The 49017-nt window shown below is 70.3% G+C and carries 37 protein-coding genes and 2 pseudogenes; 16 read left to right on the top strand and 23 right to left on the bottom strand.

Features of this window, described 5'->3' with window-relative positions:
- Positions 1 to 114: 114 nt before the first annotated feature.
- From ABZS42_RS26080 to ABZS42_RS26065, 4 genes are all read right to left on the bottom strand, one after another.
- Positions 115 to 456, bottom strand: coding sequence for an RNA polymerase-binding protein RbpA (locus tag ABZS42_RS26080; protein ID WP_046564157.1), 342 nt, complete (start codon positions 454 to 456; stop codon positions 115 to 117).
- A 259-nt stretch (positions 457 to 715) separates the two neighbouring features.
- On the bottom strand, positions 716 to 1306 hold the full coding sequence (locus ABZS42_RS26075; RefSeq protein WP_355149536.1) for a pyridoxamine 5'-phosphate oxidase family protein: 591 nt from the start codon (positions 1304 to 1306) through the stop codon (positions 716 to 718).
- A gap of 158 nt (positions 1307 to 1464) precedes the next feature.
- Positions 1465 to 2634 carry a hypothetical protein gene (locus ABZS42_RS26070; RefSeq protein WP_355149534.1) on the bottom strand — a complete coding sequence of 390 codons (1170 nt, stop codon included), beginning with the start codon at positions 2632 to 2634 and terminating at the stop codon, positions 1465 to 1467.
- Positions 2635 to 2772: 138 nt separating this feature from the next.
- Positions 2773 to 3423, bottom strand: coding sequence for a LysE family translocator (locus ABZS42_RS26065; RefSeq protein WP_355149532.1), 651 nt, complete (start codon positions 3421 to 3423; stop codon positions 2773 to 2775).
- A gap of 193 nt (positions 3424 to 3616) precedes the next feature.
- On the opposite strand from ABZS42_RS26065, the gene ABZS42_RS26060 reads away from it, so the two are divergent.
- The 3 genes from ABZS42_RS26060 to abc-f all read left to right on the top strand — a co-directional run bounded on the left by ABZS42_RS26060 (position 3617) and on the right by abc-f (position 6605).
- Entirely contained in the window at positions 3617 to 4096 is a 480-nt protein-coding gene (locus ABZS42_RS26060) for a DUF1992 domain-containing protein (protein ID WP_355149530.1), read from the top strand.
- 53 nt (positions 4097 to 4149) lie between these two features.
- Positions 4150 to 4704: a GNAT family N-acetyltransferase gene (locus ABZS42_RS26055; RefSeq protein ID WP_355149528.1), complete on the top strand. Its 555-nt coding sequence runs from the start codon at positions 4150 to 4152 to the stop codon at positions 4702 to 4704.
- 263 nt (positions 4705 to 4967) lie between these two features.
- Entirely contained in the window at positions 4968 to 6605 is a 1638-nt protein-coding gene (gene abc-f / locus ABZS42_RS26050) for a ribosomal protection-like ABC-F family protein (RefSeq protein ID WP_355149526.1), read from the top strand.
- 117 nt (positions 6606 to 6722) lie between these two features.
- On the opposite strand, the gene ABZS42_RS26045 is transcribed toward abc-f, so the two are convergent.
- On the bottom strand, positions 6723 to 7253 hold the full coding sequence (locus ABZS42_RS26045) for a hypothetical protein (protein ID WP_355149538.1): 531 nt from the start codon (positions 7251 to 7253) through the stop codon (positions 6723 to 6725).
- Between the two features lie 138 nt (positions 7254 to 7391).
- On the bottom strand, positions 7392 to 8276 hold the full coding sequence (locus tag ABZS42_RS26040; RefSeq protein ID WP_355149524.1) for a hypothetical protein: 885 nt from the start codon (positions 8274 to 8276) through the stop codon (positions 7392 to 7394).
- A gap of 353 nt (positions 8277 to 8629) precedes the next feature.
- Between ABZS42_RS26040 and ABZS42_RS26035 the strand changes: the two genes are divergently transcribed.
- Positions 8630 to 9463, top strand: coding sequence for a nitroreductase/quinone reductase family protein (locus ABZS42_RS26035; protein ID WP_355149522.1), 834 nt, complete (start codon positions 8630 to 8632; stop codon positions 9461 to 9463).
- 41 nt (positions 9464 to 9504) lie between these two features.
- Here the strand turns inward: ABZS42_RS26035 and ABZS42_RS26030 are convergent.
- Positions 9505 to 9761, bottom strand: a pseudogene (locus tag ABZS42_RS26030) (class I SAM-dependent methyltransferase); the annotation flags it as partial.
- A 67-nt stretch (positions 9762 to 9828) separates the two neighbouring features.
- Between ABZS42_RS26030 and ABZS42_RS26025 the strand changes: the two are divergent.
- Entirely contained in the window at positions 9829 to 10878 is a 1050-nt protein-coding gene (locus ABZS42_RS26025) for a P1 family peptidase (RefSeq protein WP_355149520.1), read from the top strand.
- Between the two features lie 55 nt (positions 10879 to 10933).
- On the opposite strand, the gene ABZS42_RS26020 is transcribed toward ABZS42_RS26025, so the two are convergent.
- Complete coding sequence (locus tag ABZS42_RS26020) at positions 10934 to 11773, bottom strand: helix-turn-helix transcriptional regulator (RefSeq protein WP_355149518.1); 840 nt, start codon at positions 11771 to 11773, stop codon at positions 10934 to 10936.
- Between the two features lie 112 nt (positions 11774 to 11885).
- Here ABZS42_RS26020 and ABZS42_RS26015 point away from each other — a divergent pair, with 112 nt between their 5' ends.
- Positions 11886 to 12485: an NAD(P)H-dependent oxidoreductase gene (locus ABZS42_RS26015; RefSeq protein WP_355149517.1), complete on the top strand. Its 600-nt coding sequence runs from the start codon at positions 11886 to 11888 to the stop codon at positions 12483 to 12485.
- A gap of 125 nt (positions 12486 to 12610) precedes the next feature.
- On the opposite strand, the gene ABZS42_RS26010 is transcribed toward ABZS42_RS26015, so the two are convergent.
- On the bottom strand, positions 12611 to 13087 hold the full coding sequence (locus ABZS42_RS26010) for a MarR family transcriptional regulator (RefSeq protein WP_355149515.1): 477 nt from the start codon (positions 13085 to 13087) through the stop codon (positions 12611 to 12613).
- Positions 13088 to 13203: 116 nt separating this feature from the next.
- Between ABZS42_RS26010 and ABZS42_RS26005 the strand changes: the two genes are divergently transcribed.
- A complete protein-coding gene (locus ABZS42_RS26005) occupies positions 13204 to 14292 on the top strand; it encodes an epoxide hydrolase family protein (protein WP_355149513.1) in 1089 nt (362 codons plus the stop codon).
- Between the two features lie 89 nt (positions 14293 to 14381).
- On the opposite strand, the gene ABZS42_RS26000 is transcribed toward ABZS42_RS26005, so the two are convergent.
- Both ABZS42_RS26000 and rox read right to left on the bottom strand, forming a co-directional pair.
- Positions 14382 to 15344, bottom strand: a complete 963-nt coding sequence (locus ABZS42_RS26000; RefSeq protein ID WP_355149511.1) for a serine/threonine protein phosphatase — start codon at positions 15342 to 15344, stop codon at positions 14382 to 14384.
- 401 nt (positions 15345 to 15745) lie between these two features.
- Positions 15746 to 17167: a rifampin monooxygenase gene (rox, locus tag ABZS42_RS25995; RefSeq protein WP_355149509.1), complete on the bottom strand. Its 1422-nt coding sequence runs from the start codon at positions 17165 to 17167 to the stop codon at positions 15746 to 15748.
- A gap of 522 nt (positions 17168 to 17689) precedes the next feature.
- On the opposite strand from rox, the gene ABZS42_RS25990 reads away from it, so the two are divergent.
- Complete coding sequence (locus ABZS42_RS25990) at positions 17690 to 19591, top strand: prolyl oligopeptidase family serine peptidase (protein WP_355149507.1); 1902 nt, start codon at positions 17690 to 17692, stop codon at positions 19589 to 19591.
- 411 nt (positions 19592 to 20002) lie between these two features.
- On the opposite strand, the pseudogene ABZS42_RS25985 reads toward ABZS42_RS25990, so the two are convergent.
- From ABZS42_RS25985 to ABZS42_RS25975, 3 genes and pseudogenes are all read right to left on the bottom strand, one after another.
- A pseudogene (locus tag ABZS42_RS25985) lies at positions 20003 to 20659 on the bottom strand (transposase); the annotation flags it as partial.
- A gap of 60 nt (positions 20660 to 20719) precedes the next feature.
- Positions 20720 to 21217, bottom strand: a complete 498-nt coding sequence (locus tag ABZS42_RS25980; protein WP_355149505.1) for a DUF5946 family protein — start codon at positions 21215 to 21217, stop codon at positions 20720 to 20722.
- 49 nt (positions 21218 to 21266) lie between these two features.
- Positions 21267 to 22868 (bottom strand): carboxylesterase family protein, encoded by a 1602-nt coding sequence (locus tag ABZS42_RS25975; RefSeq protein ID WP_355149503.1) that lies wholly within the window; start codon positions 22866 to 22868, stop codon positions 21267 to 21269.
- A gap of 135 nt (positions 22869 to 23003) precedes the next feature.
- Here ABZS42_RS25975 and ABZS42_RS25970 point away from each other — a divergent pair, with 135 nt between their 5' ends.
- Positions 23004 to 23243 carry a cytochrome ubiquinol oxidase subunit I gene (locus tag ABZS42_RS25970; protein WP_355149501.1) on the top strand — a complete coding sequence of 80 codons (240 nt, stop codon included), beginning with the start codon at positions 23004 to 23006 and terminating at the stop codon, positions 23241 to 23243.
- A complete protein-coding gene (locus ABZS42_RS25965; protein ID WP_355149499.1) occupies positions 23240 to 23890 on the top strand; it encodes a hypothetical protein in 651 nt (216 codons plus the stop codon). Before ABZS42_RS25970 ends, ABZS42_RS25965 begins: the two co-directional genes overlap by 4 nt.
- Before the next feature lie 360 nt (positions 23891 to 24250).
- On the opposite strand, the gene ABZS42_RS25960 is transcribed toward ABZS42_RS25965, so the two are convergent.
- Together ABZS42_RS25960 and ABZS42_RS25955 are read right to left on the bottom strand one after the other, a co-directional pair.
- Positions 24251 to 24490 carry a hypothetical protein gene (locus tag ABZS42_RS25960; protein ID WP_355149497.1) on the bottom strand — a complete coding sequence of 80 codons (240 nt, stop codon included), beginning with the start codon at positions 24488 to 24490 and terminating at the stop codon, positions 24251 to 24253.
- 62 nt (positions 24491 to 24552) lie between these two features.
- Positions 24553 to 25095: a zinc-binding dehydrogenase gene (locus ABZS42_RS25955; RefSeq protein ID WP_355149495.1), complete on the bottom strand. Its 543-nt coding sequence runs from the start codon at positions 25093 to 25095 to the stop codon at positions 24553 to 24555.
- A gap of 515 nt (positions 25096 to 25610) precedes the next feature.
- On the opposite strand from ABZS42_RS25955, the gene ABZS42_RS25950 reads away from it, so the two are divergent.
- Complete coding sequence (locus tag ABZS42_RS25950; protein ID WP_355149494.1) at positions 25611 to 25811, top strand: hypothetical protein; 201 nt, start codon at positions 25611 to 25613, stop codon at positions 25809 to 25811.
- Positions 25812 to 26199: 388 nt separating this feature from the next.
- Here the strand turns inward: ABZS42_RS25950 and ABZS42_RS25945 are convergent, their stop codons facing one another.
- Both ABZS42_RS25945 and ABZS42_RS25940 read right to left on the bottom strand, forming a co-directional pair.
- Positions 26200 to 28197, bottom strand: a complete 1998-nt coding sequence (locus ABZS42_RS25945) for an NPCBM/NEW2 domain-containing protein (protein ID WP_355149492.1) — start codon at positions 28195 to 28197, stop codon at positions 26200 to 26202.
- 520 nt (positions 28198 to 28717) lie between these two features.
- Positions 28718 to 33883: a peroxidase family protein gene (locus ABZS42_RS25940; RefSeq protein ID WP_355149490.1), complete on the bottom strand. Its 5166-nt coding sequence runs from the start codon at positions 33881 to 33883 to the stop codon at positions 28718 to 28720.
- A gap of 963 nt (positions 33884 to 34846) precedes the next feature.
- On the opposite strand from ABZS42_RS25940, the gene ABZS42_RS25935 reads away from it, so the two are divergent.
- The 3 genes from ABZS42_RS25935 (at position 34847) to ABZS42_RS25925 (ending at position 38438) form a co-directional block, all read left to right on the top strand.
- Positions 34847 to 35662, top strand: a complete 816-nt coding sequence (locus ABZS42_RS25935) for a class I SAM-dependent methyltransferase (RefSeq protein WP_355149488.1) — start codon at positions 34847 to 34849, stop codon at positions 35660 to 35662.
- Positions 35663 to 35820: 158 nt separating this feature from the next.
- The gene (locus tag ABZS42_RS25930) at positions 35821 to 37245 is read left to right on the top strand and encodes an aldehyde dehydrogenase family protein (RefSeq protein WP_355149486.1); all 1425 of its coding nucleotides are present in this window, start codon (positions 35821 to 35823) and stop codon (positions 37243 to 37245) included.
- A gap of 359 nt (positions 37246 to 37604) precedes the next feature.
- Positions 37605 to 38438, top strand: a complete 834-nt coding sequence (locus ABZS42_RS25925) for a helix-turn-helix transcriptional regulator (RefSeq protein WP_355149484.1) — start codon at positions 37605 to 37607, stop codon at positions 38436 to 38438.
- A 48-nt stretch (positions 38439 to 38486) separates the two neighbouring features.
- Here the strand turns inward: ABZS42_RS25925 and ABZS42_RS25920 are convergent, their stop codons facing one another.
- Positions 38487 to 39605 (bottom strand): LLM class F420-dependent oxidoreductase, encoded by a 1119-nt coding sequence (locus ABZS42_RS25920; RefSeq protein ID WP_355149482.1) that lies wholly within the window; start codon positions 39603 to 39605, stop codon positions 38487 to 38489.
- A gap of 409 nt (positions 39606 to 40014) precedes the next feature.
- Entirely contained in the window at positions 40015 to 41478 is a 1464-nt protein-coding gene (locus tag ABZS42_RS25915) for a hypothetical protein (protein WP_355149480.1), read from the bottom strand.
- 257 nt (positions 41479 to 41735) lie between these two features.
- On the opposite strand from ABZS42_RS25915, the gene ABZS42_RS25910 reads away from it, so the two are divergent.
- On the top strand, positions 41736 to 42764 hold the full coding sequence (locus ABZS42_RS25910) for an aldo/keto reductase (protein ID WP_355149479.1): 1029 nt from the start codon (positions 41736 to 41738) through the stop codon (positions 42762 to 42764).
- Positions 42765 to 42794: 30 nt separating this feature from the next.
- On the opposite strand, the gene ABZS42_RS25905 is transcribed toward ABZS42_RS25910, so the two are convergent.
- The 3 genes from ABZS42_RS25905 to ABZS42_RS25895 form a co-directional block, all read right to left on the bottom strand.
- A complete protein-coding gene (locus ABZS42_RS25905; protein WP_355149477.1) occupies positions 42795 to 43967 on the bottom strand; it encodes a low temperature requirement protein A in 1173 nt (390 codons plus the stop codon).
- 241 nt (positions 43968 to 44208) lie between these two features.
- The gene (locus ABZS42_RS25900) at positions 44209 to 45759 is read right to left on the bottom strand and encodes a glycosyltransferase family 39 protein (protein ID WP_355149476.1); all 1551 of its coding nucleotides are present in this window, start codon (positions 45757 to 45759) and stop codon (positions 44209 to 44211) included.
- Between the two features lie 88 nt (positions 45760 to 45847).
- Positions 45848 to 47086 carry an MFS transporter gene (locus tag ABZS42_RS25895; RefSeq protein ID WP_355149474.1) on the bottom strand — a complete coding sequence of 413 codons (1239 nt, stop codon included), beginning with the start codon at positions 47084 to 47086 and terminating at the stop codon, positions 45848 to 45850.
- 68 nt (positions 47087 to 47154) lie between these two features.
- On the opposite strand from ABZS42_RS25895, the gene ABZS42_RS25890 reads away from it, so the two are divergent.
- Positions 47155 to 47652 (top strand): MarR family transcriptional regulator, encoded by a 498-nt coding sequence (locus tag ABZS42_RS25890; protein ID WP_355149472.1) that lies wholly within the window; start codon positions 47155 to 47157, stop codon positions 47650 to 47652.
- Positions 47653 to 49017: the final 1365 nt, after the last annotated feature.

Raw genomic sequence — 49017 nt, 5'->3', positions numbered from 1 at the left:
CCTCGACCGTCCGGCTGGCCGACGTGGGCGGCATGTCAGCGGTCAAGGAGCGGCTGGAGCTGGCGTTCCTCGGCCCGCTGCGGCACCGGCCCTTTTCGGTGCTCGCTGTTCGTGTCAGGCCCGGCCGCGTCGGGTCCGGACCTCCTGGAGCCGCTCGGCGAGGATGTCCTCCAGCTCGGCGATCGAGCGCCGCTCCAGCAGCATGTCCCAGTGGGTACGCGGCGGCTTGGCCTTCTTCTGCTCCGGCTCGCTGCCGTCGACCAGCCGGGCGACGCTGCCGTCGAACTTGCACTCCCAGGTCGTCGGGACCTCGGCGTCGACGGCGAACGGCACCTCGAACTGGTGGCCCTTGGCGCACAGGTACTCGCGGGTCTGCCGTGGCGCGAGCTCGGTGTTGCGGTCGGACTCGTAGCTCACCGCGCCAAGGCGGCTTCCGCGCAGCATACGCTCGCCCATGATCGACTTCCCCTCGTTCGTGGTGCTGGTCTTCTCGTGTAACGGTCCGGGCCTGCCAGCCCATTCCCGCCGAAAGGGCGCGCAGCGCCCACGGCCGAGCCTGGACAAGGGTAGCTGGCCGTCACAGCGGCCCGGCGAGGTCGCCCCGGCCGAACCGCGATGATGAAGCTGTGACTGTCCCGGCGATGTTAACCGCCGCGACGGCACGCAGGTTGCGGCGGTCGGCGCAACCTGCGTCATCCGGCAGGTGAGACCCCCGTCACGCCGCCGGTGTCGAAGGCAGTGGCAACGGCAGGCCGGGCAGCCCGTCGATGCTGCTGGCGACGTGCTGCTTGCCGGCGAAGTAGTCGCTCAACGATGCGTCGTCCTCCCGGGCGAACCGCTTGCCGTGCAGGTCACGGTCACCGTCGTAGGTCATGAACGGCACCGCGTAGCCGCAGGTGTCCCGGATCAGCTCGGCCCGCACCACGATGATCGCCCGCAGACCGTGCAGGCTCGGATCGATGTCGGGAAAGTGGCCGATCAGCTCCCGCCAGCGTGGGTCGTCGCGGAACACCGGTTCGCCCCGCCCGTGCACGCGGACGACGTTCGGCGGCCCCTGGAACGCGCACCACATGAGCGTGATCCGCCCGTTCTCCCGCAGGTGCGCGACCGTCTCGGCATTGCTGCCGGCGACGTCCAGGTATGCGACAGTTTGCTCGTCGAGCACCGCCCACGAGCCACGCAGGCCCTTGGGGGACAGATTGATGGTGCCGTCGCCGGCCAGCGGCGCGGTGGCGGTGAAGAACATCGGCTGGGACTCGATGAACGACCGCAGCCGTCCCTCGATCCGCTCATGCGTCTTGCCCACGTGGGAAGCCTCCCACGCGGCCGCAACCCGCCGCCGCCGCGTCCCAACCTGCGGATCGACCGGCACCGCGGCACCGCGGCACGGCCGGGATGATCCACGCCGCGCTGAGCGGGGCGCACGTCCCGGATGAGCCGGGCTCGGTGTCGCCGCCGGCAGGCTCAGCGTGCCGGCACGTCGGGGCCCGCGGCGGACGCGGCATCCGCACCGAGGCGGGCCAGCGCCGCGGCCAGGTCGCTGACCTGACCGGCGAGCTGGGCCACCCGCTGCTGGGCGGAGTCCCGGTCGGTCTCGGCGGCGTGCAGTCGTACGGTCAGTTCGGTCAGCCGGCCCTCGGCGGTGGCCGCGGCCCGCCGCGCGGCGGCCAACTCGTCGGCGAGCGCGTCGCCGCGCGCGGCGGCCGCCGTCAGCTCGGAACGCAGGTGACCGGCCACGGCGTCGGTCTCCAGGCGGGCGGCCTCGGCCTGCCGGGTGGCCGTCTCCGCCCGGTCCCGGGCCCGGTCGGCCTCCTCGCGGGCACGTACGGCATCGGCGGCACCGGCACGGGCCCGGGCGGCGTCGGCGCGGGCCTGCTCGACCTGCCGGCGCACGTCCTCCACCTCGGCCTGCCACCGCTGCGCACGTTCGTGCGCCTCGGCGGCGTCGCGGGTGGCCCGGTCGGCGTCGGCGCGGGCGGTGTCCCGCTCCGCGGTCAGGTCGGCGATCCGACCCCGCTCGGTGTCACGTTCCGCGCGCACCGTACGCAGTTCCTGCCGCGCCGCGTCCCGGTCCCGTTCGGCCTGCACTCGCAGCGCCTCCGCGGCGGTGGCCGCGCGAAGGGACTCGTCCCGGGCCGCTTCGGCCTGCCGCGCCCGTTCGGCGTCCCGGTCGGCCTGCTCGGCGCTGCGGGCGGCGTCGGCACGGGCCGTGTCCCGCTCGGCGGCCGCGCTCCGCGCCTGCTCACGGGCCTGCGCGGCCGCCGCGGCGGCGTCCTCGGCCTCGCCGCGCGCCTCGTCCCGTTCGGTCTGCGCGGCGGCGATCTCGGTTGCCGCCTCGGCGCGGGCCTGGGCGAGCTGCCGCTCCACCCCGACGGGGGAGAGCTCGGCGTGCAACGCCTCGGTCAGCGTCTCCACGATCTGGTCGAGCCGGTCCACCGCCTCCCAGGTGCGGGCCACCTGGCCGGGCAGGCCGGGCGCGTTGCGGTGCCGCATGCGGCTGTTGCGGGAGGCCCGCTGGCAGGCGCCGTCGTTGTCACGGCAGTACCGGAACGGCCGGCCGGCGCCGACGCGCTGCGGCACCGGGCGTCCACAGTGGGCGCAGGGACGAAGGTCGGGGGCGGGCTGGACGTCCATCGAGGGCGAAGTCTAGTGCGCCGGCCCCCGCCACCCGCCCTCACGTACTCCCGGGCCGGCCGGCCTTCGGCGGCGCGGCGACGCGGGACCCGTCGGCCGGGCAGCGGGTGACCACGCCGGCACGAGATCGGCAGCTGTTCAGGGGGTGGCCACGGCGGCGCGGGACCGGTCGGCGGCGATGCGCACGGCGAGCGTGCCCAGCACGCTGCCCATCACCCAACGCTGCACGCGCAGCCACAGCGGCCGGCGGGCGAAGAACCCGGCGAGCGAGCCGGCGGTCAGCACGATCAGCCCGTTCACGGCCACCGCGATGCTGACCTGGGTCAGGCCCAGCAGCAGACTCTGCATGGCGACGTGCCCGCGCTGCGGCTCCAGGAACTGCGGCAGCAGCGACACGTAGAGGATCGCGATCTTCGGGTTGAGCAGGTTGGTGACCAGCCCCATGGTGAACAGCCTTCGCGGCCGTTCCGCGGGCAGCGGCGCCGGCGTGAACGGCGAACTTCCACCGGGTCGCAGCGTCCGCCAGGCCAGCCAGAGCAGATACGCCGCGCCGGCCAGCTTCACCGCCGTGTACAGCGCCGGCACCAGCACGAACACGGTGGCCAGCCCGGCGACCGCAGCCACCAGGTAGACCCCGAACCCGGCGGCGACGCCGAGCAGCGAGATGAAGCCGGCCCGTCGCCCCTGGGTCACCGAACGGGACACCAGGTAGACCATGTTCGGGCCGGGCGTAAGCACGATGCCGATCGCCACGAGGGATATTCCCAGCAGCGCACCCGTATCCACCATCGACCGCACCTTCCTGTCACTGATCAACAGCTGGACTCTACGGTCCCGTTTCCGGTGGGGGAATGCGGCCGGACCGGCGTTGGCCCACCGTCACGTGACCCGGGCCGGGAATGCGTGGCGGCGGCCCGGACGCTTTGACTACCGGGCCGACCCGACGGGTCGGCGCGTTACCGTGGGCCGGGGAGGGGGTCGGATGACGAACATGTGGGAAGCGGCGGTCGAGGCGGAGATCCGCTCGGCACAGGAGCGCGGCGAGTTCGACAACCTGCCGGGGGCGGGCAAGCCGATTCCGGGCCGGAACCTGCCGTACGACGAATCGTGGTGGATCAAGAGCTTCATGCAGCGGGAGAAGCTTCCCAGCGACCTGCTGCTGCCCACGCCGCTGCAGCTGCGCCGCCGGGTCGAGCAGGTGCCCGACGAGGTGCGTAACCTGCCCACCGAGCAGTCCGTACGCGACTTCTGCGCCCTGCTGAACGCCGACATCATCGCGTGGCTGCGGCTGCCGACCGGCCCGCGGGTCGTGGTGCGCCCGGTCAACGTCGACGAGGTGGTCCGCCGCTGGCGCGACGATCGCCGCAGCGCCCTGGCCACCCCCGCGCCGTCGACCGCGGCCGCCGACGACCGTACGCCCCGGCGGGGCTGGCGGCCGTGGCGTCGCCGCCCCGCCGCCTGAAGGACCGGCAACCGGGGTATCCCGTCGGCCGTACGACCGCGCAGAATGAGCCTGTGTCGATCATCCTGCGCGTCCCGGCGACCGCATCCGCACCGGAACTGCTCCTGCGTCCGTGGCGCGACGACGACCAGGACGCGCTGATCGTGGCGCATCAGGACCCGGTGCTGCGCAGCCGCACCCGGTTCCCGGTGCGCACCACGGCAGACGCACGCCGCTTCGTCGACGAGGTACGCGAGGACTGGCAGGCCGGCGTACGGTTCGCGTTCGCCGTGTGCGAGCCGAACCCGCAGGGCGGCGACCGGCTGGTGGCGAACGTGGTGCTCAAGAACGTCGCGCCGGGCCGGCCGGACGCCGAGGTGGGCTACTGGACGGCCGCGCCGGCACGCGGACGTGGCGTCGCGGGCCGCGCCGTCGACGCGGTCAGCCGCTGGGCGTTCACGCACTTCGCCGGGCTGGCCCGGCTGGACCTGCTGCACCAGATCGACAACCCCGCCTCCTGCCGGGTCGCCGAGAAGGCCGGCTTCGGGTTCGTCGAGGTGCTGCCGGCCCGGCCACCGTTCCCACGCGACGGGCACCGGCACGTACGCCATGCCGCTGCGGTCGGGTGAGCCTCTCGGCGTCCCCTGCCGCCACCGACGAGTCTTGAAATTGAGTTGCCGTGGACCCGACGGCTGTTACCGTTGCCCGGCGAGTGACCGATACCAGGGAGACCAGACATGGTGGGCGAAGACGACATCTCCGGGTGACACCGGACAGTGAGTGGCCACCGGCGGCGCGGGTAAGCGCCGGCGTCGTGGCCCAGCCGTCGTCTTCCTGATTCGCCTCCCGGGCCGCGCCCGCGGCGCGCCCGCCAGCCTTCCGAGGTCCACCCATGTCCAGCGCATCCATCATCTGCTCCAACCTCTCCTTCTCGTGGCCGGACGACACCCCGGTGTTCCAGGAACTCTCCTTCACCGTCGGCGACGGCCGAACGGGGCTCGTAGCGCCCAACGGGGCCGGCAAGAGCACCCTGCTCAAGCTGATCGCCGGCGAGTACCAGCCCACCGGCGGCAGCATGTCCGTCGACGGAGTGCTCGGCTACCTGCCGCAGACCCTGCCGCTGGCCGCCGACCTGACCGTGGCCGAGGTGCTCGGGGTCGCCGCGCTGATCAAGGCCCTGCACGCCATCGAGTCCGGCGACACCGGCGAGGAACACTTCACCACGATCGGCAACGACTGGGACATCGAGGAACGCACCCGCGCCGAACTGGACCGGCTCGGCCTCGGTGACGTGTCGCTGCACCGACGCCTGCACACCCTCAGCGGCGGGCAGGTCATCTCCCTCGGCCTCGCCGCGCAGCTGTTGAAACGGCCCGACGTGCTGCTGCTCGACGAGCCCACCAACAACCTCGACGCCGACGCCCGACGGCGGCTGTACGAGGTGCTCGACGACTGGCACGGCACCCTGCTGCTGGTCAGCCACGACCGGGCGTTGCTGGACCGGATGGACCGCATCGCCGAACTCGACCGGGGCGAGCTGCGCCTGTACGGCGGCAACTTCACCGCGTACTCCGAGGCGGTGCGGGCGGCCCGGGAGGTCGCCGAGAAGAACGTCCGCAACGCCGAGCAGGAGGTCAAACGGGAGAAGCGGGAGATGCAGCAGGCTCGGGAGCGGGCCGCCCGCCGGGCCAGCAACGCCAGCCGTAACCTGGGCAACGCCGGACTGGCCCGGATCGTCGCCGGTGGGTTGAAGCGCAGCGCCCAGGAGTCCGCCGGCCGGTCGAACGAGGTGCACGCCTCCCGGGTCAGCGAGGCCCGCGCCCGGCTCGACGAGGCCAGCCGCGCCCTGCGCGACGAGCAGAAGATCGCCATCGAGCTGCCGGACACCGCCGTACCGGCCGGCCGTACCCTCTTCGAGGGCGAGGACATTCAGGTGCGCCTCGGTGAGCGGGCTGTCTTCGGCGGCGACGGCGTCGACCTGATCATTCGCGGTCCGGAACGGATCGCCCTGTCCGGCCGCAACGGCGCCGGCAAGTCCACGCTGCTGCGGCTGATGAACGGCGACCTCGCACCGGAGGGCGGGCGGATCCGGCACGCCGAGGGACGCGTCGCGTACCTGTCGCAGCGGCTGGATCTGCTGGACCTCGACCGCACCGTGCTGGAGAACCTGGCCGCGTACGCTCCGGCGCTTCCCGAGGCGCAGCGCATGCACCTGCTGGCGCGGTTCCTGTTCCGCGGTCCCCGCGCGCATCTGCCCGTCGGGGTGCTCTCCGGTGGCGAGCGGCTCCGCGCCACCCTGGCGTGCGTGCTGTTCGCCGAGCCTGCGCCGCAGCTGCTGCTGCTCGACGAGCCCACCAACAACCTCGACCTGGTGAGCGTCGCCCAGCTGGAGAACGCGCTCGGCGCGTACCGGGGAGCGTTCGTGGTGGTCAGCCACGACGACCGGTTCCTGCGGGAGATCGCGGTGAACCGCTGGCTGCGCCTCGACGACGGCCGGCTGCAGGAGACCGGCCCGCCCGAGCAGGACTGACGCCACTCCCGGCCCGTCACCGACCGCCCCGCAGCCGGGTGTTGCTCCCGGCCGCACCGTCCGGGAGCAACACCCGGCGACCGGCCGGTTCGGCCGGTCGCGGGGACGCGCATCGGCTCAGTCGAGGGCGGCCCGCCAGCTCCAGGACGTACGTCGCGCCCGGCCGGGCAACTCGCCCCGGCCGGTCAGCCAGCACAGCACCTGTGCCGGCGGGCCGGTCGGGGCGTCCGGGAAGAGCCGATCGATGACGGCGGCGCACAGGTCGGCCGGCGGCTCCCACGACACCCCGAGACCCGTGGTGATGTCCCCGGTGTGCAGCAGCGTCTCGGCCACACCCATCGCCGCGAACCCGCCCGGATCACACGGCCCGTAGTGCCAGGCGCGGGTGCCCGGGTCGACCGCGTCGATGATCGCGGCGAGCAGACCGGCGCAGGCGGTGACCACGGTCAGCACCTCGCGTGGGCTCGCGCCGGAGGCGACCCGCAGGTCGAACGGCAGGTAGCCGTCCGTGGGTCGGCCGCTGACCTGCCCGGCGTACGCCAGCAGGTCGTGGGCGACGTGCGCGGCTGTGGTCCAGCAGCTCCACGTCAGCCCGCCAGCCGGCACGCCCCAGTCCCTGCCGGTGTACGGGTCGAGCGTCCGCACCATCTCGCCGGCCGCCCGTACGACGTCGCCCCCAGTCATCCCCGCCACGCCCCGACCTTCCCAGGAACGAGGACCCGACTACAAGTCGCGGCGGTGCACGACGTACGGCAAGCGGACGCGTGTGAAGGGTCGGTCTGAAGCCTAGGAGCGACTGGCGGTGAGCAGCAGCGGGGTCGCGACCGCGTGCACCGCGCCCAGGTCGGCGAGGAAACCGCCCAGCCAGCCGATCGCGTCCAGCGACCACTCGGCGAGCGTGCCGTGGAAGCTCACCCGGTGCAGCGGCGGGCCGTTCCAGAGGCCGTCGTCGAACGGAGGGCGCGTCGCCAGCGGGTCGTGCTCGGTGAGGGAGTACGACCCGCAGGCGAACACCGGCTGATCGAGCCGGTTCATCGACTCTCGCAACTCCGGAGCCGCCGCCGGGACGGACGGACTCTGGCCGCTGTCCAGCGTGATCCGCACCTGAGTCCGCGAGCGCGGGTCGCCGTCAGCGAACCAGCCGGGAGTGCTCAGCGACGGCGGAATCCCCGCGGCTGCCGGCCGCGATGCGCCGCCGAGGACCTGGACGGGCAGCAACACCTGCACCGCGTGCAGTTGCAGGGTACCGAGTCGCGCCGCCGTGTCACCGACACAGCGCAGGAACGGCTGCACCGGCAGCGGCCGGCCCTCGGCCAGCGGCTCGACCCCCACCTGGAACCACGCGACCAGGGCCGACTCCGGCTCGGCAAGCGGATGATCCTGCCCCGCGTCGTTCATGCCCCACAGGCCGGCCGCCCCGGTCCGCCGCTCCTCGACGCCCTCGGCGGTGTGCCGGACGACCCCGCCGACGTCGTCGAGCCAGCCCATGGCGAGGGACCGGTCGTAGAAGAGCGAATAGGCGTCCTGGTCCGTGCTCCGCCACGGGTGCGGGGTCAGCTCGCCGTACAACGCCGCGAACATGGTGCCCACCGGCCCGCGGGCGCCGGGCGCCAGACCGGGACGAGCCTGCTCGGTGTGCGGGTACCGGCCCGGCATCCGGTTGACCTTCATCGCCGCACCTTACGTCCGCGAGTCCGCGCTGGGGTGGTGTTCGTGCCGGCTGCCGGCGCTGCCGGCGGCGAGCGACGTCAGGTGAGGCGCCTACTTCCGTTGCCCGCCCGCGACTGCGGCACTAGGCTTCTCCGCGTGACTGCCGGGTCGGCCTTGGGCCACGAACGAGTGAGGCACCCGGCCGCCCAGTGACCGTGCGGCGGGCCCGCGGCCCGCCATGCCACGCCTGCGCACCCGCCTCACGAATGCACTCACGGCCACATCGGCCTTCTTCTCCGAACTCTTGCGTCGCGGACGTCACTCGCCTGCGTCACGCGCGCCTCCGTACCCGCTGAATCGAAGGAAGCGGAGCATTGCCCAACGACTTCAACACCCAGATCATCGCCGAGTTCCGTGCCAACGGGGGCCGAGTCGGTGGCCCGTTCGAGAACGGACGGCTGATCCTGCTCACCACTACCGGTTCACGCACCGGCGCGCCGCACACCACACCGCTGGGCTACCTACCCGATGAGGGGGGCCGGATCCTGGTCATCGCCTCGGCCGGCGGCGCCCCCAGGCACCCGGACTGGTTCCACAACATCCTCGGCGATCCGCAGGTCACCGTCGAAGATGGCATCTTCACCTACCCGGCTCGGGCGAGCGTACTCAGCGGGCCGGAGCGCGACGAGATGTTCGCTCGGGCAGCCGAGGCCGACCCGGGCTGGGCGGAGTACCAGGCGAAAACCGACCGGACCCTTCCGGTGGTCGCGCTCGAACGCACCGGCGGTGGTCCGCCCGAGGCGTCGTCCTGGGGTACGGCCCTCATTCGGATCCACGACGCGTTCCGCCGGGAACTGGCCCTGATCCGCCACGAGGTAGCGGCGACGGGCCCCCGGCTCGGCGCTCAGCTGCGAGTGAACTGCCTGGCCGTCTGCCAGGGATTGCACCACCACCACACGCAGGAGGACGGCGGCATGTTCGTCGGGATCGCCGCGCAGCATCCTCAGCTCGCGCCGACGCTGGAGCGGCTGCGGGCCGAACACGTCCGCGTGGCGGGGCTCGTCGACCACCTCCAGGCAGTGGTTCGCGACCAGGGGGCCGACCCGGCGGAGGTACGGCGGCAGGTGGATCAGCTCACCGACGAACTCGAGCGCCACCTGGTGTACGAGGAGGAGCAGCTCGTGCCGCTGCTCGACGCGATGGGTTGACGTACCTCTCCCGTGCCGCCGGTCGCCGCCCGGCGGCACGGGACCCCGGCCCGCGAAGCAGCCACGGCCGTCAGCGATGCACCGGGTCGACGACGTGTACCCGGTCGCCGGCCCCGGCGAGCGGTCCGGCGTACGCACCGGTGGCCCCGCCGACGTCCAGCACGGTTGTGGGCGGGTCGGGAAGTACCCGGGTCAGAACGTCCCAGGTACGCAGGAACTCCAGCATGCCCGCGCCCGCGGCCAGGCGGTCCCGTTCGCCGCTCTGCCGGTAGTAATCCATGATTTCTGGGGTCAGCATTCCGCAGATCGCGCACCGCGCCCGGACCACCGAACTCCGGCGCCGCGATCCGACACCCTGGAGCCGTATGAGCCAGCCAGCCCGTCGTCCCCGTACCCGTGAACTCGGCATCGTGGTCGGGGCGTTGCCCACCGGGCGACACAACGCGATCACCGACGTACCGGGGGTGCTGGTCGGGCACACCACCGTCGAGGACGGCCACGACCTGCACACCGGCGTCACGGCGGTTGTGCCGAGCCAGCTCGGCCCGCAGCGGTGGACGTTGCCGGCGGCCGTGTACCGCGGCAACGGCTACGGGAAGCTGGTGGGCTCGACGCAGGTGGACGAACTCGGGGTCCTGGAGTCACCGATCGTCCTGACGGCCACCCTGTCGGTGTTCCGGGCCGCGGACGCGCTGCTGACCTACCTCATGGACCGCCGACCGGACGGCGTTTCGTTCAACCCGCTGGTGGGGGAGACCAACGACGGGCACCTGTCGGACATTCGGCAACGCCCCATCGCCGAGGAACACGTGCATGCCGCCCTCACCTCGGCTGCCGGCGGCCTGCCGGCGGAAGGGTGCGTCGGAGCCGGGACGGGCACCACGGCCCTGGGCTACAAGGCGGGGATCGGCACCTCGTCCAGGCTGGTGGACGGATTCGACCGCCCGCTGACCGTCGGTGCGCTCACCCAGTCCAACTTCGGTGGCGTGCTGACCGCGCTCGGCGTGCCGCTGCCCGTGGACGAACTGATCCCGGACGCCGACCGGACCGAACCGCCCGGCAACTCGTGCATGATCGTGGTGGCCACCGACGCGCCCCTGGACGCTCGGCAACTCGGTCGCCTGGCCCGCCGAGCCATCTTCGCCATGGGTCGGGTCGGCGCGTCGTACAGCAACGAGAGCGGCGACTACGCGATCGCGTTCAGCACCGCCGCGCCGGACCAGCCGACGATCCCCGACGCACAGATCACTCCGATCTTCACCGCCGTACTCGACTCGGTCGAGGAGGCGCTGCTCAACTCGGTCTTCACCGCCACGACCACCAGGGGAATGGGCGGTCGCACCAGCCACGCCGTGCCGCACGAGGCCGCAGTGCGCCGATTGACGGCTGCGGGGCGGCTGGCCACATCCGGCTGAGCCGCGGGTGCGGTCGAGCGCTGGGCGTCTCGTACGTGAGTCGCGGTGTTCCGGTTCAGACCGCGCGGAGGGTGGCGCGTCGCGGGTGGTGGCGCATCTGATCGACCGCTGTTGCGGTCGCTTCGTCGGCCGGTAGCCAGACGACCAACTGTTGGGCGTCCGGGGTGGGAAGTTCGAGCGTCTCCCGATCCCAGCTCAGCTGGTGGGCGCGAGGATGGTGCATCGTGAACGGCACCCGAGGCGGGGGGAGGTGGCGGTGGAGTCGCCGGGTGAACTCGGCGCCGGCGACGGGCGCGAAATCGGCCGTGAACCATTCGAAGCTCTCGGTCGAGGGTCCGAGCCACAGGTTGAAGACCTGCTCGTCCGCGATCTGATCCCAGTTCGCGAGGACCGTCCGGGCCTGCGGGTGGGTGAAGACGTACCTGGTGAGATTGGGCTCCTCGGCGTCCAGCAGCCCGGTGTCGCGCATGACCGTGGCGAACCCGTCGGTGTGGGCGAGCACGTCGCCCAGCCGGTTGGTGACGAAGGCGATGCCCGGCTCGATGAGTTCGAGGATCCGGCGGACGGCCGGCCGCACGGTCCGCTCGGGTGGTACCGGCCGCGAGCGGTCGGGGCAGAGGCCACTGCTGATTTTTGCGAGGTAGCGCAGATGGGTGCGTTCGGCCGTGTCGAGGCTGAGCCCGTCGGCGAGGGCCTTGACGATGGGGTCGGACGGGTTGCGGTCGCGGCCCTGCTCGATCCGGGTGAGGTACTCGACACTGATGCCGGCCCGTGCGGCCAACTCGGAACGCCGTAGCCCCGGAGCGCGTCGTCGCTCGTGTGCCGGCAGCCCCAGGTCCTCCGGCCGGATGCTGTCGCGCTTGGCCCGGACGAAGTTGCCCAGCGGTGTACCCATGCTGTGAGCCTACGACTCGATCAGCCCACCGGATGTGGCTCAGGGTGGCCGTGTGGGGGCCAGCCTGCGCCCGGTCTGGCTGCGAAGCCGAGAACGACCGATCGTCTACGGCATGAACGCCAAGAACAAACTTGTGATCATCATCGGCAGCGTCCGCGAGGGCAGGTTCGGGCCGATCGTCGCCGCATGGGCGGCGGAGCAGGCCCGGACCCATGGCGGCTTCGAGGTCGACGTCGTCGATCTGGCCGACGCCGACATTCCGCTGACCCTGCCGGCCGCGTCACCGAAGTTCGCCGGCGAGAACTACCCCCGTCCCGAAGGCATGCGGGACGTCACCACGAAGCTGGCCGGCGCGGACGCCTTCATGATCGTCACGCCTGAGTACAACCACAGCTACCCGGCCTCGCTGAAGGCGCTCATCGACTGGCACTTCACCCAGTGGACCGCCAAGCCGGTCGCGTTCGTCAGCTACGGCGGCGCGGGTGGCGGCCGGCACGCGGTGCTCCACCTGCAGAACGTTTTCACCGAGCTGCACGCGGTCACCATCCGTGACGGACTGGCCTTCCCGAACTACTTCACCGCCTGGCGGGACGGCGCGCCTCTCGATGCCGAGGCGGCCGGCTACGCCAAGATCCTCCTGGACCAGCTCACCTGGTGGGCGAACGCCTTGCGCTCCGCCCGAGCCGTCGCGCCGTACCCGGGCGGAGCGTGAGTGCTGGCCGGTGGCAGCTCTCCCCGAGGCGGCTGGACGACGTACCAGCCGCCTCGGACGCCGCGCCCGGCGATTCCGTAATCTCGGACTTCGCTTCGGGGCGCTGGTTCACGCGTTCCGGGCGGTCAGCGCGGCTCTTCGGGGGTGCCGGCCCGCCGGTTGTGGTGGTCCAACAGCCTCGACAGCAGCTCGGTCAACCGCTGGCGCTCCTCGGGTGAGAGCGGAGCCAGCAGTTCGTCCTGAGTTTCGGCCAGCCGCTGTTCCAGTCGCCGCAGTTGCCGCTCGCCCGCGGCGGTCAACGAAATGATGTTGCGTCGACGGTCGGAGGGGTCGGGGGCGCGCTCGACCAGCTCGCGATCGGCGAGCTCGTTGATCGTCGCGACCATGTCGCTGACGTGGATGCCGCTACGGCGGCCCAGCGTGGCCTGGCTGGCGGGGCCGAGGTCCTCCAGCGTCGCCAACAGGCGGTAGTGGTACCCGCGCGCGTCGACGGACGAGAACCCACCGGCCACCAGGCGGTGCGCGTGGCCGGCGGTCTGGGTGAGCAGCCAGCTGGGCAGGCCCTCCCATCGGGCGGGTGTCTTCTCCGACGGGTTCTCCATGCGGGCGAGTCTAAACCCAATCATTGGTGGCACCAATGATTGTGATACCGTTTGGGAACCAAACGTTTGGCCGACCAACGTTAGGCAGGCGAACGAATCCCTCAGGAGTTCAGACGATGATCAGACCCTTCCACATCGACATCCCCCAAGCCGACCTCGACGACCTGACCGACCGGCTCGCCCACACCCGGTGGCCCAACGAGGTCGCCGACGCCGGGTGGGACTACGGCTTCCCGCTGGCGCGGCTCAAGGAACTGGCCGACTACTGGCGCACCGGCTACGACTGGCGCGAGCACGAGACCAAGCTCAACAAGCTCCCGCACTTCACCAGCGAGATCGAGGGCCAGAACATCCACTTCGTCCACGTCCGGTCCGCGAAGCCGCACGCGCTCGCGCTGATCCTCACTCACGGCTGGCCCGGCTCGTTCCTGGAGTTCCTCGACGTCATCGAGCCCCTGTCGCGCGACTTCCACCTGGTGATCCCGTCCATCCCCGGCTTCGGGTTCTCCGGACCGACCCACGAGCGCGGCTGGGACGCCGCCCGGGTCGCGTGGGCCTGGGCCGAGCTGATGCGCCGTCTCGGGTACGAGCGCTACGGCGCGCAGGGCGGCGACTTCGGTGCGGGCATCTCACTGGCGCTCGGCGCGGTGGCGCCTCAGCACGTCGTCGGCGTGCACGTCAACTACCTGCCGACCCGGCCGGAGCCGGACGTCGAGGTGTCCGCAGCGGATGAAGCCCGACTGGACAAGGTCAGGCAGTTGATGGCGAACCGCCCGCCCTACCAGGCTCTGCAAGCCCTCACCCCGCAGACCATCGGCTACGCGCTGACCGACTCACCGGTCGGTCAACTGGTCTGGATCGCCGAGCGGTTCGCACAGTGGACCGACCCCGCCACGCCGGTCAGCGACGATCGGATGCTCACCGATATCTCGTTGTACTGGTTGACCGCGACCGCGGCGTCCTCGGGCCGGTTCCACCACGACGCCCCGCGGGGAAGCCAGCATCCGTGTCGGGTGCCGGTGGGCGTGGCGGTGTTCGCACACGACATCACACAGTCGGTGCGACCGCTGGCCGAGCGGCTGTACGACATCAGGCACTGGTCGGAGTTCGACCGTGGTGGTCACTTCGCCGCGATGGAGGTGCCCGAGTCGTTCGCCGGGGACGTCCGGGACTTCTTCCTCACCCACATCGAGTACGACGAGTGAGTCGCCGCCGGCTCGGAACCGCCGCCGTCCTCGCCGGCGCGGATCCACCTCGAACCCGCCGGTCAGACCGTCCGATGCCTGTCCCGGTTCTACGTACGCGTCAGGCCGACGTGTGCAAGCTCGGGAACAGCGGCCATCGCGTGCCTGATCGTTTCGACTGGGTACGGTGTGGTCCGGCTTTCACCGAACAGATCCCAGTAGAACCCGTTCATGACGACCGCGACGGGCGCGTACCGCTTGATGATCGCGGCAACCGTGGGCGCTGCGTCCACGACTTCGGCGCCCGTGGCACAGCGGCGGATGTAGTCGTTGCGCTCGACCGGACCACCGGTAGCCGGAACGGCGACCCCGCACACGTTGGTCACCAGCCAGTTGACCAACTGTGTCACCGCGTAGCACATGTCGTGACTCATGTTCCGCGCGACGAATTCCGCCTCGGTCGCCGACAGATCGAAGCGAGGCGACGTGGCGAGGCCGAGGTCAGCCAGATAGAGACGACGGCCGTCGGTCAACATGTTGCCGAAATGGGCGTCGAAGTGGTGCAGTCCGTTCGCGTTCATGAAGGCGAGATCGGTACGTAAGTGCTGCTCCACCATCCTGCTCGCAGAAGTGGCCGCCTCCTCCCCGAAGGCAAGCTGTCCACTAAACCAGTCGTGCAGATTGTGCGGGATGTACTCCAGGAAGAGCACCACGCTCGCCGATGCCTTCGACAGCGCGTCGGTCCGCTCCCGTACCGCCGGTGACCCACCCCAGTACGCAGCCGCACGCTCGACGTCCATGTAGTCGTCAGCCAGTGGCGCGGCGCCGGGTAGCACCCGCCAGTGATACATCAGCGGAAACGCCTCGGACCGCCCGGTGAGCACCCACTCGGTCGTCCACCCGTTCGCGGCAAGCTCCCGCCACGCCCCGAAGCCCGAGCTGCCGACACCGTACTGGTAGAACGGTGGCAGCCCGAACACGTTCGCCGTGGACATCACGTTCTCCGGGCGACGCTCCAAGTCAGTCAACGGAACCCGCTTCACGAAAACCGGCACCCCGGCGACGTGCAGCAACGCTCGCGTGCCACCGATGCCAGATCCGACGCGGTGAGCGCCGTCCATGAGGTGACCGAGCCGGCGGTCACTCAGGACCGCCAAGGCGCTCGACATCTCGCTGTATCTGGCCAGGCGTACGTCCCGCGACATCTCGGTGCTGTCGTGCGTGAGCTCCGTCAACGTGACCCTTCCGCTTCCGTGATCGCGTGCTCAGCGTTCGCCGGTGCCCTGGTCGATTCCTGGACAGCACGGCCGGCTACCGCCGCTGACATGGCCATCCTCCGCCATGCCAGCGGCGGTAGCCGGCCGACGAGAACGCCGGCTCCTCGCAGCTCCTGGCCGACGACGTCTCAGATCTGCTCGCCGTTTCGCCACCCGCAGCAAGGTGACCTCAGCAGCCGGTCCCAGACCGGCGCGTCTCAGTTGGGCGTGCCGAACCAGCGGTACAGGTGATCGTCCAGGTCCCGCTGATCGTCACCGATCCAGGCGACGTGGCCGTCGGGGCGGAGCAGGACGCACGGCACATCCAGTGCCGCGGTGGGATCCGCCAGGTAGCCGACGCGGTCCGACCAGCCGCCGACAGTCAGGCGTTCGGTGCGGTCCAGCAGCAGGCCGCGGCCGCGATGCAGCAGACCGTAGAGGTGACCCTGTTTCACGTCGATGTCGGGCAATCGGCGGCCGAGCAGTTCGGGGCCCGCGCCGAAGTCGTAGCGAACGCCGATCGCGGTGATCTTTTCGATCAGGTAGCGGTTCACCTCGTCGAAGTCCATCAGTTCGGTGAGCAGCCTGCGCACGGCCTTCGGGCCCGGTTCGGTGCACAGCAGTTCCGTCTGGGCGCGGGTGTTGTCCAGGACGTCCTCGGCGACCGGATGACGTTCGGCCTGGTAGGTGTCCAGCAAAGTCTCCGGCACCCAACCGCGGATCTGCGCGGCCAGTTTCCAGCCCAGGTTGAATGCGTCCTGAACGCCCAGGTTCAGGCCCTGCCCGCCGATGGGCGGATGGATGTGTGCCGCGTCGCCGGCGAGCAGCACCCGCCCGACCCGATAGCGTTCGGCCAGCCGGGTGGCATCCCCGAAGCGGGACAACCAGCGTGGGGAGTGCACGCCGAAGTCGGTCCCGGCGACGGCGCGCAGCTGCTGCCTGAACTCCTCAAGAGTGGGCGGTTGCGCGCGGTCGCTGACTCCCGCGGCGGGGACCACAACGCTGTAGATCCTTTCGCCGAAAGGCCTGAGCCACCATCGCTTGTCCGTGTCGCGGATCCCGGCCATCCTGGCGGCGATCTCCTCCCGCGGCACCCCCACTTCCAACTCGCCCATCAGCGTGTCGTTCCGCGAGGGCTCGCCGGGAAAACCGACGCCGAGTAGCTTGCGCACCGTGCTGCGCGCGCCATCACAGCCGACGAGATAGCGCGTACGCAACTGTTTCCCGTCGGCCAGCTCGACGGTCACACCGTCGGCGTCCTGCTGGAGGGCGACCACCGCGCAACCGCGCCGGACCTGCGCACCCAGCTCGATCGCATGTTCTTCGAGCAGGTGAACGATGACCGGTTGCGGAATGCCCAGCAGATAGGCGTACGCGGAATCCAGGCCCTCGGGCGCGGGTTTGTCGATGCCGGCGAAGTAGGCGCCGGCCGGACGCCGCCTACCGCGTTCGAGGATGCGCTCCAGCAGCCCGCGCATCGCCATCAGCTCGAGACTGCGAATATGCAGACCGACTATGCGGACGAACGACACGGGCTCGGTTTCCTTCTCCAGGACGAGTACCCGCACGTCGTGCAACCGCAGCTCGGCGGCCAGCACCGCACCGGTCGGCCCGCACCCAGCAATGATCACGTCGAACATGGCGGGCGCACGATCGGCGTCGGAAGCCGGCGCTGGGAGTCCGGGGACATCGCCCACGGTGGAGTCGCCCCCGGCCGGAGCAGTAGAAGACGGCTCGGTGGTGAATTGCAGAGAGCGCATAGGTGTTGCCTTTCAGGAGTGCCTTGTCGGCGAGGCGCTCCCGGCGACCCCTATGTCAATCGCCCGACCGTGACGGGAAAGGGGGAGCACCCACATCGATACACGTTCATGGGTCTCACCTCCTCGGGTGGCGTCACAGGCCACTGGAAGTTACAAGCCTGGCCATCGTCGCGTCCAGTCGTTTTCCACGTGACCTCGACTCCGACGGGCCAGTCCGGTTGCCCGGGAGGACCCGGCGCGCCGGCCCGGCTGGTCCCGGTCGACGATCTGATCCTGGCACCGGATCTCGGCAGGCGCGGCGCAGCATGACCGGCCGATTGTCGCTTCGCTCGACGTCGTTCCCCACCGATGCACTGATGCGGCACCGGATCGATAGGGTTGTGATGCTGGCAGACTGATCGTGTGACAGGTCTGACCGCCGAACTCGTGGTCGACGGTCGTAGCCCACGGAGCCTGGCGCTCGCCCCGAACGGGCGTCTGCTCTGCTACGTCCTCGCTCCCGCCAGCCGCACCGGCGCCCACCTCGACACCGAACTCTGGCTCGTCGACACCGACGGCGCCTTCGCCTCGCGCCGGGCGACCGCCGACACCGCAACCGAGGCCCGACCACGCTGGTCGGCCGACTCGGAGACGCTGTTCTTCCTGTCCGACCGCGGCGACCGCGGTACCGCGCAGCTGCACGGGCTCACCGTCGCCGACGGCACGACGACCACGTTGACCAGTTGGCGCGGCGGCGTCATCGACCATCTGCCGCTCACCGACCCCAACCTGGTCGCTCTGCTCGCCGAGGACGAACCCACCGAGCGGGACACGCGCCGCGTCCGGGATCGCGACGACGCCGTTGTCGTGGGCGAGCAGGAACCGCGTGCCCGGTTGCGGCTGCTCGACCTGCGAACGGGTCGGGTCACCACCCCGAATGTGTTCGGTGGCCGGCACGTCGTGGAAATGCGGCAACGTCCCGACGGCGGCGCACTCGCCGTGCTGACCTGGGCCGGCGCCGACAACGACTACGGCCCGCGTACCGGCCAACTGCACCTGTTCGATCCCACGACCGGGGCCGCAGAGGACCTCGGGTCGGTCGGGGTCGACGCACGATCTCTGGCCTGGTGGCCGGGGGAGGACGGTTGGCACCTCGGCTACCTCGCGCTCACCCCACCGCTTCTGCAGGCCGGCACCGCCGTGTTCGACCTGGCCGTCGACAGCCGTGTCCTGCGCAACCGCACCGCCGGTCTCTCGATGTGCCCCACCGAGCTCTGCCAGACCGATGCCGCCACGCTGGTCGTGTTCGCCGACGGCCTGAACACGACCCTGGCCCGGCTCGACCCCACCGACCTCACGACGTTGTCGCGTCATCCCGGCCGCCTCGACAACCTCACCACCACCCCTACCGGCGAAGAAATCGCGGTACTCACCGGCACCCGCTACCAAACCCCGAACGTTCACCTCGGACCGCCGACGGGGCCGCTGCGAAGAATCACCAACACCCGCCCGGAACTGGACGGCGTCGCACTCGGCACGCAGCAATCGCTGGCCTACCGCGCCGCCGACGGTCTCCACCTGGACGGCTTGCTCGTACTGCCGACCGGATCAACCGCGTCGGAAGGCCCGTTTCCGCTGGTCACGATCGTGCACGGAGGCCCGTACGATCGGTACGCCGATCGTTGCCAATTGTTCTGGTTCCCCAGCGCGCAGTGGCTGGCCGCCGCCGGCTACGCGGTGTTTCTGCCCAACCCGCGCGGCGGACAGGGCCGCGGCCACCAGTTCGCCGCCAGCGTCGCCGGCAGAGTCGGACAGCAGGAGTGGTCCGACATCCTGACCGGCATCGACCTGCTCATCGCCGAAGGCGTCGCCGACCCCGACCGGCTCGGCATCGCCGGCTGGAGCCACGGCGGCTTCATGTCCGCCTGGGCCATCGGCCAGACCGACCGCTTTCGGGCCGCGCTGGTCGGCGCCGGCGTCGTCGACTGGGGCATGCTCGCCGCGACCGGAGAGAACGGCCAGTTCGAAGCGGCGCTCGGCGGCAGCATCGGCTGGTCCGGCATCGGCCCGCACCCACATGACGCGGTCAGTCCGATCTCCTTCGCCAGGCACATCCGTACTCCAGTGCTCATCTTGCACGGTGCCGAGGACACCAACGTTCCGCTCGGACAGGCCGTGTACCTCCACCGGGCGCTGCGGCACTTCGACGTCGAGCACGAGTTCGTGATCTACCCGAGAGAAGGCCACTCGATCCGGGAACGCAATCACCAACTCGACGTGCTGCGCCGGACCCACGCCTGGTTCGATCGCTGGCTCCGGCCCTGAGCGGTGCCGCGCGGACCAGCTGTCGTTGCTTCCCGGCCGTTGGTCAGTGACCTGAGTTGACTGGAATACCCAGGCGAGCCTCCTGCCGAGACACGAGGCTCGCCTGATGATGCGCGGCGTCGGGCCTCGGCTCGCCATGTTGCCTGAGGACTCGCCAGCAATTACCGGATTACTGATAATCACAATCCAATAATTCTTGTGGACTATCCGGACATAACGACAGCACACCATAATGACTGTTATGTGCGGCGCGGGTTTCATTCAGCGGGCCGCACTGTCCTGGCTCGGCGCATCCGTTGACTGACATTGGGCTTCCCCTCAGTGTTGACTGACATCTCGATGTCTCGGGTTCTGACGCTGGGTGTCAGCGGAATTGACATGGAGTGTCGGTGAGCATTTGACACGAACTGTCAGGCCGCGCAGGAACGCCAGCCAGCCGGCGCCGTCCTCGTCGGAGGCGACATCGAGGCCGAGGACTTCGCGTTGGCCGTCGGCGTTGACGCCGACGGCGATCAGGGCGTGGACGTTGACGGTTCGGCCCGCTTCGCGGACCTTCATCGTCAGTGCGTCCAGCCACACGAACGTGTAGTGGGCGTAATCGAGGGGCCGGTTGCGGAACGCCTCGACCTGGGTGTCCAGGTGGGCGGCCATCTCCGACACCTGCGACTTCGACAACTGCCGGATCCCGAGCTGCTCGACCAGCTTCTCCACCCGCCGCGTCGACACCCCGAGCAGATACGACGTCGCCACCACCGATACCAGGGCCTGCTCCGCCCGCCGGCGGTGCGTCAACAACCAGTCCGGAAAGTAGCTACCCTGCCGCAGCTTCGGGATCGCCAGATCAATCATGCCCGCACGGGTGTCCCACTCCCGACGCCGGTAACCGTTACGGGAGTTGACCCGCTCATCACTGCGTTGCCCGTAGCCGGCGCCGCAGATCGCGTCAGCCTCGGCGGACATCACCGCCTGCGCGAACGTCTTCACCATCGCCTGCAACACGTCCGGCGACGCACCCTCGATCTGCCCGCGCAGCAGCTCAACAGCGTTCACACTCTCAGATGCGGCCATCGCGTTCTCTTCTCCTGCTCTGACTTGGTCGTCTCGAAGGATCGACGCGATGACCGTCTCTCATCTACGCAACACGCCCATCACGGGCAAGTCGTACACCACTCCCGTGGACGCAACCCCAGGCGCATGGACCCTGAGCTCGTAACCCCGCGCTGGAAAGCTGCCGTCAACGGCCACGTCGACGATGGTTGTCCCGAACGCCGTGGGTGCCCGCCGCTGTGGCATGGGTCGAGCCGCGTAGAACAGCGGCCGATCCTGACCGTCGCGGCGTCGATGGCGATGAGAGTTACGTCGGCGGACGACTTCGATCATGGCGTTGAGAGCCTGTTGACCTCCAGCCAGGTATGCCTGCAGGAACGCCCAGTTCGGATCGTTCCTCCCGTGCGGGGCAAGGGGGTGATCGGGATGCTGCAGGAAGAAGCAAGCAACGGCTACGCCGTGCAGCGGCCCCCACGGTGGTTGTCGGGAATGATCCAGCGCCAGCAAACGCTCGAAAAGCTCCGCACACGTCGCCTCCGCGGTCTGAGCTCCGCATTGTGTGCATGTCGCCACAGCCATAGCATGCTGTGAGGCTGCCTCCGCGCAAACCGGGTTTCCGGACGCTTACTCAGTGAATCGCGTTCCAGAACCCACACTGGTGAGCACGGCTGAGGTCGGTCGGTGAGACGCCCCCCGGGCCTGAGGCCAGCGAAAGTAGCCGACCATCGCCTCGATATGCACGCCAGGTGGGCAGTCCCACCCCGTTGGGGTCGCTGGTGGTCGCGAAGTTGGTCCAGTAGGTGATTATCTGACGGGAGAGTTGCTGCTGTTGCGGGTTCAGCGTCGGCGTCCCGCCGGGTCCATTGAATGCACCGTCGAACAGGTACGGTAGTTCGGCTCCGTGGCCAACGCCCATCGGGAAGCCGGCGAATATCTGGCCGGTGTCCTCGGCGAATTCGTAGGCGTAGACCGGGGCCTGCCTCGATGCGGCCTGGTCGGCGGGTAGCACGGTGCAACCACCGAATTTGCGCCCCCAGTCGGTGAGTGCGGTGGCAAGCGCGACACCCGGGCTGGGATAGGCGCTTGCCGGGTAGCGGGCCAATACCGCGGCCGCGTCGGCGCCGAACACCTGAGCGAGGATGCCTGGGTACACCTCGGCCGTCACCTGGCGGCCATGGACGTCGTAGTTGACCGCGACGAACGGGCGCATCTCGTCTCGGTTGCTCCCCTGAATCAGTGGTACGCGGGCGGCCAGCCCTCGCCGCATGGCCTCCAGCGGCTCGTAGGGCAGTATCGGGGTCCGGGCCACAGGCAGCCAGGGCAGGTCGGCGATGCGGGCGGTGGCGGTGAAGACCTGGTCGCCACCGATGCCGACCAGCCGGGTGGCCGGAATGGCGCGTAGGCACGCGAGCGTGTCGGTCGTGGTCGAGCAGCCCAGGTCGCCGGCCACCTGCGTGCCCCGGGCCTGGGCCACCGGCCGGGTCACCATCGAGTTGGCGCAGGGGCCGCTCTGCACGATCGCCTTCTGAAACAGGCCGGCCGACGACGGTGATGCCAGGTGGGCGCAGGTGCTGTACGCGCCGGCGGACTGGCCGAAGAGGGTGATGTTGTGGGCGTCGCCACCGAACCGGTGGATGTTGTCCCTCACCCAGCGCAGCGCCGCCTGCTGGTCGGCGATGCCGTAGTTGCCGGCCGCCGGGTCAGTCGCGGCGAGGGCTGAGTGGTCGAGGAAACCGAGCGCGCCGAGCCGGTAATTGACAGTCACCACCACGACGCGGCCCTGGACCGCGAGTCGGGTCGGGTCGTAGTCACTACCTGACCCGGAGACGAAGCCGCCGCCTGGCAACCACACCATTACCGGCAGTTGCCGGGCGTCGCTGCCGGCCGGTGTGGTGACGTTCAAGTACAGGCAGTCCTCGCCGCCGACCACGGTGGACCCGTCCGGTCCTCCCATTTGGGGACAGGGGCTGCCGGGCCTCGTCGCGTCCCGGACCGAGGTCCACGAGGTTGCCGGCAGCGGAGCCCGCCAGCGCAGGTCACCGACCGGCGGTGCCGCGTAGGGGATGCCGGAGAACATGCGGTGGTCGGCGGCGACGACGCCCCGCACCGCACCGGAGCCAGTGACGATGACCGCCGGATCCGCCGACGCCTCGGCGTTGGCCGCGCCCGTCAGCGTCCCGAACGCCGCTAACACTGCGGCAAGCGTGACAGTGATACGGAAATGTCTCATGCCGCGACGGTAGGAACCATTCGTCGGCAGCTCATCTGCATGACGGCGACATCTTGACTACGTCATCGTGCGTACCCGGCTGCACCACCAGGCGAGTAGGCCTCACGCACAGGTAACCCGCGCGGGGCTCCCTGGATGGCCATTCGGGGTCGACAAGCGACGACAAGCGTTGTCCGACGCTCGCCCTCCTGGGCCCTGTACCTGTATGGCTGGGCTCGGCTGTCGCCGCGGCCGCATTGGTGGTATGGGGTCCCTGTGGCACTCGGCGGCACGCTGTCGATGGTCTTCGTGACCACTACGTCAGCTGACGTACACCAGACTAAGCCTGCGAGCCGACGACCGGACGATGTATCGCCCACAGGATTGGACGGTTGAAACGACGTAGCGAATATGTCGAAGAGCCATCGCCCGATACGAGAACTGGTTCCCTCATGGTCAACATCGCACGAGGCAACACCCCGCTCCCCAGGCTGGGCGCCCGAACCCGCAAAGGCGTCCTGGTGGTCCACATCGCGTCCGCCGGCGCGTGGCTCGGTATCGACGTCGCCATGGCTCTGGTCATCTTCACCGCGATATTCACCGACGATACCGGCACCCGGGCGCTGTGCTACCAGGTGCTCCAGCTCTTCGCGGTCTGGCCACTGTTCACCGCAGGCATCGTCTGCCTCGCCAGTGGTGTCGTGCTGGGCCTCGGCAGCAAGTACGGCCTGGTGCGGTACTGGTGGGTCGCTACGAAACTGGCGTTGAACATTCTGCTCACCGGGCTCGTCCCGGTCGCGTTGCGCCCGGGCCTGTCCGGGTTGAGCGAGCTGGGCCGGCAGCTTGCGGCGGGACATCCAGTGACCGCTTCGATAGGCAGCATGATCTATCCGCCGATCGTCTCCCCGGCCGCCCTGCTCATCGCAATCGTGTTGGCGGTGTTCAAGCCGTGGGGCCGCATACGCAGGCCTCCGGAGCGCAGCCGGTCTCCTCGAGCACTCGAGGAGACTTCGGATCATGACCGGACCACACCCCGAGCCTGACCATTGGCGGACGGACCCGCCTTTCGATCATCGCCCAGATTGAGGGGATCTGACGAGCGGCTCAGGGTCTGCTCAAAGTCGTCGAAGACGGAACCAACCCGGTGAGACGCTCGCATCTGCGGCCGGCCGTGCGTGGCATGACAATCCGGGTGCGGAGTCGACCGGGCTGGTGTTGACTTTGGGCTCATTCACCACTTCGGAGGCGCCTCGCTTTCGCTCAAGCTCGGCCACTTCTACCTGAACGTCGGGGTCACCTGACCTGCCAGATCGTCGACACTCCGACGCCGGTACCGCACCAGGTTTGTTAGCCGTCACCTTCGGTGACGGCTAACACGGCTTGAAAGTGAGCCACCCCCGCTTTCATGGAGCTTCTTGATCATGGGCGGCGACCAGCTCCGCGGCGAGCACGGTATCGAACTGTGCGGCGGCAAGCTCACCGGTCTCCAGGCGGCGGATCGGTGTGCCCTCGGGCGCCGAGCGGGACATCCACGCCTTCAACGTTCTGGAGAACGACGCCGGGTCGATCTCGTCCCGATACAGCCAGGCCACGATCGAGTCACGCATCGGGCTGGTGAGCACACCGCCGTGGTCGAAGACCACCGCGGCGACAGTCGCGCTCTCGCCGTGCGTCAGCTGCTTCCTCCTCGATCGGCAGTATGAATTCAGGGGACGTAGGCGACCCGGCCGACCGTCGTACCGTTCGCCAACCGCTGTAGGCCGGCGGCGACCCCGCCGAGGTCGAGCCGTTCGCTGACCAGCGGCGTGGCCAGCCCGTCAGCTGCCAGCTTGGATAGCTCGTCGTGGCACTTCCGGACGGCTGCGGGGTCGTGTTGGTTATACAGCCCCCAGTGCAGGCCGACGGTAGAGTGGTTCTTGACCAGCGCGTGGTTGAGGGCTGCGGACTGGATGTCTCCGCCGGCGGAGCCGACCACCAGGATTCGGCCCTCGAATGCGATGCACTTGGTGGACCGCTGGTAGGCCTCGCCCCCGACCGGGTCGTAGACGACATCCGCGCCGCGGCCGTCGGTGACCTCCTTGACGACGGCGACGAACTCCTCGGAACGACGGTCGACAACGGCATCCGCACCGAGGGCCTGTGCCACGTCGGCCTTGTCCGGTCCTCCGACCACACCAACGACCCGGGCCCCGGCTGCCTTGCCGAGCTGGACGGCCGCACTGCCCACGCCGCCCGCTGCTGCGTGCACCAGAAGCGTCTCCCCGGCCTGCAACTGCGCCCTGCGGTGCAGCCCGAACCAGCCGGTCTGGTAGCCGATGTAGAACGAGGACGCCTCGGCATCGTCGAGGCCGGCAGGGCCGGGAACGTGGTGGCCGGATCCATCACCGCGTACTCGGCGAAACCGCCGGCCGGCCAGGCGGTTATGGTCCGGCGCAGGCCAGCAGGGTGAGTCCGGCGACCGACAAGGCGGCTCAGGCCTGGGCCGAGCTGAATGAGCGGCAGTAGGCGGATCTGCTTGGGCTGTACCGCCTTCCCAACGAGCACCCATGCCGGGCGGTATCTTCACGAGCAACAACACGCTGCGGAACGGCGAGGTGAATCGGTGGCTGAACTGCTGTCCCTGGAAGTGCGGGCCGCACAGCGACGCGTCACTGCCACGGTCAGAGCCTCCGACGCACTCGCCAGCGCGGCCTCGCACTGTGGCGCGAGGCCGCCGCTGGCGAGTGGAAGGCCAGCGCGGCAGAGATTGCCGGGAACCTGACCGTGCTGGACGTGCAACATCAGATCGTGACGGCGTTCCGTTTTCCGCTGGCCAACGGCCGGAGCAAACAGCTCCGGCGTGGCGAGGAGGTCCGGATCGCCAAGAAGGACCTGCCGCACCTGGTTCGGTGGATGCCTTCGCTCAACGAGCCCATCGACCAAAACACCGATGACTGGCCAGCCTTCACCTTCCACATCATCTAACCGGGCGGCGCTGGCGTAATGCTGAAGACGCTCCCATTGTCCGCAGACCGGCCCTACTGGGCGGTTCAGCAAGCCCGCCGAGCGGGCCTGCTGTGCGCCGAGTGTGACTACGACCTACGCCAGCGGGATGCCAAGGACCGCCGGCCATACAACATCCCCCTTCCCGAGAGTCCGGCGAGGGTCCGCCTGGTCTGCGGGCGGTGTGCCACCCACGAGGGCTTCGCGTCCGGTGGGCCGGAGCGCCGGTAGCTACCAAGCGTTGCATCGCTCGACCCTCGTTCTCGTCTCCGCGGGCACCCCTTGGACCACACCACCAGGAGGAACCAGCCGACGGCGGGCCGGGGATGCGGGGCCTGCCGCCGGTACCGGCGAACGGAGGGGAAGCGGCTCAGGCGCAGGTGATCACCGGGGTCGCCCAGTCCGCGTGGTCGTAGTTCTGCCCGTCGACCGGGTCCGTACGCAGCTCGACGACATCCACACCGTCGACCGCGACGTCGAGCGGGACACCGGCGCCCGCTCCGGTGGCCTCGGCAGTGGCGAGGCCGACCCCGTCACCCCAGACCTCGAACCGGGCCCGGCCCTGGTCGCCGACCTCGTCGTCGATCCCGACCGTCACGCTGAACCGGCTGCACCGCGAGTCGAGGAAGTACCCGATCCGGCTCGGCGCGTGGCTGCCGAGGCCCTTCTCGTGGACGGTGCCGGCGATCGTCAACGGCCTACCGTCCCCGGCCGCCGTCTCGCCGTTGCTCCGGTCCCGCTCGACCGGACCCCAACCGTTCTCCGCGTACAGCCAGGGCAGGTCGGACAGGTACGACGTACCGGCCGGCGCCGGGGGCGCCACGGTGAACCGGCCCGCCGCGGTGCCGGCGTACGCCCGGTCGCGCCAGATCCAGCTGGCGCTCGCCGTCAGGTCCACCGGACCGAGGTCGGGACCGTCCGCGGTCAGCCGCCAGGTCGCCGTGCCGGTCCGGCCGGGAGCGATCGAGCCGAGCTGCGCCGGTCCGGTGGCCGTCGCGGTCCAGTCCACCGGAGCGGTGAGCGCCAGCCGCACCCTCGTCAGGGCGGTCGTACCGTCGTTGTGGACCGTCACCGTGACCGTGTTCGCCTCGCTGCCCCCGACGTACGGCTGGGCCGGCGTCACGTCGACGGCGACCATCGGCGGCAGCCCGGCGGTGCCGCCGGCGCTGACCCGGAGCATGACCGCGCCGTGGCCGGGGACCTGGGCGCGCACCCGTCCTCCGGAGGCCGCCGTGGTGTTGGTCCACAGGTCCCGCACCCGGTATCCCTTGGCGGCTCGCGGCAGCCCGAGTTCGGTCGCCGTGGTGCCGATGGTGGCCGGCGCCGACGCCCGGTTGAGCAGGACGACGGCGACCGAACCGTCGGACATCCTCTTGGTCCAGACCTCGCTGTCGCCGTCGTCGCGCAGCTTCGCGCCCTGCCGCCCGCTCCAGTCCTGGTTGACCGCGAGCACGTCCGGATCGGTGAGCTGGTTGCGCGCCCACGCCGGCATCGAGCGCACGTCGTTGCCCGCGATGAGCGGCGCGTTCAGCAGTGCCCACAGGCTCATGTGGGCACGGCTCTCGCCCTGCGTCAGACCGGGATTGCCGACCTCGAGCATGTCCGGGTCGTTCCAGGCGCTCGGGCCCGAGTACGCCTCCAGCCCGACCTGCTGGTCGAGGAGCGACATCACGCTTGACCAGGAGTCGGTGATGTCGCCGGTGGTGCGCCACAGGTCGCCGCCGACCGAGTCGCCCCACAGCCACGGGTCGTTCTCGCCCCATTCGCAGATGCTGTAGACGATCGGCCGGCCGGTCTTCGCCAGCGCGTCACCCATCGCCTTGTAGCGCTCCTGCGCGGGGACGCCCTGGTTGTTGCAGTTGTCGTACTTGAGGTAGTCGACACCCCAGTCGGCGAACGTCTGCGCGTCGAGGTCCTCGTGGCCGAGGCTGCCCGGCATGGTCCGCGCGCAGGTCTCGGTGCCGGCACTGGTGTAGATGCCGAGCTTGAGGCCCTTGACGTGCACGTAGTCGGCCAGCGCCTTGATGCCGCTCGGGAAGCGTTCGTGGTGGGGGACGTAGGTGCCGGTGACGGGGTCCCGCTCCTTCTCGGCCCAGCAGTCGTCGATGTTGACGTACTCGTAGCCGGCGGCCGCCATTCCGGAGGCGACGATCGCGTCCGCAGTGTCGCGGATCAGCTTCTCGTTGATGTCGCAGCCGAACGTGTTCCAGCTGTTCCAGCCGAGGGGCGGTGTCTGCGCCAGCTCCGACCCGGTCGGTGCGGAGGCCGTCCGCGACGGCACTCCAGGCGGTGGCGCTCCCTGCGACGGCGGCGCGGCGGCCGCCGGGACGGCGAGGGCGAGGGCGAGGGCGGTGACGACTGTTCGCATGGCGGCTCCGTAAGGGCGGCGGGTGCGAGTCAGATCCATCCGCGACCATAGATGCCCCTGAGTGATTGGGTCAAGAAGTGTGCGATCGTGTTGAAAAGGAGGGGCCGTGCTCAACGCTGCCCGGGTCGAGTCGGTCGAAGGAGCGCGGCGGTCGCCTCCCGGGTGCCGGCGGTGCCGCCGAGATCGCGCGTACGGGTGGCCGGATCGCGCAGCGTCGACTCCATGGCGGCCAGCACGCGAGCCTGGCGGTGCTGGTCGCGGGTGTTCTGTTGTGGCGGGGTGGCCAGAAGGGCGAGCCGTCCGCCGCGGGCCTGGTTGGCATGCCTGAGAACGATTGCGCCGATGACGGGTCACCTGACATCCAGCGAGACCGCCTACGTTCAGAGAAAAGGACTGTGAGCCGTCGTGGGCGGGCAGCTGGGCGTGGCGGGGTCGTAGCGGTCGGGGTAGCGAAACCTCGGTAACGCGCTGGGGTGCTCCGGATCGAGTCCGGAGCACCCCAGCGGATGGTGCGCTCAGGTCATGAGCCTGTGGTGAAGGTCCATGACGTGGTGGGCAGAGGGTTCCCGGCCAGGTCGCGGAGGGCGGTGGGGCCACCGATCAAGGTGATCTCGTACTCCACGTTGGCGTGCAACTGGACGTTAGGGTCGATCGTGAGCACCCGGGTGGCGGAGTCGTAGCTGACCCGGGTCACCAGCACGTTGCCGTTCGACACCCGTTTCAACTGCACGGCGGCGGTGCTCACGCCGGTGACCGCCTCGTTGAAGGTGACCGTGATGTTGCCGGTGCGGGGCGCGGTGGTCGCCCCAGGCTCCGGCGTACGGGCCGTCACCTGCGGCGCGGGGCCGGTGGTGAAGGTCCAGCTCGTCGGCGCCAGGGCGTTGCCGGCGACATCGGTGATCGCCCTTGTCAGCGTGACCCGGTACGTCTTGTCCGGGGCCAGGGTCGCGTCGGGGTTGAGGGTGAACCGCCCGGTCTGACGGTTGTAGGTGACCGCCGCTGGGACCAGGGCGTTGGTGGCGGTGTCACGCAACTGGACGGTGTTTGCGTTGACGCGGTTCACCACCTCGCTGAACAGGCCCTGGATGTTCCCCGCGCGGGCGACGTTGGTCGCGTCGGGCAGCGGCCGTTCCACCGTCACCGTTGGGGGAGTGACGTCGAGGAACGGGGTGACCTCGTTGGACAGGGCCGAGTATGCTCCCGTGCCCAACTCGTTGGCCGCCGCCACCTGGAACCGGTAGGTCTGGCCATTGGTCAGGCCGGTGACCAGCAGGCTCGTCACGTCCGCCGGGGCGGTACGCGCCTCGCCGACCTGGTCGCCCGCCGCGTCCACGACCCGAACCAGGTAGCCGGAGATCGCCGGACCGCCGTTGTCCGCCGGTGCGCCCCAGGTGACGGTCACCGACTCGTTACCGGCATCGGCGGTGCCGATCGTCGGTGCTCCGGGGGTGAGCATCGTGACGGTGGTGTCGGTGAACTCCAGCCGCTCGATGTTCCGGAGCGTGTCGGTGCCGTCGCCGCCGGCGCCGCCCTGGTCGCCGGCGGGCGGGACGTTGCGGGCGTGGACCACGGTCAACGACCCGTCGGCGTTCGGGATGATGTCGTAGTCCGCCCGCGGCCCGGTGAAGACGGCCGTGTCGACCCCGGCCGGTCCGGTGTGGAGGATCTCCCGGACGATCACGATGTTGTGCGGGTTGAGCGCCCCACTGAACACCGCCTGGTGCAGAGTCTGCCCGGTCGGGTCGCCGGCGGCGTCGCGCAGGTACCGATCGCTCAGGGAGTTGGCCGTTCCGATCTCCGTCGTCGGGTCGGCCGGGTTGGTCCGAACGCTGAGCCGCACGTTCAGCCAGGCGTCCCCGTCGATGATGTCGTCGGCTCCACGACCGGTGATCTCGTCACTGCCGCCACCGCCGATCAGGATGTTGCCGCCGCCGAAGCCGCACACCGCGGCGGACGGGCTGACGTCCGGTGGGCTGGCGACGCACGCGGTGCGTCCCGCCAAGAGCGGTCGGAGCCCCTGGATCCGGTCGATGCCCTCCTCGGTGAGCACGTTGGAGCCCCACGGCGTGTTCAGTTCCAGGTCCTGCGCAAGCGGGACCACATCGTCTCCCTTGAGGACGTCGTCCTTGTCCCAGCCGGACAGCGCCTCGGTGAGCAGGAAGCGGTCGGCCAGCATGATCGGCGCGTCGGCGATGGCGATGGTCAGGTCGGAATCCGCGGCTTCCGCCGAGCGAGCGTGGATCGCGAAGTCGAAACCGCGTACGCCATGGTTCCGCTCGATGCCCGGACCGGCGACCATGATGTCGTCGCCACCCTCGGCGTCGTAGTCGTCCTCGCCGCTGTTGCCGATGAGTACGTCGTGCCCGGGTGCGTTGATGTCGTCGAAGAAGGGTGCGCCGCTGTCGCCTTGGAGCAGGTCGTTGGAATTGCCGCCCTCCTGCCAGTCGTCACCGCCGCCACCGAACACGGTGTCGGGTCCGTCGCCGGCGATGACGAAGTCGTCACCCTCACCGGCGAAGGTCTGGTTGGCGTTGAGACCGCCGTTGGTGAAGTCCTTGCCGTCACCGCCGATGATGATGTCCAGGCCGGGCCCGGCGTCGATGGCGTCGTTGCCCGCCCCGCCCTTGTGCACGTCGTCACCGGCGGAGTCGGTGACGATGTCGTCGCCCAGCCCGCCCAGAGCCTCGTCGGCACCGTCGTTGCCCTCGATGCGGTCGTTGCCGTCGTTGCCCCAGAACGTGTCGTTGTCGATGCCGCCCCACATCCGGTCGTTGCCCGGGGTGCCGTTGTAGGTGCTCTGGGCGTTGAGACCCGGTGGGTCCACGGAGTTCGACTGCCGGTACCGGATCGTCCCGTCAGCCATCCTGATGAGCACCTTCGACTCGTCGCACTCGGATTCCGGATCGTCCGCGATCGTGTTGCCGGTGCCCGCGAAGGTGGGCCGGTTGAGGTCGAACTTGCAGTCCGAGGTGGCGAAGACGTCAGCCTTCAGCGCCTGCGCGGTGGTGTTGCGCATGGTGAGTTCGGCCATCGTGTTGCCTTCGAGTTCCGTACGCAGGTTGAGCCCGGAGGTACGCGACAGGTAGTAGAGCCGGTCGCCGTCCTGCAGGTCGGTCAACTGCCGCTCGAAGACGTAGTTGAAGGTGGAGCCGAGCAGGCCGCCGAAGAAGACCTGCGACTCGGCCAGACCACCGACCCACAGGTCGATGTCGTCCACACCGGTCTTGGACCCGCCGTCGGCGGTGTTCGCCCAGGCCCCGACGCTGTTGACGAAGTCGGCGCTGTCGGCCGGAGTCTCCGGCACCGGGTGCACAGCCGCGTCGTTCTCGTAGATCAGGCGGGCGGCCTTGCGTCGGGAGGCCAGGGAGGCCGGCCCGTTGTCGGCGCTCTCGTCGACGGTGGTGGCCGGGTCGTCCTCGACGATGTGGTCCGGTCCGGCGTCGGTCAGGATGCGCGGATGCGTCCCGTACGCCGCCATGAAGTTGATGACGGACTCCGGGTGCTTGATGCTGAGCCCGAAGTCGACCCAGTCCGTGTACGGCTGGAGGGCGCTGTCGTTGGTCTGCGCGTACACCTGCTTGCGGAAGTTGTTCAGCGACGGAACACCGGCGTCACGGGCCCGCGTCATGTTGACGGCGGCGAGGTCCAACGGCAGCCCGAGCACGTTGTTGCGAAGTGCTCCGGTGACGAACTCGTCGAGTTCGTTGCCGGTCTGCTCGGTCATGCCCTGGGCGATCGCGCCGGCGGCCTGGGCCGCGGTGTACGTGCCACCGCTGCCGTTGCGGTAGTAGGCCGGCGGATTGAGGAACGCGTCCAACAGTGGGACGTCGCTCCTGGTTCCGTTCTCATTGGTCCGGGCGACCGTGTCGGTCAGCATCGAGTGCCCGAACCGGTACACGGCGTGGGCGAATTCGGCCCGGACGTCGGGGTTGATGCCGGTGTCCGACTGGGTGAAGACGTTGAACGGGTTGATCCCTGGCTGGATCTTGCGGGCGAAGTCCTCGAAGACGATGTGCTGGTACTCCATCTCCGTCACGAACCGCGCGGCCTGGAAGAGCCGCTCACCGTTCCACCCGTCGGCGCCGGTCGGTGACTGCCACTCGGGAGCGTCGATGTTCTCCTCGATGATGAGGTTCTTGATGTAGCCCACCAGCCGGTTGTGCTCGGAGTGGAACACCTGGTGCACGGCGACGAGACCGATGTTCTCGTTCACCCGGCCGTCACCGGCGACGAAGTGGGCGTCGAGCATCTCGTTGTCGTACTGGTCCGCGGGCAGTTGAGTGCCCGGTGGGTTGATCACGGTGTCGGCGTCCGGGGTCTTGGCGACCGATGGCACCGCGTGGTGCGCGATGTCGTCGAGGAAGGCGATGTTGATCCGGCTGACGTTCGCCGGGATCGCGACGGGCGCGGCGGGGTTGCCCTCGACCAGGCCGCTTGCCGTCACCAGCTGCGGATATCCGTTGGGGCCGCGCAGGAACCGGCCGTACTGGTCGGCGGCCACCATCGGCACGTTCAGCACGTCGACGTCGGTGAGTCGGATGCCGAGCAGCGAGGCGGCTTGGTCCTTGACGGTCGCCCAGGTGCCCATGCCCCCGTTCGGGCCGTCCAGCATCCTGCCGGTGGCGACCGGGTTGCCGGCGCTGTTGTTCTTGTACTGGCGCAGGAAGACCTGGTGGGAGGAGTGCGAGGCGTACGTCTGGCTCTGGTCGACCCATGACGAGTCGAGGTTGGTGGCTTCCTGAACGTCGTCCGCGCTCTCGTCGGTCGGCGTGTTGGGGTTGTCTCCGACATGGCCGTCCGGACCGGGCTGGTTCTTTGCCCGGGTGACCACCATGAACCGCATGTTCGGCGGCAGGTCGTCGGTGGTGCCGAGTTCTCCGTCCGGGCCGGGGATCAGCGGATCGTCGGCCTGAAGCGGAACGATGACCGAGCCGCTGCCGCCCTTGGCGGTGAGGTCGACGCCGTGGTCGAAGAACTGACCGAACAGTGCGAACCACGAGTTGTACGGCGCGGACAGGCCGAAGTCGGTGGTGACGTTCGGGATGAACAGGGTTTCGCCGCGGGGCGTACAGCCGGGCGGTGAGCCTTCGGTGGGCGGTGGGCCGGGGTCCGGTTCGACGACGCAGGGCACTGCCGTGGGGTCCTGGTTGAAGCTGCGGTGCGGTTTGCCCGCGGCCACCACGGCGGCCGGGTTGGTCGACGACTGGTCGACGATCAGGTTGCTGATCACCCGCGGTTCGGAGTCGGCGACCACGCCCTTCTTCTGCGAGTACGACGAGTTCGCCGGGCCGCCGAAGCCGGTGGCGTCCTCACCGGGCCGCCACTGCGGTGCGGTGTGCCGGGGGAAGGTGTTGGCGACGGCGCCGTACGCGCTCTGGCCGGGGATGCCGTTGTTGTCGGACCCGTCCACCGTCCGCAGGCCGTACGGCAGTAGCGCGTTACCGATCTGGTTCGGTCCGGGTCCGAAGAGCGGTTGTCCGGCGACCGGTTCTCCGCCTGGCCCCTCCTTGGTCGCGTGATTCTCGGCGATTTTGATCTGCCCGAGTATGAACCTCAGGTCGCCGGCATTGAGTTCGAACCCCTGACCGACTGGCGCGGCGTGGGCAGGGCCTGCGATCAGTGGCAGGAGGCTGAACCCGAGTGTGGCGGCGAGCCCCGCGGCCACGGCTTTTCTTCGTCTGGGCACCATTCTTCCCTCTCGGTAACTGATAAGCATCGATTTGGGTAATGGGCGGTGACAGGAAAAGGGGCGCGCGGGAATCCCGGCGCCGTCGCCGGCACGCGGCGTGAACCGCGCCCCGATGAACCTTGCCGGCTTGCTGCGGCACCTAGCCCTGCATGGCGTTGCCTCAACACTGTCCGGGCAGACGTAACCTGTGATAGGCGGTGATGGTCGAGCATGGACTTAATCACGGTTAAGGCAACTTGCCAGGAATATTAGAACGGTTCCAGTCAATGAGTTGACCGCCGTTCGGATGATGTCGTGCGGTCGTAACGGATAGCGTGGGCAGCGCGTTCGTTCGATGGACCCACCAGAAGAACCCGGCGGGCCGGCTTCGCCGTGCGATGCAGGTGCGGTCGATACCAGTGCGACGTGCCGTCGTCAGGCATCCACAAAGGACGCGTTACGGCAGCCACAGGCGGCGGACCAGCGCGAATTGGCATTCGCGGCGGTGCGCGATCCGCAACTTCGTTACGGCAGGCAGGGGAGGAGTCGCTCTTTCGGCGCCTGCGTAATCCGGCCGGCCCTATCAGTGATGACGCCGGGGGAGAAGGGAAGGGTCGGCTTTCGGACGTCCGCCGGCATACCTCGGCGCTCGTTCGGGTTGTCCGGAACCCCACTTCGGGCGCGACCGTAGAAGCCGTATTGCTTCTTGGCGCGAATCGCCCCCGCGGCGGTAGCGGTTGAGCCTTCCATCTCAAGCTTCATGTCCGGTTGCTCAGTGTCCGCCGGGTGCAAGCTGAAGTGCCGGTCGTCCGGATGCCCCGCCGATGTGAGAGACGACGACATGCGGGTAAATATCGGAGATTAGGGGCCCGACGAGCGGCACGAATCAATGGCCGGGGCATGATTCTCGGGCAGCGGGTAAGGGGCGGCAGCCATCGGCGGCTGTCGACCCGGCACGCGTGCTGCCGATAGGTTGGTCGCATGGAACAGGACGACCAACTCCTGCACGCCTCGTCGTTCGGCGCGGCGGCGACCGCGTACGCCGAACACCGCCCGGACTACGCCCAGGCCGCGGTGCGCTGGGCGCTGGAGCTCGCACCCGGACCGCGGGTGCTCGACCTCGGCGCCGGAACCGGCAAGCTCACCGCCACGCTGGTTGCGGTGGGCGCCGACGTCACCGCGGTCGAGCCCGACCCGGCGATGCTGGCCGAGCTGCGCCGCGTACTCCCGGAGGTCCGTGCCCTGTCGGGTAGCGCCGAAGCGATACCACTGCCGGACGCGTCCGTGGATGCCGTGCTGGCCGGCAACGCCATGCACTGGTTCGACATGTCCGTCGCGGGACCCGAGATCGCCAGGGTCCTGGTACCCGGCGGCATCCTGGCCGGCCTATGGAACGTCATGGACGACCGGGTCGACTGGGTCGCCGGGCTGGCGCGGGTGAGCGGCCGCGCGGCCATCGGTCCGCGTGACACGCCCAGCAGTTGGCGCGCCGAGACGGCCCGCGCGCATCTGCCGAAGGCCGGCGGGTCCGCGCGCTTCGGCTCACCGGAGCAGGCCGGGTTCCCGCACGGGCAGCGCCGCACCGCCGACTCTCTGGTGGCGACACTCGCCACGAGGGCGGGAATGCTGGTCATGCCGGCACCGGAACGAGCAGCCACGCTCCGCCGGATTCGCGCTTTCCTGGAGAGCCGGCCGGAGACTGCGGCCGGCGAGTTCAACGTCCCGATGCTGACCTGCGTGCTGCGCGTCCGGCGACTACCCGCAGACTTACCTCCGGCCGGCATCCCGACGGCTTGAGTCGACTCGGGGTCCTGGCGGTCAGGGTTTCCCGCCGCCCGGACACCCCCTCGTCCGCCGCGAGATCCGGTGGGGTGCGTGGCCGCTCAGCCAGGGATCGTCGAGTCCCGGATGAACCGCACCTGGTTGGCCTACTCGGCCGGTGCCACGGTCGATCCATGACCACTACGACCCACCTCGTGACCGGCCACTGGATCGGCGGCGAGATCGTCACCGGCTCGGCCGGCACCATTCCCGTCGTCAACCCGGCCACCGGCGAGACCATCGCCCACCCGCCGGCCGGCACCGCCGCCGACGTCGACCGCGCCGTCGCCGCCGCCCGGGCCGCCTCTCCCAGCTGGGCGGCCACCACCCCGCAGGAGCGCGCGGAGGTACTGCGCCGCCTGGCCGCGGGTCTCGCCGCGCGGCAGGAGGAGATCGCCGCAGCGATCACCGCCGAGATGGGCGCCCCGATCTCCCTGTCCCGGACCGCCCAGGTCGGTTTCCCGGCGGCGGTGATCGAATCCATCGCGGGCCTCGCCGACGAGTTCCCGTGGACCGAGGAGATCGGCAACTCGCTGATCGTCCGGGAGCCGATCGGCGTGGTCGGCGCGATCACCCCGTGGAACTTCCCGCTCCAGCAGATCGTGTCGAAGCTCGCCCCGGCGCTGCTGGCCGGGAACACGATGGTCTTCAAGCCGTCCGAGAACGCCCCGCTGACCGCGCGGATCCTCGCCGAGGTCGCCGCCGAGGCGGGGGTACCCGCGGGCGTGTTGAACGTCGTGTACGGCACTGGCCCGGTCGTCGGCGAGGCCATGTCGGCCCACCCGGACATCGACATGATCTCCTTCACCGGCTCCACCCGGGCCGGACGGCGTATCGCTGCGGTGGCTTCCGAGACCGTCAAGCGGGTCGCGCTGGAGTTGGGCGGCAAGGGCGCGAACATCATCCTCGACGACGCGGACCTGCCGGAGGCGGTGAACAAGGGCCTGATGATGGCGTTCAGCAACGGCGGTCAGGTCTGCGGCGCGTGGCCACGGATGCTGGTGCCGGCGGCCCGCCAGGACGAGGTCGTCGCGCTGGCGGTCGAGGCGGCCAGGCAGTACACGGTGGGTGACCCGACCGACGAGGCGACCCGGATCGGCCCGATGGCCTCCGAGGCGCACCGGGTGAAGGTGAACGGGTACATCGAGCGGGGCATCGTCGACGGCGCGCGGCTGGTGTTCGGTGGCCCCGGCCGGCCGGAGGGCCTGACGACGGGTGCCTACGTCCGGCCGACGATCTTCGCCGACGTCGACCCGGACTCCGCGATCGCCCAGGAGGAGATCTTCGGCCCGGTGCTGACGATCATCCCTTACGCGGACGAGGAGGAGGCCGTCGCGATCGCCAACGGCACCCAGTACGGCCTGACCAGCGGCGTGTTCGGCGCGCCCGAACACGCTCTCGCGGTCGCCCGGCGGCTGCGGGTCGGGCAGGTCGACGTCAACGCCGGCCACTGGAACGCGCTGGCCCCGTTCGGCGGCTACAAGCAGTCCGGCAACGGCCGCGAGTTCGGCCGCTTCGGTCTCGAGGAGTTCCTGGAGATCAAGTCGATCCAGCGTTGATCACCCCTGCGGGCGGCCTCGGCCCGGCGGCGTGGACCGGGCCGCCCGCACCTGCCCCGGGCCTTGTCGGCGCGTGGGCGGCCAGGCGCGACGGACAGGGATCCCTGGACGTGGACGGTGTCGTGGCCGCGACCAGCCGTGCCGCCGCCGCCCAGGGCCGGACGCGAAGCCACCCGGGTGGGGCCGGTGATACCGCCGGGAACCGTGATGACGGTGTGACAAGCGCGGCGGACATCCAGGGACCGATCGACCCTGGATGCGCTCGGACGGGCGCGTCACTGTTGGCCACGGACGGAACAGCGCAACCGGTCCCACTGGTTGTCACCGGTTGCAGGCGACGGACGGAAGGGGGAGACACCGTGGACCGCGCTCAACTCGCCCACTTCCTGCGTACCCGGCGGGAGGCGCTCCAGCCCGAGGACGTGGGTCTGCCCCGTGGCCCGCGCCGCCGTACCGGGGGCCTGCGGCGCGAAGAGGTCGCCTCACTCAGCGGCATGTCGACCGACTACTACAGCCGCCTGGAGCAGCAGCGCGGCCCGCAGCCCTCCGAGCAGATGCTCGCCGCCCTGGCTCGCGGGCTACGGCTGTCGCTGGCCGAACGGGACCACCTGCTCCAGCTCGGTGGGCACGCCGTGCCGCACCGCACCGTCCGGGCCGACCACGTCAACCCGGGGATGATGCGGATCCTCGACCGGCTTCAGGACACCCCCGCCATGGTGGTGAACCATCTCGGCGAGACCCTGGCGCAGACGCCCCCCGCCGTGGCGTTGCTCGGCGACGAGACCGGGCACACCGGGCTGGCCCGCAGCCTGCACCATCGCTGGTTCACCGATCCGGACACGCGGCGGCTGTACCCGACGGAAACCCATGCGACGCACAGCCGGCTGCTCGCCGCGCACCTGCACGGCGCGTACACCCGGGACGGGCGCGGTTCGCGCGCGGCGGAGATCGCCGACGCGTTGCTGGCCGAGAGCCCGGAGTTCGCCCGACTGTGGCGCGAGCATCCCGTCCCGGGTGCCATGTGCCCACCGAAACGCTTCCAGCATCCGCAGGTCGGCGCTCTGGAGCTGCATTGCCAGATCCTGGTGGATCCGGACCAGTCGCAGACGCTGCTGGTGTTCACCGCCGTACCCGGGTCGGCCAGCGACGAGAAACTGCGGCTGCTCTCCGTCATCGGCGCCCAGCGCCTCTGACGCGCCCCTGACGGGTCGTGTCGCGACGCGGGATGCGAGACGGCTGAGTCACAGTCCTGCGCCACGCACCGCCTCGTGGATCGCCGCGCTGTTGTCGATCAGCTCGTTGACGTCCTTGCTGGCCATCGTCGCGGTGACGTAGACGTGCTGCACACCGCCCTCAGCCAGGACGGCCAAGTCCTCGACCAACTGCTTCGGGCTACCGGCGAAGGGCTGGCGGCCCGCCGCCGGCACTTCGGACAGGTTCTGCACGAGCACCTGGTAGATGCAGTTGATCTCGGCCGGGTCCCGTCCCGCCTCGGCTGCCATTTCACGAAGTCGCGCGAGGTGCGCCACGACCAATTCAGGCGGGACGCCGGTGGGCAGCCAACCGGTGCCGCGGCGGGCGATGCGGCGCAGCGCGGCCGGACCGGTACCGCCCAGATAGATTGGGATCCGGCGAGCCGGCTTCGGTTTCACCATCGCCGGGGCGATGCGGTAGCGGCCGTTGTCGAACGACACCGGATCGGGGCCCCACGCCGCCGACGCCACGTCCAGGAACTCGTCGAGAGCCGCGCCGCGCTCGGAGTACGGCCGAGGCGCGACCGCGTCGAACTCGTCGATCGACCAGCCGACGCCCAGGCCCGCGATGACTCGGCCACCCGACTGGTGATCCAGCGTCGCCAGGGATCGGGCCAGCTGCAACGGCGTGCGTAGCGGCGGAACGAGGACACCCGTGCCCAGCTCGATCCGCTCGGTGACAGCAGCAGCCATCGCCAAAGTGAGCAGTGGCTCGCCGGTGGACGAATAGGCGTCCGGCCAGGGCAGATCAGGAACGCTGTACAGACCGTGGGGGCCGCTCTGGTCGACGGGCATCAGCACACGCTCGTACACCCAGAGGCTGTCGTACCCGATCTCTTCGGCGGCCCGCGCGAACTTCACGACGTCCGTCGTCAAGTCGTACCGGGAATCCTGCGGAAGGTTGACGCCAAGTTTCAGTGGCATGTGATTGACTCCTTTTCTCAGTGCCGAAATGGAACGCGGCGAGCTCGCCGACGGGACGCATCCGCTGGGCAGCGAGATCTGCCTTCCCGGTGACACCGACACCGTGAGCTGCGAAGCGGCCGGCACCAGGAAGCGAGCAGGGTGACGATTCGGCTCAGCGGTAGCATCTGCACCGGCACCCACGGGACGCGGCTGCCCGCACGTCCGCGAGCACTCGGGTCAGTTCTCTGCTGGGAGAGTTGGCTCGAGACGAACGCGATGCCGTGGTTGTCGGCCGATTCTCGGTGCTGGTCAGTGCGGCACGAGACCCTCTCCGCGAAAACCTGTATCTGCCGGACCTCGGTCCGAAACTGTAGCTCCCACGGCTCCGGCCTCACGATGGTGCTGATCACAATCGAGTTGCCTTCGCGATCACCTTCGAAGGCCGCACCACCCCGTCACCAATGCGCAACCGTGCCAGACCGGTTGCACCAGGAACCGAGCACTCTCAGCTGAACACCGCGTCGTGGGCATGGCCCGTTCAGCTCTGTCTCAGGCCCCTGGCTGTGGTGGTGGTAACTCTTGTGAACCTCCGATTCCCGCCCGACCCGACTCAGGCGCGGGCCCCGCCGAGGCCGAGCAGTACGGCGAGCCCGAGCGCGCTGCGCGGGGCGTACGGCACCCGCCACAACCCGCCGTGCGCCGCGGCGTACGCCTCGTCCTGCCACGGTTGCGCGGACGCCGGACCGCCGTTGCGGAGGTTGTGCACGAGCAGCGCGGCCATCAGCGTGTTGCTGGTCGCCGGTTCGAACACCTCGATGCCGAACCGGTGCGCCCCGGCGTACGCGGCCGCGAGCGCCCGGTTGCGCAGCACCGAGCGGGTCCGGGTGGGCGGCGCGACGTTGAACGACACGGCTGCGCCCGCCTGCCGGGCGACCGTGGCCCGCCACCGCTGCAACCGTTTGGCCAGCGCGTAGTTGGGTCCCTGCTGGGGCACCAGGCTGTCGTTGATGCCGGGGTCGGCGCCGGGCGGGTAGTTGCGGTGCAGGAGCCGGCCGGCGGAGAGCAGCCGTACCGCGCGATGGGTGCTCCCGCGGCCCGCGTACCCCTCGTTCGCGTGGCGCACCGCGTCGGCCGGGACGGCGAAGACGTCGGTGGGGGTGGCGAGGAACGCGAGCGCCGTGTCGGGGCGGAGCTGCTGGAGGTGTCGGCTGAGCGCGTCGACGGCCACCGCGACCCGCACGTTGGTGGCGCCGTCGGCATACACGTAGTTGCCCAGCACGAGCGGACCGTCGACGCGGTGCAGCCACTCGGCCACCTGCGGCAGGCGGTGCAGCAGGTCGGCGCCCGCGTGCGCGGCCAGCATCCCGTCGTCGTCCGTGGCGCTGCCGGCGGGCAGTGGCAGGTGGAGCCGTCCGCCGTGGCGGCGGGCCGTGCTCAGCAGGCGTCGCCAGATCGCCGGCCGGGGCAGGTCGACCGCCATCACCTCGCCGCCCCAGCGCAACACGGATGTCAGGGGGCCCATCTCGGCACCCGCGCCGAGCACGACGATCCGCTGGTCACGCAGGTCCAGCCAGTCGGGGTTGTCGACAACTCTGCCCACCGCGTCGGCGCACGAGGGTTCGACGACGCCGGCGGCGACCCACGCGTCGAGGCGGCGTCGCAGGTCGTCGCCGCGCAGGCGTTGGCCCCGGTACGGCAGCGTGAGTTCCCGCTCGACCGGGCCGTCACCGCTGACGGTGGCCGTGTCCAACGGCGGATGCCCGCCGGATGTCGAGAAGACCTCGTCGAGCCCGACCTCACGGCCGTCGTCGCCGACCACCGCCATTCGGGCGTGCAGGGAGGCGAGCCCGGCGCGGGCGATGCTGACCGCGGCGTCGGGGGAGAGCAGGCTCGCCTCCAGGAGCCGGCGGAAGTGGCCGAGGTACCCGTGCCGCCAGTCCGTCTCGTGCTCGGCCGACCGGGCACCGACCGGATCGACGTCGCGTAGCGCGTCGATCACGACCGCCCGGCCGAGCGCGGTCGTGCTGCGCTTGCCCTCGACAGCGGGGAAGACCACCCCGGTCGGACCATCCACGGTCGTTCCTCCCCGCCTCGGCCGTCCCACGCCTCGCGCGACACTCTGCCGTATCCCGCGTCGGACCGCACTGTCGCATCGACGCGCCGGCCCGGACCCGGCTGCGCCCCGGCGGCCGGATCTAGCAGCTGGCCTGGGCTGACCGGAGCTGTTCGCCCACGTTCGACAGTCGCTGCCCGAGCTCCGGATTCCCCCGCGGCCCGGGCGGGCGAGGGCCGGTGCGAAGATCAGCTTTGTTCCCGACCGGAAGGATGGCCATGCGCTACCGAACCCTGGGCGCCACCGGCACGGTGGTGTCGACCCTCTGCCTCGGCACGATGACGTTCGGCGCGGAAACCGACGAGGCGGGCAGCTTCGCCCAGCTCGACCGGTTCGCCGAGGCCGGCGGCACCTTCATCGACACCGCCGACGTCTACTCCCGCGGCGTCTCGGAGGAGATCGTCGGAAGATGGTTGCAGGCCCGACCCGGCATGCGTGACCGGATGGTGATCGCCACCAAGGGGCGCTTCCCGATGGGTCCGGGAGCGAACGACGCCGGCCTGTCCCGGGTGCACCTGACCCGCGCCCTGGACGCGAGCCTGCGCCGGCTCGGCATCGAGGCCGTCGACCTCTACCAGGCACACGCCTGGGATCCGCTGACTCCGCTGCCGGAGACGCTGCGGTTCTTCGACGACGCGATCAGCGCGGGCAAGATCCGTTACGCCGGGGTCAGCAACTTCACCGGTTGGCAGCTGCAGAAGGCCGCACTGCTCACCCAGCATCTCGGCCTCGCGCCGATCGTGACGCTGCAGCCGCAGTACAACCTGCTGGCTCGGGAGATCGAGTTCGAGCTGGTGCCGGTCTGCGAGAACGAGGGCATCGGCATCCTGCCGTGGTCCCCGCTCGGCGGCGGCTGGCTGTCCGGCAAGTACCGCCGGGACACCACGCCGACCGGCGCCACCCGTCTCGGCGAGAACCCTGAGCGCGGCGTCGAGGCGTACGCGGGCCGCAACGCCGAGGAGCGCACCTGGCGGGTGCTCGACGCGGTGCGGCAGGTCGCCGACGAGCTGGGCGCCTCCATGTCGGCTGTGGCGCTGGCCTGGCTGGCGGCGCGGCCGGCGGTCACGTCGGTGATCCTCGGAGCGCGCACCCCCGAACAGCTGGACGACAACCTCACCGCCGCCGATCTGACCCTCGACGCCGAGCAGATCCGCCGGTTGGACGAGGCCAGCGCCCCGCCGGTCGGCGACTACCCGTACGGCCGGCCGGGCGTGCAGCAGCGCGGCCGGGAACTGCCCACGGGCTGAGCCGCCCGCATCGCGGTGGCGGCGGAAGGCTCATTCTCTGGACTGCGCCTTCAGCCGCCACCGGTCATGAAGGATGTCACTGACCACCATGGCGGCCAGCACCAGCGCGGCTGCGGCGGTGACCAGCACCGGCGGCCAGCCGGAGGCAAACGGCACCATGACGGCCAGCACCGGCAGCCAGGCGAGCCGATGCCAGGGCACGCCCGCATCGAGCCGGTAGGTGAAGAAGGCCCGCCCCAAGATGAACAGCACGGGACCACCCAGCATCAGCATGGCCACGCGCACCGGTGTGTCCCCGGTCGGCCGGTTGATGACCTGGTCGGCGCCGGCGGCGACGCAGACCACGCCGATCAGCGTCACCAGATGGGTGTACGGGGCCAGCCGGGCCGCCCGGGCGCGTTGGCGTTTGCTCAGGCTGAGAATCGAACCGGAGCGGTACACGTAGAGCTGCCAGAGCAGCAGCATCGTGATGAAGGCTGTCACGAATCCGGCCAGCCGCGGCGCGGCGAAGTCCGAGACACTGATCTTCAGCGTGGGCACGAGGATGATGTCGCCGAGGGCCAGGATGACGAACTGCTGGTACCGCTCGCCCAGGTGCTCGGTCACCTTCTCGTACTGGGCGACCGGTACCCGGCCCAGCCAGGGCGTCGGAAAACGCGCTCCGGTCGACACGTACTCGATGACCACGGCAGCGGTCCAGAGCCACCAGTACGGCTGGCCGGGCATTAGCGCCCCGAGGAGCCACAGGATCCCGGAGACCGCGAACCAGAAGAAGAACCGGGCCGCGCGCGTTTGGACGGCGCGCCGGTGCCGGTGCAACGCGGCGACCAGGATGACACCGCGAACCAGGTGCGGTGCCACGTACGCGACGGCGAACATCAGCGATGGGCCCTCTGCGGCCTGTGGCAGCGCGGCGGCCGTCCCCACAGCGCCGAGCGCGGTGAACATGAGCACGGCTTGGATGGGGCGCTGTTCCGGGTCGTAGAAGTCGGTGAGGACCGAGGTGATCGACCAGGTCCACCAGATCGCCATGAACAGCAGCAGGGCCCGTCCTGTTCCCGTCCAAGATTCGCTCTGCGAAATGATCACCGAGACGAGCGCGATGGCGGCGACGAAGACCACGTCGAAGAGCAGCTCCAGCAGCGTGGCACGGTTCGACGCGTCCGGTCGGCGCACCAGGCTGGCGCGGTCTCCGGTCGTCATCCCGGCCTCCCGCCCCGTAGCGCCCGGATCGCGGCCCCGGCGGGTGCCGCGCCCGGCCACCGGGCGACCCGCCGTGGTACGGCTGTGCAGCCGCACCTCGACAGGAATTATCGACGCAGTTGGGCGGGGTCGTGCCTGGTTCGACGATTCCCCGGCGGCGACGAGCACGACGTGTGCGGGGTTGCCGCGGCGGGCGTGGCAGCGTGCCGTGGGGCCGCAGGGTGTGCGACGGCGCGCGGTGTCAGCCGGCGTGGCGTACGTCGGTCTGCCAGATCTCGGCCCACGGTCGCCGCAGTCCGGTGCAGAGCCAGATGGGACCGCCGTTCTCGTCGTTGTCGACCTCGACGCGCTGGTCCACCCGGCCGGCGAGCGTCACGTCGGCGAACCAGGCGCGCAGCTGGTCGGGGCGTTCCCAGCCGACGGCGATCACCACGTCGGCGTCGGCGGGCGGCTGCCCGAAGTCGACCATGCTGTTGTGGCCGGAGTAGGCCGCCGGCAGTCCGCGGGAAGGGCCGTAGCGGGCGATCGCGCCGGCCTCGCCGTAGTTGGCGGTGAGGATGACGGCCCGCTGTCGCTGCGATTCGGGCAGCGCCCCGTGCACGGCGGCGACGGAGTCGGCGAACTCCGGCCAGCCGATCGTCTCGCCGGCGTCGTAGTTCACGGCCGTCACGAAGCCGGGCAGCCGATCGGCCGGCAGGGTGGGCAGGAGCAGCACCCCGTTGGGGGCGACGAACAGCAGCGCGCCGGCGACCAGTAGCCCGCGCTTCAACGCGGTCGCGCCGCGGCCGGCCCAGGCGACGGTGAGCACGGCCCCGGCGGCGGCGAGCACCAGCAGCAACGGAGCGTCGTAGTAGCCCTTGCCGCCGGCGAGCAGTACGACGGCGACCACCACCAGCCAGGCCCAGGCCAGCGCCCGGTACGCCCGCCACGCCGGTCGACGCAGCAGGGCCACGAGCCCAGCGATCCAGATCGGCACGGCGTACGGGCTGATGATGACGAACTGGAGGGTGAAGGCGTCGAGGCGGCCGCTGTAGGAGCTGTCGCCGTCGGAGATGGCGGCGGCCACGGAGAGCTGCGGGAAGCCGTGCGCGGCCTGCCAGATCAGCGTGGGCGCGGCGAGCAGCACGGCGACGCCGGCGGCGGCGAGCACCCAGCGGTCGCGCAGTAGCCGGCGTGGGCCGGCGATCGCCACTGCGGCGACGAGCCCGACGGCGAGCAGTGCGGGCAGCAGCTTGTTGAGCATGCCGACGCCGAGGGCCAGCCCGATGCCGATCGCCCAGCGTGAGTCGCCGGTGCGCAGCATCCGGGCGGCGAACAACGCCACGATCAGCCAGACGAGCATGTCGACGGTGGTGGTGCTGAGCAGGTGCCCGCTGGCGAAGACCAGGCCGGAGGTGCCGGCGAGGAACGCCGCGAACGTCTGGGCGCCCCGCCCGGCGCCGAGTTCGCGGGCGATCGCGGCGACGATCAGGACGCAGCCGCCCCCGATCAGCGCGGACGGAGTTCGTAGCGCCACCAGGTTGCCCGGCGCGAGCGTGTCGAGCAGTCGAGCGAGGGCGGGCACCAGCGGGCCCTGGTCGACGTAGCCCCAGTCGAGGTGCCGCCCGCACAGCAGGAAGTAGAGCTCGTCGCGGTGGTAGCCGTAGCGGTTGGCGAGCAGCAGCAACAGGGCGGTCACCGCTGCGGCGATCAGCCACGGCCCGCGGGCGCGGGGACCGGGGGCGGGCGGGCCGCCGGCCGCGGCTGGGTCGTCGCCGCGCGAACGGCTCAGCTCGGTGACGGATTCGGCCACGCCCATATCATGGCGGTCCACGCCCTCGTCTCGCTGTCCCGGCGGGCGGTGCGTGTCGTAACGGTACGGTCACGGGACGGCGATCGGATCAGCGGGCGGGCGCGCCGGCGGCAGCCGGTGCCGGTGGGGTCGAAGCGGGCCAGCTCAGTCGGCGCACGCCGGGTACCAGCGCGGTGCCGGCGCAGGCGGCGAGGACCAGCACACCGGCGACGGCCAGCGGCACCGGTTCACCCCAGGCACGGGCGGCCAGCGGTGCGAGGGCGTAGCCGAGCGGCATCGCGCCGAGTGACACCAGCCAGTCGTACGAGGTGACGCGGGCCAGCACGTGCGGTGGGAAGGTGCCCTGGACCACGGTCTCCCACACCGGGTTGAGGTACCCGAGGGCGGCCAGCGCGATCCCGTACGCGGCGATGACGGCCGGTGCGGGCGCGGCGACGGCGAGCAGGATCAGCGGGGCGGCGTAGCTGGCCAGGGCGAGGTTGGCCATCAGCACGGGACGCCGAGGGCGGATCCGGCCGGCGACCAGGGAGCCGGCGAGCATGCCGACCGCCCCGGCCTGGAGCATCAGCAGCCAGACTCCTTCGCCACCGAGGCGGTCGATGGCGACGGCCGGGCCGAGGGTGGTCAGCACCGCCGCCGCGCCGTTCCAGGTCCCGTGCCCGAGCAGGCTGGTCCAGAACCAGGTCCGGGAGCGGATCTCGTGCCAGCCGTGCAGCAGGTCGGCGGTCAGCGACCGTCGCTCGGGTTGCGGCACGTGCCGTACCGCGATGACCGAGAGCAGGGTGGCGCTGACCGCGAAGGAGGCGGCGTCGAGGACGAACGCCCAGCCCGGGCCCGCGGCCCAGATGAGGGCGCCGGCGAGTGCCGGGCCGGCGAGCCGGCTGGCGTTGGCAGTCGCGCCGAGCAGGGCGTTGGCCCGTTGCCGGTGTGTCGCGTCGACGGTGCCGGCGACCAGCGGCGACCCGGTGGGCAGGGCGAACGCCGCGGCGGTGCCGCCGACGGCCGACGCGATGGCGATGTGGGCCAGCGACGGATCACCGCCGAGCAGCTCGACGCCGACCACGAGTTGGGTGGCGCACCGGGCGAGGTCGGCGAGGATGGCGACCCGGCGGGCGTCGAACCGGTCGGCCGCGACGCCGCCGACGGGGAGCAGGAGCAGCCGGGGGAGCATCGCCGCCGCGAGGACCAGGGCCAGGGCGCCGGTCGAGCCGGTGGCGCGGAGTACGGCGAGGGCGAGCGCGGCCGGGACCACGGCGTCGCCGACGGCGGAGACGGTGCGGCCGACGAACAGGAGCCGGAAGGCGCGCAGGCGCAGAGGATGGGTCACCGACGCAAAGTACTTCGTCATCGAACTTTTTGGCAACGAATATTTCGCCGCCGCAGTATTATGGCGGTATGACGATGTCCGACCGCGCGGACCGGCACGTGGAACGCTGGCGGCCCGTACTGCCCGACCTCGACCCGGACATGGAGGGCGCGGTGACCCGGATGCAGCTGCTGACGCGGCACCTGCGCACCGTGAAGGAGCGGGCGCTCGCCGCCGTGGACCTGCCGGCGCACGAGTACGACACCCTGCACGCGCTCGCCGGTCGCCAGGGCCGGGCCGCTCCCTCCGCGCTCGCCGAGGACCTCGGTGTCGCGCCGGCCTCCATCACCGCGCGGGTGGACTCGCTGGAACGGCGGGGCTTCGTCGAGCGGATCCCGTCCAGCACCGACCGGCGACGGGTGGACGTGGCGCTCACCGACGCCGGGCGCGCGGCCTGGCGGGGGGCGTTGGACGTCCGGGGCGCCGAGGAACGGCGGCTGCTCGCCGCGCTCGACCCCGACGAGCGGCGCGTGCTGTCCGACCTGCTGCGCCGCGTCCTGCTCGTGGCCGAGCAGCCGGCCGACTGAACGACGCGGCGGAAAATCGCGTGGCGCAGGGCTGATCCACTCAGGCCGGGGCCGTATCAGCGGCCCCAGGGGGTTTGATCGACTCGGGTTCCTTGAGGTCGGGGTGTCCCGAACGTACGGATGCCCCGACATCAAGGAACCCGCGTCGACCATGCTTCGGGTGTGGGGCGGCTGGGCGTGATGCCTGGTTCTTGGGATGGCGGTCTCGGCCGCGGCTGGGCGGTCGGCGCTCAGGGCCTGGGCGGTCGGGTTTCCCCGTTTTCGCCGCCGACGCCTCGGCGGGGCTGATCGGCGCGAATGGTCCGGAGGCCGTCCCGAGCCCCGGCCGACCGACCGACTCGCGTCAAGACCACACCGACAACTCCCGGTCGCCGAGCGACTCGCGTCAAGACCACACCGACCGGCCCTCGGGCGGCTGACCGACTCGGCCGGGGCGGTATCGGCCAGGGCCGTGTTGGCGACGCCAGGGTTGATCGACTCGGGTTCCTTGAGGTCGGGGTGTCCCGAACGTGCGGATGCCCCGACATCATGCAAGTCGAGTTGACCATGGGCCGAGCGCGTGCTGACTGGGCATGATGTCCGGTTTGCGGCATGCGGGCGGCGGTCGTGTGGGCGTGCGGGCCGGCGTGGCGCAGGGGGTGGCAGGGGCTGGGGCGCGGTGGGGCGTGTGGGCTGTGGGGCGGTGGCGGGGGTGCGGCATTGGTGCGGAGGTACGGCAGAGGGCGCGGCGCCATTTTGGGTGATTTGGCCGGGTTAATGGGTGTGACCGGTGACATCCCGGGGCTGGAATGGTGGGCGGGCCCGGGGCGTTGAACATCCTCGACGGCCGAGGTAGCAGCCCTGCCGGCGTCCGGCAGATCATCAAGGCCGGTCCGGTGAGGTGAGGCCCCCGGGAATGATGACGGGCCGCCGGTCGTTGGACACGGTCCCGGCCATGGCCTGCGGCCAGCCCGGAAGGTCAACCCGGGAACGATGACGGGCCGCCGGTCGTTGAACACTGTCGCGGCGACGGCCTTCTGGTCATAGCCGGTCGCCGCGGGAAACCCGGGAACGATGACGGGCCGCCTGTCGTTGAACCCGGTCCCGGCCACGATCTTCTGGTCGTAGCCGGTCCGGCAGGGTCCGGAATGATGCTGGCCCGCGGGTCGTTGAACCCGGTCCCGGCGCGGTGAAGCCCCCCCGGCTTTCGTCCGACCGCCGGACTTCTCCCGGCTCCCGCAAAACCGAACCCCCCGGTGGTTGGCGGGTGTGCCGGTCTCAGACTTTTTCCCTTGTTCGAAGCGCCCGTAAGTGGCGTTGGCCCACACCCCCCTTGTGTGTGGGTCACACCCCCGAAGGAGCTTTGGTCATGAACACGATCATGCG

This window comes from Micromonospora sp. NPDC005367 (assembly GCF_040606825.1).
In the GTDB taxonomy this organism is placed as follows: domain Bacteria; phylum Actinomycetota; class Actinomycetes; order Mycobacteriales; family Micromonosporaceae; genus Micromonospora.
Note: the sequence above shows the minus strand (reverse complement) of the source record. Positions and strands in the feature narration are given on the sequence as shown.

What these genes read in the sequence shown, in the direction of transcription:
- ABZS42_RS25905 (WP_355149477.1), bottom strand. Translation starts at nt 43,967, where the DNA reads ATGACGACCGGAGACCGCGCCAGCCTGGTGCGCCGACCGGACGCGTCG.
- ABZS42_RS25910 (WP_355149479.1), top strand. Translation starts at nt 41,736, where the DNA reads ATGCGCTACCGAACCCTGGGCGCCACCGGCACGGTGGTGTCGACCCTC.
- ABZS42_RS25935 (WP_355149488.1), top strand. Translation starts at nt 34,847, where the DNA reads ATGGAACAGGACGACCAACTCCTGCACGCCTCGTCGTTCGGCGCGGCG.
- ABZS42_RS25980 (WP_355149505.1), bottom strand. Translation starts at nt 21,217, where the DNA reads ATGGCTGTGGCGACATGCACACAATGCGGAGCTCAGACCGCGGAGGCG.
- ABZS42_RS26025 (WP_355149520.1), top strand. Translation starts at nt 9,829, where the DNA reads ATGAGCCAGCCAGCCCGTCGTCCCCGTACCCGTGAACTCGGCATCGTG.
- ABZS42_RS26020 (WP_355149518.1), bottom strand. Translation starts at nt 11,773, where the DNA reads ATGGGTACACCGCTGGGCAACTTCGTCCGGGCCAAGCGCGACAGCATC.
- ABZS42_RS25975 (WP_355149503.1), bottom strand. Translation starts at nt 22,868, where the DNA reads ATGAGACATTTCCGTATCACTGTCACGCTTGCCGCAGTGTTAGCGGCG.
- ABZS42_RS26070 (WP_355149534.1), bottom strand. Translation starts at nt 2,634, where the DNA reads ATGGACGTCCAGCCCGCCCCCGACCTTCGTCCCTGCGCCCACTGTGGA.
- ABZS42_RS25890 (WP_355149472.1), top strand. Translation starts at nt 47,155, where the DNA reads ATGACGATGTCCGACCGCGCGGACCGGCACGTGGAACGCTGGCGGCCC.
- ABZS42_RS25970 (WP_355149501.1), top strand. Translation starts at nt 23,004, where the DNA reads ATGGCCATTCGGGGTCGACAAGCGACGACAAGCGTTGTCCGACGCTCG.
- ABZS42_RS26045 (WP_355149538.1), bottom strand. Translation starts at nt 7,253, where the DNA reads ATGGTGCGGACGCTCGACCCGTACACCGGCAGGGACTGGGGCGTGCCG.
- ABZS42_RS26005 (WP_355149513.1), top strand. Translation starts at nt 13,204, where the DNA reads ATGATCAGACCCTTCCACATCGACATCCCCCAAGCCGACCTCGACGAC.
- ABZS42_RS26040 (WP_355149524.1), bottom strand. Translation starts at nt 8,276, where the DNA reads ATGAAGGTCAACCGGATGCCGGGCCGGTACCCGCACACCGAGCAGGCT.
- rox (WP_355149509.1), bottom strand. Translation starts at nt 17,167, where the DNA reads ATGTTCGACGTGATCATTGCTGGGTGCGGGCCGACCGGTGCGGTGCTG.
- ABZS42_RS25945 (WP_355149492.1), bottom strand. Translation starts at nt 28,197, where the DNA reads ATGCGAACAGTCGTCACCGCCCTCGCCCTCGCCCTCGCCGTCCCGGCG.
- ABZS42_RS26010 (WP_355149515.1), bottom strand. Translation starts at nt 13,087, where the DNA reads ATGGAGAACCCGTCGGAGAAGACACCCGCCCGATGGGAGGGCCTGCCC.
- ABZS42_RS26015 (WP_355149517.1), top strand. Translation starts at nt 11,886, where the DNA reads ATGAACGCCAAGAACAAACTTGTGATCATCATCGGCAGCGTCCGCGAG.
- ABZS42_RS26065 (WP_355149532.1), bottom strand. Translation starts at nt 3,423, where the DNA reads ATGGTGGATACGGGTGCGCTGCTGGGAATATCCCTCGTGGCGATCGGC.
- abc-f (WP_355149526.1), top strand. Translation starts at nt 4,968, where the DNA reads ATGTCCAGCGCATCCATCATCTGCTCCAACCTCTCCTTCTCGTGGCCG.
- ABZS42_RS26060 (WP_355149530.1), top strand. Translation starts at nt 3,617, where the DNA reads ATGACGAACATGTGGGAAGCGGCGGTCGAGGCGGAGATCCGCTCGGCA.
- ABZS42_RS25930 (WP_355149486.1), top strand. Translation starts at nt 35,821, where the DNA reads ATGACCACTACGACCCACCTCGTGACCGGCCACTGGATCGGCGGCGAG.
- ABZS42_RS26080 (WP_046564157.1), bottom strand. Translation starts at nt 456, where the DNA reads ATGGGCGAGCGTATGCTGCGCGGAAGCCGCCTTGGCGCGGTGAGCTAC.